This is a genomic window from Rossellomorea sp. NRS-1567 (genome assembly GCF_050467885.1).
Lineage (GTDB): Bacteria > Bacillota > Bacilli > Bacillales > Bacillaceae_B > Rossellomorea > Rossellomorea aquimaris_C.
Genome location: NZ_JBITPL010000011.1, coordinates 1 through 57671, shown reverse-complemented (window position 1 = coordinate 57671; position 57671 = coordinate 1). Strand labels below are relative to the sequence as shown.

Annotated in this window: 54 protein-coding genes, 21 tRNA genes, 1 rRNA gene and 5 riboswitches (1 of these 81 running past the window's edge); of the genes, 18 read left to right on the top strand and 58 right to left on the bottom strand. The window is 42.7% G+C overall.

Annotated elements, in window-relative coordinates; all coding sequences use genetic code 11:
* The 3 genes from ACIFOD_RS07270 to ACIFOD_RS07260 all read right to left on the bottom strand — a co-directional run.
* Positions 1-773, bottom strand: the 5' portion of a protein-coding gene (locus ACIFOD_RS07270; RefSeq protein ID WP_430314078.1) for an MDR family MFS transporter. It extends 415 nt beyond the left edge of the window; the window shows 773 of its 1188 coding nt (coding positions 1-773); it begins with the start codon at positions 771-773; the stop codon falls past the left edge of the window.
* Between the two features lie 155 nt (positions 774-928).
* Positions 929-1093, bottom strand: coding sequence for a glycogen biosynthesis protein GlgD (locus tag ACIFOD_RS07265; RefSeq protein ID WP_299739435.1), 165 nt, complete (start codon positions 1091-1093; stop codon positions 929-931).
* Positions 1090-1383: a YtzC family protein gene (locus ACIFOD_RS07260; RefSeq protein ID WP_113969827.1), complete on the bottom strand. Its 294-nt coding sequence runs from the start codon at positions 1381-1383 to the stop codon at positions 1090-1092. The genes ACIFOD_RS07265 and ACIFOD_RS07260 overlap by 4 nt, the downstream gene beginning before the upstream one ends.
* Before the next feature lie 210 nt (positions 1384-1593).
* Here ACIFOD_RS07260 and ACIFOD_RS07255 point away from each other — a divergent pair, with 210 nt between their 5' ends.
* Positions 1594-2550, top strand: a complete 957-nt coding sequence (locus tag ACIFOD_RS07255; protein ID WP_430314077.1) for a TIGR01212 family radical SAM protein — start codon at positions 1594-1596, stop codon at positions 2548-2550.
* Complete coding sequence (locus ACIFOD_RS07250; protein ID WP_430314076.1) at positions 2547-3119, top strand: class I SAM-dependent methyltransferase; 573 nt, start codon at positions 2547-2549, stop codon at positions 3117-3119. The genes ACIFOD_RS07255 and ACIFOD_RS07250 overlap by 4 nt, the downstream gene beginning before the upstream one ends.
* 47 nt (positions 3120-3166) lie before the next feature.
* Here ACIFOD_RS07250 and ACIFOD_RS07245 read toward each other — a convergent pair whose 3' ends face one another.
* The 4 genes from ACIFOD_RS07245 to ACIFOD_RS07230 form a co-directional block, all read right to left on the bottom strand.
* Positions 3167-4171: an LLM class flavin-dependent oxidoreductase gene (locus tag ACIFOD_RS07245; RefSeq protein WP_430314075.1), complete on the bottom strand. Its 1005-nt coding sequence runs from the start codon at positions 4169-4171 to the stop codon at positions 3167-3169.
* A gap of 107 nt (positions 4172-4278) precedes the next feature.
* Positions 4279-6663, bottom strand: coding sequence for an immune inhibitor A domain-containing protein (locus tag ACIFOD_RS07240; protein WP_430314084.1), 2385 nt, complete (start codon positions 6661-6663; stop codon positions 4279-4281).
* Positions 6664-7006: 343 nt separating this feature from the next.
* The gene (locus ACIFOD_RS07235; RefSeq protein ID WP_430314074.1) at positions 7007-8080 is read right to left on the bottom strand and encodes a tetraprenyl-beta-curcumene synthase family protein; all 1074 of its coding nucleotides are present in this window, start codon (positions 8078-8080) and stop codon (positions 7007-7009) included.
* A 14-nt stretch (positions 8081-8094) separates the two neighbouring features.
* Positions 8095-8898 carry an alpha/beta fold hydrolase gene (locus tag ACIFOD_RS07230; RefSeq protein ID WP_113969832.1) on the bottom strand — a complete coding sequence of 268 codons (804 nt, stop codon included), beginning with the start codon at positions 8896-8898 and terminating at the stop codon, positions 8095-8097.
* Between the two features lie 84 nt (positions 8899-8982).
* Here ACIFOD_RS07230 and ACIFOD_RS07225 point away from each other — a divergent pair, with 84 nt between their 5' ends.
* Positions 8983-9498, top strand: coding sequence for a gamma carbonic anhydrase (locus ACIFOD_RS07225; RefSeq protein WP_113969833.1), 516 nt, complete (start codon positions 8983-8985; stop codon positions 9496-9498).
* 272 nt (positions 9499-9770) lie between these two features.
* Here ACIFOD_RS07225 and metK read toward each other — a convergent pair whose 3' ends face one another.
* Positions 9771-10973: a methionine adenosyltransferase gene (gene metK, locus ACIFOD_RS07220; RefSeq protein ID WP_430314073.1), complete on the bottom strand. Its 1203-nt coding sequence runs from the start codon at positions 10971-10973 to the stop codon at positions 9771-9773.
* A 211-nt stretch (positions 10974-11184) separates the two neighbouring features.
* Positions 11185-11329: riboswitch (SAM riboswitch) on the bottom strand.
* Positions 11330-11654: 325 nt separating this feature from the next.
* On the opposite strand from metK, the gene pckA reads away from it, so the two are divergent.
* Positions 11655-13244 (top strand): phosphoenolpyruvate carboxykinase (ATP), encoded by a 1590-nt coding sequence (gene pckA, locus ACIFOD_RS07215; RefSeq protein WP_113969835.1) that lies wholly within the window; start codon positions 11655-11657, stop codon positions 13242-13244.
* Between the two features lie 60 nt (positions 13245-13304).
* Here the strand turns inward: pckA and ACIFOD_RS07210 are convergent, their stop codons facing one another.
* A complete protein-coding gene (locus ACIFOD_RS07210; RefSeq protein WP_113969836.1) occupies positions 13305-13454 on the bottom strand; it encodes a lmo0937 family membrane protein in 150 nt (49 codons plus the stop codon).
* Between the two features lie 237 nt (positions 13455-13691).
* On the opposite strand from ACIFOD_RS07210, the gene ACIFOD_RS07205 reads away from it, so the two are divergent.
* Positions 13692-14480: a GNAT family N-acetyltransferase gene (locus tag ACIFOD_RS07205; protein WP_430314072.1), complete on the top strand. Its 789-nt coding sequence runs from the start codon at positions 13692-13694 to the stop codon at positions 14478-14480.
* Positions 14481-14522: 42 nt separating this feature from the next.
* Here the strand turns inward: ACIFOD_RS07205 and ACIFOD_RS07200 are convergent, their stop codons facing one another.
* The 8 genes from ACIFOD_RS07200 to ACIFOD_RS07165 form a co-directional block, all read right to left on the bottom strand.
* Positions 14523-15089, bottom strand: a complete 567-nt coding sequence (locus ACIFOD_RS07200) for a biotin transporter BioY (RefSeq protein WP_430314071.1) — start codon at positions 15087-15089, stop codon at positions 14523-14525.
* A gap of 85 nt (positions 15090-15174) precedes the next feature.
* On the bottom strand, positions 15175-15357 hold the full coding sequence (locus ACIFOD_RS07195; protein ID WP_430314070.1) for a hypothetical protein: 183 nt from the start codon (positions 15355-15357) through the stop codon (positions 15175-15177).
* 121 nt (positions 15358-15478) lie between these two features.
* Positions 15479-17779, bottom strand: a complete 2301-nt coding sequence (metE, locus tag ACIFOD_RS07190; protein WP_430314069.1) for a 5-methyltetrahydropteroyltriglutamate--homocysteine S-methyltransferase — start codon at positions 17777-17779, stop codon at positions 15479-15481.
* Between the two features lie 152 nt (positions 17780-17931).
* Positions 17932-18116: riboswitch (cobalamin riboswitch) on the bottom strand.
* Between the two features lie 72 nt (positions 18117-18188).
* Positions 18189-18299, bottom strand: a riboswitch (SAM riboswitch).
* Between the two features lie 99 nt (positions 18300-18398).
* Entirely contained in the window at positions 18399-18596 is a 198-nt protein-coding gene (locus tag ACIFOD_RS07185) for a hypothetical protein (protein ID WP_427600565.1), read from the bottom strand.
* A complete protein-coding gene (thiC, locus tag ACIFOD_RS07180) occupies positions 18574-20331 on the bottom strand; it encodes a phosphomethylpyrimidine synthase ThiC (RefSeq protein WP_430314068.1) in 1758 nt (585 codons plus the stop codon). Before thiC ends, ACIFOD_RS07185 begins: the two co-directional genes overlap by 23 nt.
* 150 nt (positions 20332-20481) lie before the next feature.
* Positions 20482-20598: riboswitch (TPP riboswitch) on the bottom strand.
* Positions 20599-20679: 81 nt separating this feature from the next.
* On the bottom strand, positions 20680-21372 hold the full coding sequence (locus ACIFOD_RS07175) for a copper homeostasis protein CutC (protein WP_430314067.1): 693 nt from the start codon (positions 21370-21372) through the stop codon (positions 20680-20682).
* A 127-nt stretch (positions 21373-21499) separates the two neighbouring features.
* A complete protein-coding gene (locus ACIFOD_RS07170; protein ID WP_430314066.1) occupies positions 21500-22438 on the bottom strand; it encodes an ABC transporter substrate-binding protein in 939 nt (312 codons plus the stop codon).
* Between the two features lie 20 nt (positions 22439-22458).
* The gene (locus tag ACIFOD_RS07165) at positions 22459-22980 is read right to left on the bottom strand and encodes a hypothetical protein (RefSeq protein WP_430314065.1); all 522 of its coding nucleotides are present in this window, start codon (positions 22978-22980) and stop codon (positions 22459-22461) included.
* 165 nt (positions 22981-23145) lie between these two features.
* A riboswitch (cobalamin riboswitch) is annotated at positions 23146-23332 on the bottom strand.
* A 130-nt stretch (positions 23333-23462) separates the two neighbouring features.
* Here ACIFOD_RS07165 and ACIFOD_RS07160 point away from each other — a divergent pair.
* A complete protein-coding gene (locus ACIFOD_RS07160; protein WP_430314064.1) occupies positions 23463-23795 on the top strand; it encodes a hypothetical protein in 333 nt (110 codons plus the stop codon).
* Between the two features lie 39 nt (positions 23796-23834).
* Here ACIFOD_RS07160 and ACIFOD_RS07155 read toward each other — a convergent pair whose 3' ends face one another.
* Positions 23835-24077, bottom strand: coding sequence for a DUF2584 domain-containing protein (locus ACIFOD_RS07155; RefSeq protein WP_324745105.1), 243 nt, complete (start codon positions 24075-24077; stop codon positions 23835-23837).
* A 44-nt stretch (positions 24078-24121) separates the two neighbouring features.
* On the bottom strand, positions 24122-24904 hold the full coding sequence (locus ACIFOD_RS07150) for an alpha/beta hydrolase family protein (RefSeq protein WP_397554459.1): 783 nt from the start codon (positions 24902-24904) through the stop codon (positions 24122-24124).
* Positions 24905-25122: 218 nt separating this feature from the next.
* Here ACIFOD_RS07150 and ACIFOD_RS07145 point away from each other — a divergent pair, with 218 nt between their 5' ends.
* The 3 genes from ACIFOD_RS07145 (at position 25123) to ACIFOD_RS07135 (ending at position 27753) form a co-directional block, all read left to right on the top strand.
* Positions 25123-26124 (top strand): ABC transporter substrate-binding protein, encoded by a 1002-nt coding sequence (locus tag ACIFOD_RS07145; protein ID WP_430314063.1) that lies wholly within the window; start codon positions 25123-25125, stop codon positions 26122-26124.
* A gap of 71 nt (positions 26125-26195) precedes the next feature.
* Positions 26196-26972, top strand: coding sequence for an ABC transporter ATP-binding protein (locus tag ACIFOD_RS07140; RefSeq protein ID WP_430314062.1), 777 nt, complete (start codon positions 26196-26198; stop codon positions 26970-26972).
* A complete protein-coding gene (locus ACIFOD_RS07135; protein WP_430314061.1) occupies positions 26953-27753 on the top strand; it encodes an ABC transporter permease in 801 nt (266 codons plus the stop codon). The genes ACIFOD_RS07140 and ACIFOD_RS07135 overlap by 20 nt, the downstream gene beginning before the upstream one ends.
* Here the strand turns inward: ACIFOD_RS07135 and ytkD are convergent.
* The 3 genes from ytkD to ACIFOD_RS07120 form a co-directional block, all read right to left on the bottom strand.
* Complete coding sequence (ytkD, locus tag ACIFOD_RS07130; RefSeq protein ID WP_430314060.1) at positions 27743-28216, bottom strand: RNA deprotection pyrophosphohydrolase; 474 nt, start codon at positions 28214-28216, stop codon at positions 27743-27745. The genes ACIFOD_RS07135 and ytkD overlap by 11 nt on opposite strands.
* Before the next feature lie 95 nt (positions 28217-28311).
* Positions 28312-28650, bottom strand: coding sequence for a hydrolase (locus ACIFOD_RS07125; RefSeq protein WP_430314059.1), 339 nt, complete (start codon positions 28648-28650; stop codon positions 28312-28314).
* Between the two features lie 56 nt (positions 28651-28706).
* Positions 28707-29096, bottom strand: a complete 390-nt coding sequence (locus ACIFOD_RS07120) for a phage holin family protein (protein ID WP_324745114.1) — start codon at positions 29094-29096, stop codon at positions 28707-28709.
* Between the two features lie 229 nt (positions 29097-29325).
* On the opposite strand from ACIFOD_RS07120, the gene ACIFOD_RS07115 reads away from it, so the two are divergent.
* Positions 29326-29571: a DUF6154 family protein gene (locus ACIFOD_RS07115; RefSeq protein ID WP_397554453.1), complete on the top strand. Its 246-nt coding sequence runs from the start codon at positions 29326-29328 to the stop codon at positions 29569-29571.
* 69 nt (positions 29572-29640) lie between these two features.
* Here ACIFOD_RS07115 and ACIFOD_RS07110 read toward each other — a convergent pair whose 3' ends face one another.
* A complete protein-coding gene (locus ACIFOD_RS07110; protein ID WP_430314058.1) occupies positions 29641-29823 on the bottom strand; it encodes a polyribonucleotide nucleotidyltransferase in 183 nt (60 codons plus the stop codon).
* Between the two features lie 193 nt (positions 29824-30016).
* Here ACIFOD_RS07110 and ytzI point away from each other — a divergent pair, with 193 nt between their 5' ends.
* Positions 30017-30190 carry a YtzI protein gene (ytzI, locus tag ACIFOD_RS07105; RefSeq protein ID WP_430314057.1) on the top strand — a complete coding sequence of 58 codons (174 nt, stop codon included), beginning with the start codon at positions 30017-30019 and terminating at the stop codon, positions 30188-30190.
* A gap of 47 nt (positions 30191-30237) precedes the next feature.
* Here ytzI and ACIFOD_RS07100 read toward each other — a convergent pair whose 3' ends face one another.
* Positions 30238-30711: an S-ribosylhomocysteine lyase gene (locus tag ACIFOD_RS07100; protein WP_397554452.1), complete on the bottom strand. Its 474-nt coding sequence runs from the start codon at positions 30709-30711 to the stop codon at positions 30238-30240.
* A gap of 239 nt (positions 30712-30950) precedes the next feature.
* On the opposite strand from ACIFOD_RS07100, the gene yidD reads away from it, so the two are divergent.
* The 5 genes from yidD to ACIFOD_RS07075 all read left to right on the top strand — a co-directional run bounded on the left by yidD (position 30951) and on the right by ACIFOD_RS07075 (position 36109).
* A complete protein-coding gene (gene yidD, locus ACIFOD_RS07095; RefSeq protein ID WP_397554451.1) occupies positions 30951-31196 on the top strand; it encodes a membrane protein insertion efficiency factor YidD in 246 nt (81 codons plus the stop codon).
* Between the two features lie 173 nt (positions 31197-31369).
* Positions 31370-32317 (top strand): metal ABC transporter substrate-binding protein, encoded by a 948-nt coding sequence (locus ACIFOD_RS07090; protein ID WP_430314083.1) that lies wholly within the window; start codon positions 31370-31372, stop codon positions 32315-32317.
* Between the two features lie 531 nt (positions 32318-32848).
* A complete protein-coding gene (locus tag ACIFOD_RS07085) occupies positions 32849-34207 on the top strand; it encodes a cytochrome ubiquinol oxidase subunit I (protein WP_430314056.1) in 1359 nt (452 codons plus the stop codon).
* Positions 34208-34231: 24 nt separating this feature from the next.
* A complete protein-coding gene (locus ACIFOD_RS07080) occupies positions 34232-35263 on the top strand; it encodes a cytochrome d ubiquinol oxidase subunit II (protein ID WP_430314055.1) in 1032 nt (343 codons plus the stop codon).
* 123 nt (positions 35264-35386) lie between these two features.
* The gene (locus ACIFOD_RS07075; protein ID WP_397554447.1) at positions 35387-36109 is read left to right on the top strand and encodes a 3-ketoacyl-ACP reductase; all 723 of its coding nucleotides are present in this window, start codon (positions 35387-35389) and stop codon (positions 36107-36109) included.
* A 55-nt stretch (positions 36110-36164) separates the two neighbouring features.
* On the opposite strand, the gene ACIFOD_RS07070 is transcribed toward ACIFOD_RS07075, so the two are convergent.
* From ACIFOD_RS07070 to ACIFOD_RS07040, 7 genes are all read right to left on the bottom strand, one after another.
* A complete protein-coding gene (locus ACIFOD_RS07070; RefSeq protein ID WP_430314054.1) occupies positions 36165-36536 on the bottom strand; it encodes a VOC family protein in 372 nt (123 codons plus the stop codon).
* Positions 36537-36613: 77 nt separating this feature from the next.
* Positions 36614-37720 carry an o-succinylbenzoate synthase gene (menC, locus tag ACIFOD_RS07065; protein WP_430314053.1) on the bottom strand — a complete coding sequence of 369 codons (1107 nt, stop codon included), beginning with the start codon at positions 37718-37720 and terminating at the stop codon, positions 36614-36616.
* Complete coding sequence (locus tag ACIFOD_RS07060; RefSeq protein ID WP_430314052.1) at positions 37710-39200, bottom strand: o-succinylbenzoate--CoA ligase; 1491 nt, start codon at positions 39198-39200, stop codon at positions 37710-37712. The genes menC and ACIFOD_RS07060 overlap by 11 nt, the downstream gene beginning before the upstream one ends.
* Positions 39201-39293: 93 nt before the next feature.
* The gene (gene menB, locus ACIFOD_RS07055) at positions 39294-40112 is read right to left on the bottom strand and encodes a 1,4-dihydroxy-2-naphthoyl-CoA synthase (RefSeq protein ID WP_430314051.1); all 819 of its coding nucleotides are present in this window, start codon (positions 40110-40112) and stop codon (positions 39294-39296) included.
* A gap of 15 nt (positions 40113-40127) precedes the next feature.
* On the bottom strand, positions 40128-40937 hold the full coding sequence (gene menH / locus ACIFOD_RS07050; RefSeq protein ID WP_430314050.1) for a 2-succinyl-6-hydroxy-2,4-cyclohexadiene-1-carboxylate synthase: 810 nt from the start codon (positions 40935-40937) through the stop codon (positions 40128-40130).
* Positions 40934-42676: a 2-succinyl-5-enolpyruvyl-6-hydroxy-3-cyclohexene-1-carboxylic-acid synthase gene (gene menD / locus ACIFOD_RS07045; protein WP_430314049.1), complete on the bottom strand. Its 1743-nt coding sequence runs from the start codon at positions 42674-42676 to the stop codon at positions 40934-40936. Before menD ends, menH begins: the two co-directional genes overlap by 4 nt.
* Entirely contained in the window at positions 42669-44078 is a 1410-nt protein-coding gene (locus ACIFOD_RS07040; protein WP_430314048.1) for an isochorismate synthase, read from the bottom strand. Before ACIFOD_RS07040 ends, menD begins: the two co-directional genes overlap by 8 nt.
* Positions 44079-44380: 302 nt before the next feature.
* Here ACIFOD_RS07040 and ACIFOD_RS07035 point away from each other — a divergent pair, with 302 nt between their 5' ends.
* Together ACIFOD_RS07035 and ACIFOD_RS07030 are read left to right on the top strand one after the other, a co-directional pair.
* Positions 44381-45304, top strand: coding sequence for a 1,4-dihydroxy-2-naphthoate polyprenyltransferase (locus ACIFOD_RS07035; RefSeq protein ID WP_430314047.1), 924 nt, complete (start codon positions 44381-44383; stop codon positions 45302-45304).
* Between the two features lie 113 nt (positions 45305-45417).
* Positions 45418-46182, top strand: coding sequence for a TraR/DksA C4-type zinc finger protein (locus ACIFOD_RS07030; RefSeq protein WP_430314082.1), 765 nt, complete (start codon positions 45418-45420; stop codon positions 46180-46182).
* Between the two features lie 36 nt (positions 46183-46218).
* Here ACIFOD_RS07030 and ACIFOD_RS07025 read toward each other — a convergent pair whose 3' ends face one another.
* From ACIFOD_RS07025 to rrf, 27 genes are all read right to left on the bottom strand, one after another.
* Positions 46219-48624 (bottom strand): glycogen/starch/alpha-glucan phosphorylase, encoded by a 2406-nt coding sequence (locus tag ACIFOD_RS07025; protein WP_430314046.1) that lies wholly within the window; start codon positions 48622-48624, stop codon positions 46219-46221.
* On the bottom strand, positions 48614-50059 hold the full coding sequence (gene glgA, locus ACIFOD_RS07020; protein ID WP_430314045.1) for a glycogen synthase GlgA: 1446 nt from the start codon (positions 50057-50059) through the stop codon (positions 48614-48616). Before glgA ends, ACIFOD_RS07025 begins: the two co-directional genes overlap by 11 nt.
* Positions 50056-51084, bottom strand: coding sequence for a sugar phosphate nucleotidyltransferase (locus ACIFOD_RS07015; RefSeq protein ID WP_430314044.1), 1029 nt, complete (start codon positions 51082-51084; stop codon positions 50056-50058). Before ACIFOD_RS07015 ends, glgA begins: the two co-directional genes overlap by 4 nt.
* Positions 51085-51124: 40 nt before the next feature.
* On the bottom strand, positions 51125-52282 hold the full coding sequence (locus ACIFOD_RS07010; RefSeq protein ID WP_430314043.1) for a glucose-1-phosphate adenylyltransferase: 1158 nt from the start codon (positions 52280-52282) through the stop codon (positions 51125-51127).
* Between the two features lie 14 nt (positions 52283-52296).
* Positions 52297-54147 carry a 1,4-alpha-glucan branching enzyme gene (glgB, locus tag ACIFOD_RS07005; protein ID WP_430314042.1) on the bottom strand — a complete coding sequence of 617 codons (1851 nt, stop codon included), beginning with the start codon at positions 54145-54147 and terminating at the stop codon, positions 52297-52299.
* Between the two features lie 856 nt (positions 54148-55003).
* Positions 55004-55075, bottom strand: a tRNA-Glu gene (locus ACIFOD_RS07000).
* A 6-nt stretch (positions 55076-55081) separates the two neighbouring features.
* Positions 55082-55172: transfer RNA gene (locus ACIFOD_RS06995), tRNA-Ser, on the bottom strand.
* 7 nt (positions 55173-55179) lie between these two features.
* A tRNA-Asn gene (locus ACIFOD_RS06990) sits at positions 55180-55254 on the bottom strand.
* 9 nt (positions 55255-55263) lie between these two features.
* Positions 55264-55340 (bottom strand) — tRNA-Ile (locus tag ACIFOD_RS06985).
* Between the two features lie 9 nt (positions 55341-55349).
* A tRNA-Gly gene (locus ACIFOD_RS06980) sits at positions 55350-55423 on the bottom strand.
* A 20-nt stretch (positions 55424-55443) separates the two neighbouring features.
* A tRNA-His gene (locus tag ACIFOD_RS06975) sits at positions 55444-55519 on the bottom strand.
* Between the two features lie 22 nt (positions 55520-55541).
* Positions 55542-55617, bottom strand: a tRNA-Phe gene (locus ACIFOD_RS06970).
* A 51-nt stretch (positions 55618-55668) separates the two neighbouring features.
* Positions 55669-55745, bottom strand: a tRNA-Asp gene (locus ACIFOD_RS06965).
* Between the two features lie 136 nt (positions 55746-55881).
* Positions 55882-55955, bottom strand: a tRNA-Met gene (locus ACIFOD_RS06960).
* A 33-nt stretch (positions 55956-55988) separates the two neighbouring features.
* Positions 55989-56081: transfer RNA gene (locus ACIFOD_RS06955), tRNA-Ser, on the bottom strand.
* A 16-nt stretch (positions 56082-56097) separates the two neighbouring features.
* A tRNA-Ile gene (locus ACIFOD_RS06950) sits at positions 56098-56174 on the bottom strand.
* A gap of 4 nt (positions 56175-56178) precedes the next feature.
* Positions 56179-56255 (bottom strand) — tRNA-Met (locus ACIFOD_RS06945).
* A gap of 113 nt (positions 56256-56368) precedes the next feature.
* Positions 56369-56444, bottom strand: a tRNA-Ala gene (locus tag ACIFOD_RS06940).
* Positions 56445-56451: 7 nt separating this feature from the next.
* A tRNA-Pro gene (locus ACIFOD_RS06935) sits at positions 56452-56528 on the bottom strand.
* A 6-nt stretch (positions 56529-56534) separates the two neighbouring features.
* Positions 56535-56611: transfer RNA gene (locus ACIFOD_RS06930), tRNA-Arg, on the bottom strand.
* A gap of 102 nt (positions 56612-56713) precedes the next feature.
* Positions 56714-56802: transfer RNA gene (locus ACIFOD_RS06925), tRNA-Leu, on the bottom strand.
* Positions 56803-56811: 9 nt separating this feature from the next.
* Positions 56812-56886, bottom strand: a tRNA-Gly gene (locus ACIFOD_RS06920).
* A 6-nt stretch (positions 56887-56892) separates the two neighbouring features.
* Positions 56893-56977 (bottom strand) — tRNA-Leu (locus ACIFOD_RS06915).
* A gap of 40 nt (positions 56978-57017) precedes the next feature.
* A tRNA-Lys gene (locus ACIFOD_RS06910) sits at positions 57018-57093 on the bottom strand.
* Between the two features lie 29 nt (positions 57094-57122).
* Positions 57123-57198, bottom strand: a tRNA-Thr gene (locus ACIFOD_RS06905).
* Positions 57199-57291: 93 nt separating this feature from the next.
* Positions 57292-57367, bottom strand: a tRNA-Val gene (locus ACIFOD_RS06900).
* 10 nt (positions 57368-57377) lie between these two features.
* Positions 57378-57494, bottom strand: a 5S ribosomal RNA gene (gene rrf / locus ACIFOD_RS06895).
* Positions 57495-57671 lie beyond the last annotated feature (177 nt).

Here is a 57671-nt window from a genome sequence, read left to right as displayed (position 1 = left end):
AAAAGTGGCTGTGCAACCACAATCAATGCTCCATTGATCGTCCACAATAAGCTATATTGTTTCAAGGAAATATTGATTTCCTGGGTGTACGTTGCAATGGTGGATTGCCATTGTACATAGCCCATCCAGCATAATAAATAGGCCACACAAATGAAGAGCAGTGCCTTCAGTTTCGATTTATCCCTTATCACCTTAGACTCATTCAACACGGATGTTTGATGACCGTTAACGGAAATGTTTCGATAACCCAATAAGGCAATGAAGAAAAAGACGATATACATACTAAGATTCGCTAAGAATATATAGTTAAAGGAAAACGAGGCGACGAATCCTCCTAATGCGGCTCCAACGGCAACTCCAATATTTTGCGCCACATAGACGGAATTGAATGCTTTCCGTCCACCTTCAGGCCATACCGAACCTGCTATGGCATACATGGAAGGAAAGACGATCCCTGAGCCAAATCCAACAATGGTCAAAAAGACCACATAGTGAGGCCAGCCATGCCAAATATTCATCCCGATGAGTGCAGTCAAGGTAATCGAAATCCCTACTAATATCGAGCGGTATCCACCAAGCTTATCAAAAAGTGTTCCCCCGATCAGATTTCCGATGACGCTTGCTCCAGCGTTCATCATCAGCACAATTCCCGCTACAGACAGTGACTTCCCTAAATTCTCATGTAGATAAATGGTATTAAGTGGCCATAAAAAAGAGGCACCTGTCACATTCACCATCATTCCAATGACAAGCAACCATAATGATTTGGGCATGATTCTGCCCCCTTTCCACCATTTTATTTCGAGTCCCAAAAGGATTTTACTCTTTTTTGTGAAAGGTGGCAAGAATTATTTCTCAAAATAGATGTCCTTTTTCACAACTAAAAAAACCAGGTGCACGTATGTAAAAAGCACCTGGTTTCTGTCCATTATTTTCCGTTATGATGATCGGATTTAACAGGCTGTCCCTGTTTTTCGTAACGCTTTTTCGCAGCTTTGACAGGATTGTTTTCAGCCCCGAATTCTGTATCTAAATTACGGAAATCACTGCGGGTCTTTTGTTCAGGGTTTTTTTTATCAGAACGTGTGGTCAATGTAATTTACCTCCTACTACATTTGGATCATGATCTAACAAAATCATCTCATTTTGTAACGCCTGAAGCTGAAGTCTCATTCGATGCAATTGTTCACGCTGTTGAGAGTTGGCGCTATTGGCCAAATGAGCAACGTCATTCACCGCTTCTTCAAGCTGCTGCATGGCTTGAGTGTATTCCACATCGTGGTAATGCTCTTGCTGTGTCCCGGATTTATATTGTTCTTGAGCGTAACGAATGGCATCTTCACACTTTTGAATGCATTCATCAACCGAATTTCTTGTTGCCATTTCGACTACCTCCTTGACGTATAGAATAAAGAAGAGGAAGGTCCCATCCTTACTCTCCTCCATCTTAGTTTGAACCTGATTGCCCGTTTCAGAAGTGGTAATCTTCACCTATTTCTCTATGCAGGATACATTTGACCCCGTGTTCATGTTAAAATCTCTTTGAGCCATACATACTTTTTTTTACACATTGAAACGTAGGAGGTGTTTGTCATGACGACAAACCCATTTCCATATGCCACAGATTTAAAACGATATCATACGTGGAACTACCATTTACGAAATCACTTTGGACATAAAGTCTTTAAGGTTGCTTTGGATGGCGGCTTCGATTGCCCGAACCGGGATGGCACGGTCGCCCATGGCGGCTGTACTTTTTGCAGTGTTGCCGGCTCAGGGGACTTTGCCGGAAGCAGGGTCGACTCTTTAGAAAAGCAATTCAATGACATTAAAGGAAGAATGCACAAGAAGTGGAAAGACGGTAAGTATATGGCGTATTTCCAAGCCTTCACCAACACTCACGCCCCTGTTGATGTGCTAAAAGAGAAATATGAATCCGTTCTCGAACAAGAGGATGTTGTAGGTATTTCTATCGCTACCCGTCCGGACTGCCTTCCTGACGATGTAGTCGAATATTTAGCTGAATTGAACGAAAGAACCTACTTATGGGTAGAACTGGGCCTGCAAACCGTTCACGAAAAAACCGCCTCGTTGATCAATCGGGCCCACGATTATCAGTGCTATGTCGAAGGAGTCAATAAATTAAGAAAACACGGTATACGGGTCTGTTCCCATATTATTAACGGACTTCCTCAAGAAGATGAAGAAATGATGATGGAAACCGCACGTGAAGTGGCCAAGCTTGACGTCCAGGGGATCAAAATTCATCTCCTGCACCTTCTAAAAGGAACTCCCATGGTCAAGCAATACGAAAAAGGACTGCTCGACTTCATGGATTTCGATCATTACGTAAAATTGGTTTGCGATCAGCTGGAAGTCATTCCACCGGAAATGATCGTTCACCGCATTACGGGGGACGGACCTATCGACCTGATGATCGGACCGATGTGGAGCGTGAATAAATGGAGTGTATTGAACGCCATTGATGATGAACTTAAACGCCGGGACAGCTGGCAGGGAAAATACTATAAAGTGGATGTGAAAACATGAAATTAGATCGAATCTTACCTTTTGCGAGAGAGCTTCTGGAACGGGTTGTCAAACCAGGAGATATTACAATAGACGCGACACTCGGAAATGGACATGACACCTTATTCCTGGCTCGGTTAGTAGGAGAAAATGGCCGGGTATACGGTTTTGACATTCAAGAGGAAGCTATTGAAAACACAAAAGAACAGCTCATCACCCATGATCTTGCTCACCGGGTGACACTCTTTCATCAAGGGCACGAGACAGTGATGAACGTCATTCCTCCATTGCACCACGGGAAAGTGACGGGGGCAGTATTTAATCTTGGATACCTACCTGGCGGTGACAAGGATATCGTTACCCGTCCGAAAACCACGATACTCGCCTTGAATCAAATCCTGGAAATGATGGCACCTGAAGGGATCCTCGTCCTTGTCATTTATCACGGACATCCTGAGGGTGCGGTAGAGAGAGATTACATCCTTCGCTATGTTGAAAGACTGGATCAAAACTATGTTCATGTCCTGAGATACCAATTCATGAACCAGCTTAATAATCCGCCGTTCATTGTGGCATTGGAGAAGAGATGAAAATAGTAAAAATAGGGACGGACCTTTTCGAGGTCCGTCCCTATTTTCTATAATAATTCCTTAGCAATTAATTCAAATGATTTGAGTTTATCTTGAAAGTCATGGGTGATACTGACGAGCATGATTTCATCTGTTTCGTACTGTTCACTGAGTGAAAGTAGTTGTTCTTTCACTTTTTTAGGATTTCCCACCACCATGCGTTTGCGATTTTCCCGTACTCTCATTTCTTCAAATGGGGTGTATTGATAAGCAGCCGCTTTTTCAGGGCTTGGTGTCCCGTTTGAACGCATGCCTTGTTCAATCATTAAGATCGCTAAGTCTATGCTGGATGCGACTCTTTCTGCTTCTTCATCCGTTTCAGCACAGATAGCAAACACGGCTACGATGTTCTTTGGCTCCTTCAGGTATTCGGAAGGAACAAAGTTATTTCTGTAAGCCTGCGTATATTGAGGGCCGCCTTCCCCATTAATAAACTGGGCAAAGGTATACGGTAATCCTTTTTGTGCCGCCAGCATCGCACTGGATGGACTTGAACCGAGCATCCATACTTCCGGCATCGTTTCAATTATCGGTGCTGCCGTTAATCCTTGATAGGGATGGGTATCCGGTAATGAATCGGTTAAGTACCCCAGCAGATCATCGATTTGTTCAGGATATCGATTGACGTCCCTAGGCTTCCCGTCGTGCAGGGCCATCGTTGCCATCGGCATTCCGCCAGGTGCCCTCCCGAGGCCTAAGTCAATCCGATTCGGGTTCAGCCCTTCAAGCAATCGAAAGTTCTCCGCTACTTTATAAGAAGAGTAATGAGGAAGCATCACCCCTCCGGAACCAACACGGATTCTTGACGTATTCTGTGCCAGATGGGCGATCAACACCTCCGGGGAGGAACCCGCAAGTCCCGTTGAATCATGATGCTCGGATACCCAGAAACGTTCGAATCCCAACTTCTCGACATGCTGTGCTAATTGTACTGTATGATGTAAAGCCTCTTGTGGGCTCATTCCTTCTGAAATGGGTGATTGATCTAAAACACTTAGCTTCAAAATGGACATCTCCTTTAATTGATGTGAGTATTATTATCAATTCAGTAGTAAAAAATGTCCACTAACATGCTTAAAGGGTGACTGCCGAGATGGCAGTCACCCTTTGATGTTTTGAATTATTTGTACAGTAATACCTTACCTACAGTACCGTCAGCACTTTGGCCTACCACACGGAATTTCAATCCGTAATTTGGTACGTTACGTCCGGCGTCTACCATACCTTTGTTGCTGTAATCCGCACTATCGTCAAATAATGGGTTACGTTTAGTGTGGTTGTCTTTCATCGTGATACCGGTAATACCAGAGTAATCCAAGAACATTTTCTCAGATTTATTTAAGCTGAATGCAGCATCGTGTACCTGGTAACGAGTCGATCCAACTGTACCATCGCTCCAATAATTTGTCTTTTGGTCTGCATCGACAACCCCGACGAATCCATCTCCAGGATGAGTTCCTGTCCAGTTTTCGCTGAATTGTTTGTCAACATACCATACTACCAGACCACCATCATATTTCATTATGCTTGCACCACGGCGGATGTTGGCAAGACCTTCATCTACACCGTTGTGGCTGCGCCATTCCAGTAGGTAGTAGTGGTCTGAGCGTTTGATACCGTCGTTTTTCGTGAAGCCGTCTAAATTGAATTCAGCGTCGCCTTCAGCGTCATCAAACAATACTTCTTGTCCATCGACCACTACAGATAAATCATCTGCATATAGACCAGGATTTGAAACTGCTCCGTCTGTTACGTACTCAATGGCTACCTCAACTTCTTCTCCTGCATAATCAGACAAATCGAATGAAGCATCTATCCAACCGTCAGAAGAGCCTGTGATACCATTTCCTGCATTAACATCATATGGATCCTCATTTGTAGTAATGTCACTAGCAATAGGCTCACCATTTACCGTTACATATGCATAATCCCAATCTTTCTCGATGTCATACCAAGCTTTGAAATTGAACTCAGCAGATGTAGCATTCGTTAAATCCACAGTAGTAGTTAAATAATTGTGTAGGTCATCAGCACTTCCTGAGAAGTACTCAAATTCACCGCTTGCCGGCTCATTGATGACTGTTTCTTTTTGCGGAAGATTTACTTTGACTACGTCGTTGTTTGTTCCTTTCGTGTTTGCTTCGTCAAGGAGTGTTTCCATTCCTTTACTAGTAACATCCTCTAAATCAATTTCTGATCCAGACAGCCAGTTTCCTTCAGTACCTGCACTATCCACTACAGCAGAAGACTGAAGCATTTCCTTCATATAAGGACTGAATCCAGTAGGCTGAGTACCAGGAATATCCCCGGCCCAGCTTCCGCTTGCCATGATGGACCAGTAGCTTACCGGCTCACCAGTACCTGAGTATTGTGTATCATATTCGTCTGGAAGACCTAAATCATGACCGAATTCGTGGGCCATAACTCCGACAGCACCGTCTTCAGGTTCGATCGTGTAGTCATAAGCATACATTGTTCCTACACCCCAATAATCCACTTCAGGTGACGGAGAACCTGCGATTGGGAAAATACCACCTAGGTTCCAACGATGAGACCAAATTGCGTCTGACCCTAAAGATCCTCCACCTGCTTCTTCACCGACACCAGAGTGAATAACCATTAAGTGATCAACAAGTCCATCCGGTTCAAGATAATCTCCATCCCCATCTAGATCATATCGATCCCATTTGTCATAGTCAGCAAGGTCTACATTCGGATCTGCAGCTGCTGCCTCTAAAGCTTCTTTTACAAGGCCTCTTGCATTCACGTCACTACCATCGGGTTGTGGGTCATTGCCACCATATGCTGCAGCTGGCTTACTTGCCGTATACCAACCTGCAACTTCACCTTGCACAGAATAGCTTCCACCTGACTGTTGTTCATAATATTGCTTCATGGAAACATAGGTTTTACCGTCTGGGCCTGTCCAACCACCAGTCCCGAATAACATGTCTTGATAATGTGCTCTAGAATAAGCATCCTCATCATCGTAATACATATCAGTTTCATCCGGAGTTAATGTATTATGAGGCTTATCAGGATAATCTACTAAAAGAACTAACACGTCATCCGTTCTTTTCTCTCCATTATAAGCTGCTTCTTCCACAGAAGCCGGTGCATTCTTCTTAGCTTGTCCAAGCTTATTTCCCTTACCTGACGTCAAGCTGTTATTCTTCATTTCTTTTTGAAGCTTAGACTTCGCTTCTGCTTCTTCACCGTGTAGTTCGCCTTCTTCCGCTTCTTTTTCAGCAGATTCCGCTTTCGCTTTCAGGAACTTTTGCAATGCTTTTTCCGCTTCGGCAGGTGTCGCATTTTGCTTGATCTTGCCTTCTTCCTTCAGCATTTCAATCAGGCGCTCGTCATTCGCAATGCCTAAATCAAAAGGCCCTCCATGTTTATGATCTTGTTTCACCGTCGGCTTCGCTAACACATTTTCAGGCACTGTGGTTGCAGCTGATGCAGGTACAGCAAATGCCCCTACACTTAATGCCGCGACCATGGCCATCGATAATACTTTACGAGATTTCAAACACGTTTCCCCCTCTTGTTATGTACTAAATTTTTACACTAATTAAAATATACTCCATTATTCTGAAAAGTAAATATTTTCAGAATACATTAGTTATTTAGTATTACGAAATAATATATTTTTAGTTAAATAGTATGATATTCCGCTATATTAAAGATGGGTAAATTGTCATAAATTGAAAGATGGCAACGAATATTATTTGTATATATATGGTATTTAAGGTCGAATTTAGTATATTAACTCCCGACTATAGTTTGATAAAACAGACAAAAAAAGGGACGGACCTTCGAAACTTGTTTCGAAGGTCCGTCCCTCTTTTTCAGGATGTTTTTTTCCGATTTCTCCATTTGCGGTAGATTTTTCCGTTGATGTAGAAGAATCTGGTGATCCAGCCGGCTTGTGCGATGAATTCTTTGGAGAAGGATTGTACTTTTTCTTGTTTGTTTGCCTTATCGTCTGACAGGTAGACGCCTATGAGACCTTTGTTGATCAGGCGGTGAAAATTGGCATGGGGCAGTTCATGGGTGTGTTCGTCTGCTTTCTGAAGGAAATGAAGCAGACGTTCTTTTAAATGCTCATCATCCTCGTAATAATAGCAGAAGTTCAAGTCTCCCCCCTCATGATCCTCATCCTGATCGATGAAGTAATCAAGAAGAATGTGTAAGCCTTGAATGTATGGAAAATATCCTTGTTTGATTTTTTCAGTATAAGATGGCTGAAAATCGCTTCGGCACGCGTATGACACTAAACAGAAGATGCCAAGTGTCGATCCGGAGCAGGCGGAAAACTCGTACCAATTCATTTCCGGAAGGTTCGAACGGTGGGTTTCAAACCAATTCTGCAGCCTTCCCACCCTTTCCTCTTTTTTTACATGTTTATGTATCTGCAAGTCGCAGTAGTATTCACAAAGCTGTATAAGATCCTTTTGGATGCTATCATAGTGGGTCAATGATTCAAGTACAGACTGACAGGTAAGCACTAAATCCCTCAGATACCCCCCGTCATCCTGATCGGCCCTTAAAGCATAGTAATTGGCAGGCTCAGCACCCACCGTCAAGGCGTCTTTCATGGATTGATGAAGAAGGGCAAAATCGTCGGGATCCAGGGAAACGCTTCGATCACACAGATTATCCAAATAATCGCTTATCGTTTGATAGGCAACGATAAATTGAATCGTGTCTTCTTTTTTGTCCAGCGCCAGCAGGGAAAGGATCGATCCACCTTCACAGTGAAACGTTTTATGTTCGATACTGGCAAGGGCCTGACTTCTTAGTTCCTGATTGGGGATCGCTTCTGCCCGTCTCTTCCACTCATCTAATTCTTTATGAACAATCGGAAAAACATTTCGGTATACTCTTGTCATTAACGAAAAGGGATCACTTGGGATCGACACCTTTACCACCTCTTTTACAAAATGTATCCTAGCGCTTTCAAACGACTTTCAATGAAAATCTTCGAGTATTCAAAGATATCTTCTCTTTCTGGTTCATTATAGATTTCATGATAGCATTTCGGCCATTCTTTGTAATGCATTTCAGATAAAGACAGTTCGTTGAACCATTTTTTCACTGCTTTTTTATCGACGATTTTGTCGTCACCTGCCTGCAGCACGAGCAGAGGAACGTCAGGCATTTTTTCCAGGTTTATAAAAGCTAGTTTGATCGCATGGGCGAGCTCCCTGTACCAGCGGACAGACACCTTGGTGATATAGAGTGAATCGTTGCTGTCAATTTCACGTACATCTGCATTTCTTGTTGCCATATCAATCGTTAATCCTGATGGAAACTTCACCATGGGAGCGATCTTATTCAAACCGTGGGATAAGAGCTCGATCGGTTTTGAAGGGGTCGTGACCAAGCCTAAACAAGGTGAGGACAATATCACACCTGCCAGGTTCACATGGGATTCCTGAAGCATACGCACCGCAACAAGCCCACCCATACTATGACCAATCACAAATACAGGCAATTCAAATTGATACGCCGCCTGTACCCAATCTTTCACTTCCACTATATATTCATCAAACGAATCAATATGTCCTCTTTGACTTCTTGAAGTCATACCCTGACCCGGTAAATCCCCCATGATGACATGGAAGCCTGCTGCACGCCACATTTCAATGAGCCAACCGTACCGGCCATGATGCTCCATTGCTCCATGAATGATAACGATGACTGCCTTTGCTTCTTGATCTGTTTCCCATTTCCACATGGCAATTCCTCCTTAATAGTTCTCTATGTGAATGAATTCTGCTACCATTATTATAGTAAATATTATTGAAAGGGGTAGTAAAAAATGCTCTATCCATATTATGATAAAAAACCAATCATCGCCCACTCGGCATACATTGCCGATCATGTGACCATCTCCGGGGATGTGGAGGTCGGTGAAGAGTCCAGCATCTGGTTTAACACCGTCATCAGAGGGGATGTCGCTCCAACGAAAATCGGTAATAAAGTAAATATACAGGATAATTCCATTCTTCATCAGAGTCCAAATAACCCTCTTATTCTTGAAGATGAAGTAACCGTAGGCCATGGAGTGATTCTACATAGCTGCAAAATCAGAAAAAAAGCTTTAATCGGCATGGGGTCGATCATTCTCGACAATGCTGAAATTGGTGAAGGGGCATTTATTGGGGCAGGAAGCCTTGTTCCACAAGGGAAAGTCATTCCTCCCAACACACTGGCATTCGGCCGGCCGGCAAAAGTAGTGAGAGAGTTAAACGAACATGATATTAGCGAAATGAAGCGCATTTCCAGAGAATACGCAGAAAAAGGACAATATTATAAAAGCATCAAACCATTTTAATATCCTATACTTGGGATACCCCAACCAGCCTTTGATTACTCATGGAATTTTTTCATGTGTGACTGGTAAAAAAATTGATGAACTTGATGGTTGTCTGCCAATTTCAAAATTTATCTGCCAAAAATCAATTTTATCTGCCGTTTTTTCATTTTATCTGCCGAAATGAGATTTATATGCCGATATACACAAAACATCTCATTTCACTACAATCCACCATCACTAAAAAGACCAACACCCTAAAAAGTGTTGGTCTCTTCTATCTCTATCTTTCCTTATTCGCTCAACGCTTCCGCTTTTAATGCTTCCGCTTTGTTTGTACGCTCCCAAGGAAGATCAATATCGGTACGGCCAAAGTGTCCGTAAGCAGCTGTCTGCTTGTAGATCGGACGACGAAGGTCCAGCATTTTGATGATTCCTGCAGGACGCAGATCAAAGTTATTGCGAACAACGTCAATGAGTACGTCTTCTGAAACTTTACCTGTTCCAAATGTATCAACTGAGATGGATACCGGTTGAGCAACACCGATTGCATACGCTAATTGAACTTCACATTTTTCAGCAAGTCCTGCTGCCACAATGTTCTTCGCTACATAACGTGCTGCATAGGCTGCAGAACGGTCCACTTTCGTTGCATCCTTACCAGAGAATGCACCGCCACCGTGACGAGCGTATCCGCCATATGTGTCAACGATGATTTTGCGTCCTGTTAACCCTGCATCACCTTGTGGTCCACCGATAACGAAACGACCAGTCGGGTTGATGAAGTATTTAGTCTCTCCATCGATCAGTTCTTTCGGTACAACAGGATCGATGACATATTCTTTTAAGTTACGTTGGATTTGCTCAAGCGTCACTTCAGGGTGATGCTGAGTCGAGATAACGATCGTGTCGATACGAACCGGCTTATCGTTTTCATCATATTCAACGGTTACTTGAGTTTTTCCATCCGGACGCAAGTAAGGAAGGATTTCTTCTTTACGAACTTCAGTCAGACGACGGGAAATTTTGTGGGCAAGGGAAATCGGAAGAGGCATAAGCTCTTTCGTTTCATTACAAGCGAATCCAAACATCAACCCCTGGTCACCTGCACCGATTGCATCGATTTCTTCATCCGTCATTTGACCTTCACGAGCTTCAAGTGCCTGATCTACACCTTGAGCGATATCAGCAGATTGCTCATCGATGGATGTTAATACAGCACATGTCTCGGCATCAAAGCCATATTTTGCACGAGTGTAGCCAATTTCACGGATCGTTTCACGAACGATTTTTGGAATATCGACATACGTACTCGTTGTAATTTCACCTGCAACAAGAACAAGACCCGTCGTAACAGACGTTTCACATGCTACACGAGCATTCGGATCATTTGTAAGAATTGCATCAAGAATTGAATCAGAGATTTGGTCACAAATTTTATCTGGATGTCCTTCGGTTACGGACTCAGATGTAAACAGACGACGTTTAGTTGACATCAAGGTTCCTCCTTAAGCATAATTGTTAGACTTTAATCTAACAAAACATTAAACAGATACGGTACTCATTTCCCTAAGTAGTATGAAGTAAACATGAATTTTTTATAAGAAAATCATGAATTATGTGCATTTGATCCACTATAAACAGAAAAAACCCTTCCTCGAAAAAAGCATTAGAGGAAAGGTTTCAGATCATAGCCGCGCCTTTTCTCTCTTATCGTTCAAGGTTCTTAGACCTTGCCTCAGTTTAGCACCTTCGCTTAATCAGATCATTTCAAACAGAAAGGATCCATTCACTATATAGCAGGTTGCTGGGTTTCATAGGGTCTGCTCCCTCCACCAGCTCAGGATAAGAGTATCCGTTCAAGGAACTATGATAACGTTTCGTACAAAGGGTGTCAACTTTTTTTCGAGTGACATGTTTAACCATTTAAGCTTACTCTTTTCATGATTCCAACCTATCTTGCCCTCATAAAATAACCTAATTAGGCAATGAGGCTAAACATTATGATAATTCCTTCATATATATAAGAAGATACAAGCTATATTCGGACAAAAAATGTGACAATATGAAGACACATTATAAAAATGAATAAATAGTATAGACTAATGGTTCAATTGTGTTATACTATTTTTGTGAAGTAAACGAGATCATTAAATTTATATAAAGGAAGGGTTCTAATGAATTCAGTGAGCATGTCTAATGAATTAACAGAATTACTTAACGGTCAAAACATTCAGGAACAATTATCTGTTTCCCAATTAGTTGAAAAAGTCCTTCAACGAAATGAAGGCGTTTTAACATCATCAGGTGCAGTCAGAGCAGAAACTGGTAAATACACAGGACGCTCTCCTAAGGATAAATTCATTGTAGAAGAACCATCCACGAAGGATAAGATTGAGTGGGGTTCTGTCAATCAACCAATCTCTTCAGAATCATTCGATAAACTATATACAAAAGTATTAGATTACTTAAAAGAAAAAGAAGAAGTATTTTCATTCAAAGGGTTCGCAGGTGCTGACCCAAAACATAGACTACCGATTCAAGTGATCAACGAATTCGCTTGGCATAATCTTTTCGCTCATCAATTATTCATTCGCCCTTCTGAAGAAGAGTTAAAGGGTCATCAATCCGAATTCACCGTCGTTTCTGCCCCGAACTTCAAGGCAGATCCAGCAGAAGATGGAACTCACTCTGAAACATTTATCATTGTATCATTTGAAAGAAGAATTGTCTTAATTGGCGGAACTGAGTATGCAGGAGAAATGAAGAAATCGATCTTCTCTGTCATGAACTATGTGCTTCCAGAATCCGATATCCTTTCCATGCACTGTTCTTCAAATGTCGGACGCGAAGGAGATGTGGCATTGTTCTTCGGTTTATCCGGTACAGGAAAAACGACATTGTCCGCAGATCCGAACCGTCGTCTAATCGGCGATGATGAGCACGGATGGTCCCCGAACGGTGTATTCAATATTGAAGGCGGCTGTTACGCTAAGTGTATTGGTCTGACACGTGAAAAGGAGCCACAGATCTTTGATGCGATCCGTTTCGGTTCTGTCCTTGAAAATGTGGTTCTCGATGACAATTCCCGCATCGCTGATTATGAGGATAACACATTAACAGAAAATACTCGTGCTGCGTACCCTCTTCAAGCGATGGAAAACATCGTTGAACCAAGTGTTGCAGGACATCCAAATACCATTGTATTCTTAACCGCAGATGCATTCGGGGTATTGCCTCCAATCAGCAAACTGACGAAAGAACAAGCAATGTACCACTTCTTGAGCGGCTATACATCGAAGCTTGCAGGTACTGAGCGCGGAATCACTTCACCACAGGCCACATTCTCGACGTGCTTTGGCTCACCATTCCTGCCACTCCCTGCCACTCGTTATGCCGAGATGCTTGGGAAGAAAATCGATGAGCACAATGCACAAGTATTCTTAGTGAACACTGGTTGGACCGGTGGAGAATACGGTGTTGGTAACCGCATGAAATTATCGTACACTCGTGCTATGATTCAAGCAGCTCTTGAAGGGGAACTGACTCACGTTGAAACAGAAACGGACGACATCTTTGGTCTGAACATCCCTGTTCACGTTCCTGGTGTTCCTGACGAAGTGCTTCAACCAAAGAGAACCTGGTCCAATGAAGCAGCCTATGAAGTGAAGGCAAAAGAACTTGCCCACAAATTCAACGAAAACTTCAAGAAATTCTCAAACGTACCATCTGAAATCGAACTTAAAGGCGGCCCAGCCGTTAAATAGTCTATATAACAAAGGTCCGTCCCTCGAATCGAGGGACGGACCTTTGACATTATAAAGGGGTTATAGCCCTTTCTTTCGCCCGGTGATTCTGTTAAATAAGAATACAACAATGGCAATAACAAGTAATACATGGATGATGGCCCCTCCGATTTTAAAAATCAATCCAAGTAACCAAAGGACTAAAAGAATTCCAATAATGGTCCAAAGCATAAGTTTCCCTCCTAATAACTGTGTTTGATGCTAAGATTCCCTATTTTAATGAATTTAAAACCACGCATGGTATTTCACAAAAAAAAGTGTAGCTATTCATAATTTCTGTTAGTCCCACTGAATTTATACAAGTTACATCACTTGTACCATCTATTATTGAAATTCCTCTAAAAATAATACTTTACTAAATATTTCTAATTTTGGTATGATAATGATTATTTACAGGAGGGGAACATGATGATCAGACAGCTTACAGAACAGGATCATGATATTTGCCAGCAACTCATTCATCAGCAGCCGGCTGAGAATTTGTTTATTATCGGGGACATCGAAGCCTTCGGGTATGAACAGGAATTCCAGAAAATCTGGGGCGACTTTGACGCGGAAGGAAATTTGAGGGGAATCCTCCTTAAGTACAGAGAAAACTTCATCCCTTTTTCCATGGGTGAATTTGATGCAGAAGGGTTTGCCGGAATCATCAATGGGACCGAAGACTACAGCATCGTTTCTGGTTTAAAAAGGATTGTGAAACAAGTCGAACCCTTTTTATCCAGAGAAATTAAATCCAAAAGACATATGTACTATGCGAAATGTGACAACACGGAAGCAATGGATCGACAAGACCTGCCTCATGTAAAACAGGCTACCCTCACTGATTTACCTAAACTTGTGGACCTGTTGAACAGCATCCCTGAATTCAGTGGTGGCGATTTTTCTGTAGAAAAGAGAAAACATAGCATGGAAGCAGGAGTGTCGAGAAGCTATTACGTAGAGGAAGACGGAAAATTTGTTTCTTCTTCTTCCACAACCGCGGAAAACAGTATGTCTGCGATGATTGTCGCTGTCTGCACACACCCTGAGTATAAGAAAAAAGGATATGCGACCGAGTGCATGACGAAGCTTTGTCGTGATGTTTTAGAAGAAGGAAAAGAGTTATGCCTTTTCTATGATAATCCTGAAGCAGGAAAAATTTATAAGCGAATCGGATTCAAGGATATTGGCTATTGGTCTATGTATAAATTTTAGTCATAAAAAAGTTGACTCCCAACAAAGAGTCAACTTTTTTCATTATGCTGCTACTTTCCGATTCCCAATCAATCTGGCTTGAACCAGTCGTTGTCTTACAGTGATTCCAATCCAGCTTGCAAGGAATGCTTTGATCAGTCCAACTACGATAAATGGATATACTCCTGCTGCCATTGCCTGATTCCAGCTAAGTTCGGCTACAAATTTAAGTTGAATGGTACCCAGGATCAACGTAATGATCATTCCGACTGTATTGGCAATCATCGCCATTGGAATGGTAAATTTGGTTTTTTCAAGAATGTAGCCTGTAAAGAAAGCCGCTACGATAAAGCCGAAGATATAGCCTCCCGTAGGACCGACCAGAACCTGTACCCCTCCACTGAAGCCCGCAAATACAGGAACACCGACTGCTCCAAGGGCTGCATAGCATACCATGGCGAACGCTCCATATCGGCTTCCGAGAATCGTCGCTGTAATTCCTACTGCTAATGTTTGGCCGCTGATTGGTACGAGTGGCAGTGGAATCTCGATTTGAGCGAAAATCCCCGTAATCGCAGCAAAGATGGCACAGTGAATGATCACCCTTAGTTTTTCTCCGTTCACTTTCAAATCCCCCTTGTGTATGTAAACTATGTATAATATTAAGTTAACACAATTAAAAGGATTTTGGGAAGCTTATTTTTTCTCCCTGCCTTTAACTGGGAGCATAGACATTACATATCTTTTCTTTTGCCTGCCATTCTATAGCGGTTTTTAATGAGACCCTGCCGTGGGGGAACTCATCAATTCCCTTATTGCTCACCAAATATAGGATGGTGCGATTTGGATGACGTTCATTAAATACCTGAATGATCCTTCCAATGGTTATGTATGGCATTTTCTTTTTCTCCTTATGAGCAGGACGCAATTCTTTTCAACTGCGTCCTGCGTTTTGAAAAAAGGGATCATGGGAACGTAATCAGCTACACTCGATCATATTTCTTTTCGTTTCCCGTCTATTATCTTTCCTTTTTAAGCAGCATTTCTTCACGCACCTGTTCCGCAGCTTCCACCATGGTTTTAAGCGCTAAGACCGTCTCATCGATCCCACGGGTTTTCAAACCACAATCCGGGTTGACCCAGAATAATTGGGGATCCAGCACTTCGAGAGCCCGATGTATATTACGGATTAACTCTTCATGCTTCGGCACACGTGGACTGTGAATGTCATATACCCCCAGGCCAATCCCTTTGTCATACGTATTGTCTTCAAAAACAGTGATTAATTCCCCATGACTTCTTGAGGTTTCAATCGAAATGACGTCAGCATCCAGATCACTGATGGCCTCAATAATATCTTCAAAATCTGAATAGCACATATGTGTATGGACCTGGGTTTGGTTCTGTACAGAAGAAGTGGCCAATTTGAAAGCATAAACGGCAGCCTTAAGATATTCCTCCCAATTTTCACTCTTTAAAGGCAGTCCTTCCCTAAGTGCCGGCTCATCGACTTGTATCATGCGAATCCCATTGGCTTCTAGTTCCTCTATCTCCTTTTGAAGAGACAGTGCGATTTGATTAGCCACTTCATACCGGGATACATCATTCCGAACAAATGACCAATTCAGAATCGTGATAGGACCCGTTAACATCCCTTTAACCGGTTTATCGGTTAATGATTGAGCATATACGGTTTCTTTGACGGTCATAGGTTCTTTAAAATTCACATCCCCATATATGAGTGGTGGTTTCACACATCTGGAACCGTATGATTGTACCCACCCATACTTCGTAAATTGAAAACCTTCTAATTTTTCACCAAAAAATTCAACCATATCCGTCCGTTCGAATTCACCATGTACCAGCACATCAAGGCCTATTTGTTCCTGAATTTCAATCCACCGTTTTATTTCTGCATGAATATATTGCTGATACTCCCCTTCAGAAAGTTCTCCCTTTCTCCATTTCAACCTTTGCCTTCTTACTTCCTGTGTTTGAGGAAAACTGCCGATTGTAGTGGTAGGTAGAACAGGTAATGAAAAGTACTTGGCCTGTTCCAGTTTACGAACGTGAAAAGGATCCTTTCTCCCGACATTATGGGGATGCAATCCTTTAACCTCTTCCTGCACCTCCCTATTATTACGCAGCGGTGATTCGTTTAAATTCTTAATCGCCTTTTCACTTTGAGCGATATCATCCTCTATTGTCTCGGCTCCCTTACGAATCCCCTTTGTTAAAATAGTGATTTCATGTAATTTCTCATCAGCAAATGATAGAGCGTCAATGAGAGGTGTACCAAGTGCTTCTTCATTCTGCAAGGTTACAGGTACATGTAGTAAACTGCATGATGGTTGTATGATCAAGCGATCACTCGGCACATACCCTGCAATGAACGATAGAAGCGAATGGGTATCGGCAAGATTACTTCTCCAAATATTCCTGCCATCAAGAATGCCGGCAGCCAGGAATTTCCCCTTAGGAAAGCCAAATCTTTTCAGCGCCGCCAAATTCTCACCACGATCATGCACAAAATCTATCCCTATACCATCTACCGGGAGTGCTAACACCCGCTGGTACCTTTCCAAACTATCATAATAGGTTTGAAGGATGATCTTTAAGCCCGGGCAGGATTCTTTAAGGGTTTGATAGACCTCTTTGAATTGATCCATCTCTTCATCCCCGATAGAGGTGCACAATATCGGTTCATCCATTTGTACCCACTCTACACCCTCTTCCTTTAATTCACGCAATACTTCTGCATAAAGAGGGACAAATCGATCAACAAGGGTTATATAATCCCCGGTTTCATATCCTTTAGACAACTTCACAAAAGTGAGTGGACCTAAGATAACCGGCTTCCCTTTTATCCCTGCTTTTTCTTTTGCCTCTCTATAAAAATGCAGAGGACGATTTTCTACCAACCGGGGTTCGATCCCATCAAGTTCAGGCACGAGATAGTGATAGTTGGTGTTAAACCATTTTGTCATTTCCAGTGCCACCGCGTCCTTCGCGCCTCTGGCCATTTCGAAATACGTTTCAAGAGAAACCTTACCCCCACTATAATGAAACCTCTCGGGAACCAAACCGAACATGACGGCTGTATCAAGCACATGATCATATAAGCTGAAATCTCCAACCGGAACCAGATCAATCCCCTGGTCCAATTGCTTCTTCAAATGGTTGACTCGTATTTCCTCCATTTTTTCTAAGAAGGTATCCTTTTCAATCTTCCCTGCCCAAAATTGTTCCAGCGTCTTTTTCCATTCACGCTTTTCACCGATCCTTGGATATCCTAAATTCGAACTGATCACATTACTCATTCAATCCTCACTCCTTATCTTGATATGATTGTCATCAACAAAAAAATCTCCCTTTCAAATGAAAGAGAGATTCATACGTATCACTAACTGGAGTTGAGACAAACTAGTATTCTCAACACGTATTCCTCACCCCTCTCTATATCCACGTAGAGCATAAGCGCATACAACAGGCAGGTCTCCTGACTTAGGTTCACAGCTTCTTATCCCTTCCCATTTCAATAGAAATAGTGGTTGAATGATAAGTCGCTCCCCATCACAGTGGCGGGACCGTGCCGGATTTTCACCGGTCTTCCCTTTTAGCTGAGCATGACTCAGCACCTATTGCATTTGACTATTTAATTTTTCTTTCATAAAAACGAAAAACCCTCTCTGACTACTATAGAGAGGGTTTCATGTTTATTAGAATCCTCTCTTATTTTCCAAAGCCATTTGCTTTGCAGGAATTAGCACCTTTTCAACACATAGGTTGAATGGTTGCCGGGTTTCACAGGGCCAGTCCCTCCACCTCTCTCAATAAGAGTTACACATATATATTCATTTAATATTCCGAAATTTGTAATAATCGTAGCACGGTACATATAAGCTGTCAAAAGAAATTTAATCAATAACTTACACGTTTCTAATAATAGGTACTTTCTACATAATGACATTTGATACAAGATCTTGTTACATCCGTTTCATAGAAGACATGCCTGCAGTTTTCCTGAATGCTCTTCACTTCTTTTTCGAGTTGGATGACTCTCTGATTGAGCTTTACGATATCATTCTTCAATTTGAGTACATGACAAAGAGGTTCATCGATAGATGTTTGATCCATTTTCCACAAACTCCTTCGATTTTTCTTTCAATCCTTTTTCTATTTCCTTATGAGCATCATCAATGCTATTCTCCTTCATTCCCCTTATATCATGTGATATTCTCATTGAACAAAATTTCGGTCCACACATTGAACAAAAATGGGCCGTTTTTGCCCCTTCTGCAGGAAGTGTTTCATCATGATACTCCCTTGCACGTTCCGGGTCCAGGGATAAATTAAATTGGTCATTCCATCTAAATTCAAATCGAGCCTTAGAAACGGCATTATCCCTTACTTGTGCCCCTGGATGCCCTTTCGCCAAATCCGCTGCATGTGCTGCGATTTTATAAGCAATGACACCCTCTCGCACATCATCTTTATTCGGTAATCCCAGATGCTCTTTCGGTGTTACATAGCACAGCATAGCTGTTCCAAACCAACCGATCATGGCAGCCCCTATGGCGGAAGTAATGTGATCATACCCCGGTGCAATATCTGTCGTTAATGGCCCCAGGGTATAAAAAGGAGCTTCATGACATATTTCCATTTGCTTATCCACATTCTCTTTAATCATATGCATCGGTACATGACCAGGGCCTTCAATCATCACCTGTACATCATGCTTCCAAGCAATTTTGGTTAGCTCGCCTAATGTTTCAAGCTCGGCAAACTGTGCTTCATCATTCGCATCAGCGATTGATCCGGGCCTTAAACCATCTCCTAAGGAAACGGAGATATCATAGGCTTTTAAAATCTTACATATATCTTCAAAATGTGAATAAAGAAAGTTCTCTTTATGATGGGCAAGACACCATTGTGCCATGATTGAACCTCCACGGGAAACAATGCCTGTTGTACGCTCAGCCGTCAGCTGAATATACCGCAATAATACACCTGCATGAATGGTGAAATAGTCAACTCCCTGCTCCGCCTGTTCGATCAATGTATCCCTGTACACATCCCAAGTAAGATTCTCAGCAATTCCGTTTACTTTTTCAAGTGCTTGATAGATCGGGACCGTACCGACAGGGACAGGGGAGTTTCGAATGACCCACTCCCTTGTTGTATGAATGTTTTTACCTGTTGATAAGTCCATTATGGTATCGGCACCCCAACGAGTTGCCCACGTCATTTTCTCCACTTCTTCTTCAACGGAAGATGATACGGCAGAGTTTCCGATATTCGCGTTTATTTTCACATGAAAGTGACGACCGATGATCATCGGTTCACATTCAGGATGATTGATATTAGCAGGAATGATGGCCCTGCCCTTTGCTACTTCTTCTCTTACAAATGACGGATCAACATTTTCCCGGATAGCGATGAACTCCATTTCCGGTGTAATGATTCCTTTTTTCGCATAATGCATTTGAGTCACATTACGACCCATTTTCGCCCGCATTGGGGTACGTTTGATAGTAGGGAACGACTCTACGTTTGCACGAGGATCGTCTGATTTATAGCCGTTATCTTCCGGTTCGATGTCACGTCCGGGGTAAGCCGTGACATCCTGACGTTCTTGGATCCACTCTGTGCGAACGGAAGGTAATCCTTTATTAATATCGACTTGGTAATGCTCATCTGTATAAGGTCCGCTTGTATCGTATACACGAACCGGTTCATTTTCTTCCACGCCCAAGGTAACATTCGTCCTACTCAGTTCAATTTCTCTCACCGGTACATGTATGTCTGGCCTTGACCCTCCAACATATACTTTTTTACTGTTTTTAAATTGCGTTTTTAACTCGATTGCCACTTAACTTCTCCTCCTTTTGATTGGATCTTAGAAGTTACTGCGTCAGGCATCCCCATTGTTTAACAAAAGGACATGAAGACACAAAAAAAAGGTCCTGAATAATCAGAACCCGAAATGTCAAAAAGTAGTAAGCGCCTCAAAACACAAATAAACGCTTCCGTACTACTTCCCTACGCTGGTATCATCCAGATCAGGTTCAAAGGGTCAAAGAACTTATGCGTTCTCCTCTCAGTCCAAGCAATGTATCGGACTCCCCTAGTAGAAATATTGATAGTATTCTATTGTATTACATACTATTTTTACCATGATTTATTCTTTTTTCCAATAGTAGTATAGTAACAAATCATATTAGGACATAATCACATGTTTGATTTCCATTACCTTTTTAGAGTCTATACCTAATTCATAGCTCCCATTATGACGGACACCTGAACCTACATGATATTCTCTTGCTTTTAGCTTGCTGTGTATTTTTCCTATATTTTCCACAGTTAAACCAGAACCCGGCATGATAATGGGACCACCCATTTTCTCAATTTCCCTCATTTCACCAATCGTATCCAATCCCTTACTCACTTCAGATCTTCCCCCTGATGTGAGAATTCGATCAACGTTTAAGCCTGAATGGAATATTCCTTTACATAAGGCTACTGGATCATCGGAGAGGTCGATAGCGCGGTGAAAAGTAATCGATTGACCCTTCGCATTTTGTACGATCTCCTTTAAAGCGTGGGAATCAAGCTTACCTTCATGTGATAATGCGCCAAAAACGATGCCCCGGCCCCCCATTTCAACTATGGTTCTAACTTGTTCGGCCATGGTATGCAATTCATCAGACTGATACGAGAAAGATTTACTATGTAATCGGATCATAATCTGAACAGGAATCGAAACAGTCCTTAATACTTTTTCTATCACATGAAAATCAGGAGTTAATCCTCCCTCATGTATGGCAGACACCAATTCAAGTCGATCTGCTCCGGATGCTTCTGCAACTTTGGCATCCTCCTCATTCAAGACTATGACTTCCAGTTTGCTCATGTTGAATTCTCCTAACGTGATGATGTTACGTTAACTTTATCACAATGTTGAAGATTGTAGAACTTGAGATAAAAAAGACAATGATTCCACATACAAATCACTGTCTTCTCCAATCTAATATCTTACTTTATTCAGACAATAAATCCGGATACACCGTTTTTGCTGTTAGCTCAACGGCTTCGCCAATACGCGGTCCCGGTCTTGACATAATATCTGAGTCCAAGAAATGGATCTGGTCATTTTTCACTGCATGTACATCTTTCCAGCTTTCCCGGGACTTGATTTCGGCTGTCGGCTCGTCGACATACCCCACTGTCGTTAAAATCATATTAGGATTCCGTTTAATGATTTCTTCTTCGCCTACTTTCACCCAGCCTTTTTGGTCTACGAAAATATTATCTACCCCGGCCGTTTCCAGTATTTCCTGCTGAAACGTTTCTGCTCCTGCTGTATAAATATCCGGGGAGGGACTGATTTCAAAATATACTTGTTCTTTTTCCTTTAGTGTACTTACTTTTTCTTTCACATCTGAAATCTGTTGCTTGATGCCGTCTACCAATTCGTTCCCCTTCTTCTCTACTCCCATTACCGTTGCAATTTGTTCAATATCCCCATAAACATCTTCAAAGGTTTGGGCAGATTGAATGACGAATACGTTTAATCCTGCCTCTTCAAGTTGCTTCACTCCGGCATCATCTCCAGTGGTATATGCAATGACAACTTCGGGCTTTAGTGCAATGACCTCTTCAGCATTGACCGTCATGGAATCCGACACTCTTTTAATCTCCTTCGCTTCTTCAGGATAGTTGTCGAATTCAGTTGCCCCGACTACCTTATCTCCTGCTCCTATGGCAAAGAGAATCTCTGTGTTACTCGGCTGTAAGGAAATAACGGTTTCCGGCACTTTCTCAAAGCTAATCTCTTCTCCCCTGTCATCTGTCACAGAATAAGACTCATTTTCAGGCTTGACTTCCTTTGTGGATGTTACTTCTTCCCCATTGCTGCACCCTGCGAAAACAACCAGGATGATTGATAATAGTAAACTATTTAACCATGACTTTTTCATATTTCATCTTCCCCGCTTCTCTATTTTTTTTCGCTATACGATTTACTCACAAAAGGAATTTCTTCAATCCCTTCACATTTATTCACATACACAGCCATCACAAACAGGACATTTGCCAGTAAATGAGCGTACTTAAATAAAATGTTCTCCACTTTCATCTCAGTACTGACTTTATGTAAGGCACGGACGGACTTTTTTGCTTCACTGCGACAGGTATGAAGCGTACATGCGGCTGTACAGCCTTGAGGAAGGACAAAGGTTTGGATAAGGTCCTCGACTTCCAACACATAACGATCGTACATTTGGCTCAATTTATTCAAGTCCTCTTCCATGATGGCCGTCATTCCCCGCACCGAGCCATTGAGATGGTACGCCATCTCAGCTAAATATAGTAAATCGTCGTGCACTTTCGGTAAGTGTTCCGTCAATGATGACGCGAGTCCGATTTTAGTCGACAGTGAATCGGTCCGGATCTCAAAATCTACGGTTGAAACAGACTCACGCATATAGGGATAACATAAGTAGCGGAAATCCTTTGCCATATGTAAGTTCCTCCTTTCTGAATGATGTTTGTGAAACACCTATCGTATCTTCCGGGAGGGCACATAAACACAAAAAAACCACCCAAGAATATTGGCCGGCAGTTGTCATCCATATGAAAAAGAGATGCTAAAAAGCCGCACCATACCCTTAACTTCCGAAGAGCATAATACGATGAAAAAAAGGCAGGTATCCTGGCTCGTGCGTCAGCCTACTCTAAGAACCTTCCCATCTGAATGATCAAATAGTGGTTTTCTTCTTATTTCGTCAGCACTTACAGTTGCGGAAACAGCTTCGGATTCACACCGAATTCCCTTTATGCTAAAGATCAGCACCTAATTTCTGCGTGGGTTTATTCACTTAAGGAACATTATACCACTTTATCCATTTCAAAGTTGATGAAGTTTTGCATAAAAAACAAACATGTTGACGTACAAGCTTGAATATCTTTTGAGTATGTGAAGAAATGATAAGGAGGAAAAACATGAAGCAATTCGTTGTTTTGATATTATGCGTATTCTTATTAAGTGCATGCGGCGACAAAGAACCTGCATCCTATGAATTATGTGGATACGGGGATATGATGGTGGTGAACAAGAAGGAATATGTGAAAGTCTCTGAGGAGAAGAAGCTGGTCCTTGATGAAGAGCTCGGGGCTATTAAAGAAAAGATTGATAGTGAATATCACCCTGTTAATGACTTCACGGCAAATACACTTAAAAAAGGAACACCCATCTATAGCGTGAAGGATCACAGCAACTACCTGATTGCTCAGACTGAGGATAATCGCTATATTTTATATGAGGAAATAAAATAAAAGGAGGGCTGTAAGCGAATGTTTACAGCCCTCCTTTATTTAGTTCGTAGAATTCAAGGAAATCAATCGATACAGAATCGTCGTTTTCTCATCCGTCCACTCCATCTTTTCAATCCTGCCGTAACCACTGGGATCACTGTGTTTCGTTTTTCTGACATCTATCGGAATATGCATAGGATAAAGGCGATATCCATCCTTTTGAAGCTCGAACAGATTCTCTTCTTTCCGCACTTCTTTTCCTTTTGTCACGATCATCGTGTTTAATTCCAAGCCCATGCCCATTTCGCTTGACCTCAATCCTTTTTTATTTAATCATACACCACTGTCTATTGATTTTTCATCCATGTGCATAGCATGGAGACGATTTGTTGATTCTTTCGTGGTGGAAAGTAGTGCGTAAACTCTTTAAAGTATCGGGACGACACAGATTTCTCCAACTCTTTCAGTCTTTTTTCTAATCTATATGCATGCTCCACGGAAACGTTCTGATCCTTTTCACCGTGAATGATCAATACGGGAGCTTCAAGGTTGTCCAATTCGTATAGTGGGGTACGCCATTCGTATCGTTCCGGAACTTTATTGGGACTTCCCCCTATGACTCTTTTCATCATTCTCCTGAGATCCTTCCGTTCGTCATATGTTAAAAACATATCTGAAACGCCTCCCCATGTAACAACCGAGGTGACGTCCCTCTGCTCTATGCCTGTCAGAAGTGCCATGACCCCTCCACGGGAAAAGCCAAACACATGGATCCGGTTATGGACCACTCTGTGATAGTCTTTAAGCAATTCAACACCCGAAATGGCGTCTTCACGATCATCCCCCGCAAAATCTTCATTTCCCTCTCCACCAAGGTTTCCTCGGTAATAAGGAGCAAATACAATGAATCCGTGAGAAGCAAATTGAGCGATTCTCGCCGGGCGGACCATGCCGACGCCTTTGATCCCACCTCTTAAATAGAGAAAACCCTCATACTTCCCACCTCCAGCAGGTTCAGCCAATAAGCCCTTTACCCGTAGACCGGAGGATAGATAGGTAATTTCATATAGTTCCACATGAGGATTAGGTGAAGGAAACAAGGTTTTCTTCACAATCGTTCCGTTTTTCATATTCTCTTCCTTTCAAAACGTGCATTGGGTATTCACACATTTTTTATACTTCACATAGGATATTTTAGCAAATCTCATCATCAGCAGACGATTCAAGACCCTGCCTTTATGACCATCCTACCCTTTTAATATGGAAAGATAAACAAGGCAAAGAGAGATGCACTCATCCCCATTCTATCGTTAAACGAGTTTCATAAAGCTTAAAGGAGGAATATTGAATGAAAAAATGGCTTCGTAGTGGCTTTGCCGTGTTGCTCATAGGTATGTTGGCAATCGGATTGACAGCATGTGGAGAAAAAGAAGAAATCGTACAGAAAGTTCGTGTAGCAGAAGTGACCCGCTCGATTTTCTATGCTCCTGAATATGTCGCAATCGAAAAAGGATTCTTCAAAGAAGAGGGGCTGGACATTGAACTGACCACTACCTGGGGTGGAGATAAGACCATGACCACCTTGCTATCGGGCGGCGCAGATATCGCCCTGGTCGGTTCAGAAACCTCCATCTACGTCCATGCACAAGGTTCGGATGATCCGGTCATTAACTTTGCTCAATTAACCCAGACCGATGGAACATTTCTTGTTTCCCGTGAAAAAGTAGAGAACTTTGAATGGGATCAGCTAAAGGGCACCACCTTCCTTGGTCAGCGTAAAGGCGGTATGCCGCAAATGGTTGGGGAATTTGTCCTGAAGCAGAATGGCATCGACCCGCAAAGCGATTTAAACCTGATCCAAAACATTGATTTCGCGAATATCGCGAGTGCCTTTGCATCCGGTACAGGAGATTACGTTCAGCTATTCGAACCAACGGCATCCATTTTTGAACAGGAAGGAAAAGGGCATATCGTGGCTTCCTTTGGAACAGAATCCGGTCACGTTCCCTATACAACGTTCATGTCCAAAGACAGCTACATGAAAGAAAACAAAGAAACCGTAGAGAAATTTACGGAAGCTCTGTACAAAGCTCAAGCATGGGTGGCGGAAAACAGTGCAGCAGACATTGCGAAAGTGATCGAGCCCTATTTTGAAGACACAGAGCTTTCATTAATTGAAACGGTTGTTGATCGCTACAAATCACAAGGGTCCTTCGCCACAGATCCAATCCTTGACGAAGAAGAGTGGAACAATCTCCAAAACATTATGGATGAAGCAGGAGAGCTACCACAGTCCGTTGATCATGAAACGTTAGTGAACACGTCAATCGCTGAAAAAGCAGCAAAGTAGAACATCCGGGGCTGACTTCACATGTCAGCCCTTCCCTTATAGAAAAAAACGAAAATGGAGGCTAAAATACAGTGAACTTTCTATCTTTAGAATCGATCCACCACACCTACTTTTCACCCAAAACGGCCACCCATGCCCTCTCAGACATTACGCTTGCGGTAAAAGAAGGGGAGTTTGTCTCGTTTATCGGTCCGAGTGGATGCGGGAAAACCACGTTACTCTCCATTATTGCAGGACTCATCCGGCCGACAGAAGGAACGATTCTTTTAAACCAACAACCCATTCGAAAAATGAAAGAGAAACTGGGATACATGCTTCAGCAGGACTATCTGTTTCCGTGGAAGACCATCGAAGAAAATATTTTTCTAGGTTTGACCATTATGGGGACCCTGACAGAAGAAAAGAGGAATGAAGCACGTGCTTTGTTGGCTGAAATGGGGTTAGAAGGTGTAGAAACATCTTATCCAAGGGAACTATCGGGAGGAATGCGTCAAAGAGTGGCGCTGATTCGAACTCTCATCACAGAACCTCAATTACTTCTACTGGATGAACCATTCTCAGCACTCGATTATCAAACCAAATTAAAGCTAGAGGATCTGGTGTATTCCACATTAAAGTCTTTCGGCAAAACCGCTATTCTTGTGACCCATGATATTGGCGAAGCCATCTCCATGAGTGACCGCATCATTCTATTCGGGTCGAAACCAGGGTATATACACACGATATTCGAGGTCCCGCCCCCGTTAAAAGAGTTAATGCCCTTTGAAGTGAGGAATCACCAGGAATACCCGGGATTTTTCCAAACCATATGGAAGGAGCTTGAAAAACTTGAATCACGAATCGATTAAACAAAAACACCAGGAATACATCCAATCAATTAAAAAAGAACAACGATGGGTTTGGTTTTATCAGGCTCTTATTTTCTTTGTGTTCTTTACTCTGTGGGAAATCGCGAGCCGGAACAGTTGGATAGATCCCCTCATTTTCAGCTCACCCTCAAAAATCTGGAAGCTGTTTCTCGTAAAACTTGGAGACGGAAGCCTTCTGGCCAATCTTTCTGTCACACTCGGTGAAACCATCATCGGATTCATTCTCGGCACCTTACTTGGAACCCTTTTAGCCGCTTTATTATGGTGGTCACCATTTCTTTCTAAAGTATTGGACCCTTATCTTGTGATCCTGAATGCCATGCCGAAAGTAGCCCTCGGTCCGATATTGATTGTAGGGTTGGGACCCGGCTTCACATCGATCATCGCCATGGGTACCGTCATTTCCGTCATCATCACCACGATTGTTGTGTATACTTCCTTCAGGGAAGTGGACCCGAATTATTTAAAGGTGATGCAGACCTTCGGAGCAAGAAGGGGGCAAATGTTCAAAGAAGTCATTCTCCCTGCCTCTTTCCCTACCATCATCTCGACACTGAAAGTCAACGTGGGCTTATCATGGGTCGGGGTCATCGTAGGAGAATTCCTTGTTTCCGCCAAAGGGCTTGGGTATATGATCATTTATGGTTTCCAGGTCTTTAACTTTACCCTTGTCCTGCTATCCCTGCTTGTCATTGCCGTATTCGCTACCATTATGTATAAGCTGGTTGAACAACTCGAAAAGAAGTTGATCAAATCTTAAGGTTGAGATCCCTTATTCTTTTGAGAGCCAAGTCCACCACTTGATCTTTCATGATAAAACTAAAGGAAAGATCGTCATGAATGTTGGAGAAATCCCCATTCCAAAGGACGGCTCCTTCTGTTTCCAGATAATCTTCCTTGCTTATGATCTCCTCAGCGTTAGCAAAGAAAATCGTTTTGATAAATGGTGAGTGATCATATACCTTATATTCTCCAATGCATAACGGCTCCTTGATCACTCCCCCTGTCTCTTCAAACGTTTCACGTACCGCAGCTTCCTCAAGGGTTTCTCCTTTTTCCCGCTTCCCACCAGGAAACTCCAGACCTCTTTTTTTATGCCGTGTTAACAACCATTTCTCCTTGTAGCGGCATAGAACCAACACATGGTGTGATTCTTGTTGAAAGCTTCCCTTTTTAAAGGATATTTCTACTTTCTTCCCATTTTCGTCGATAAACTGTTCCACTAATTTCACCTCATCCGTACACACTTTCTTTCATCTAACCATAAATAAAAAGCATTGGTCCACAGATATCTCTTCTGAACCAACACTTTTATTCATTATTCCGGATCCTCATGAGGTTCTGAATCCAATATACCTATACTCTCGATGAATTTCTTCGCTTCATCATCTCCCAGACGATGAAGCATTTCATACACTTGATGCAGGTTTTCATCATATGCATCATTTTCCCGGTCAAAATGATATTGAACATAAGGAACGTGAGCCCGGTAGAAATTTTGCCAATCGACCGAGTGATTGGAATCGAACACTTCCCGCAGCTGAGTGATTTCTTCATCTGTTGCAGATATCTTAAAGTTCCATTCGGAATCTGTCGAGCTTCTTGAAATCTCACCAGTGGCTACTTCAATATAATAATCGTGTCGTTCTTCGTTCATCTTCCCACTCCTTCACTGTGCTTACCCTTCATTTTCCTCAATTGACGAAATTCTATTCACTTCGATTTCTTCTTTAAGACTTCTACCGCTTTCCTGAGAAACTCCGGTACAGGTACTCCTGCACGCCCTACATTTTCTATGATCGATATCATTTCATTACATAAGTAAAAAATAATCGTGGCATTACGAATAAAGTGTTGATTTGTTAGTATAGTATCAATAAGGTGGGCAACCGTGACAAGGGAAAAAATCAGCACCTTCCGGCCAATCCCCCTCAAACCGAATTTACTGGATAACTTCCCTTCAATCCCACTTGCAATCATCCCTGTAAAATAATCCAAAGTCACGGCAATTAACAAAATGGTCAACAGCGAATTCCATTCCCCAAATAAGTTTAAAATGATTGCACCTAGTCCCGATCCAACGAACAGCATACTTTTTTCCAAATAAAGCATCTCCTTTTTCTAATGGTTGGCTTGTAACAAGTGAATGTGAAACCAGGACTTCACCGGCTTTAACAGCAGCTTCTCGTGTCAAAAAGTGCAAAAACCATTTTATAGCCCATGGTTAATTAGTCTTATAAAGGGTAAAGACAAATAAGAGTTGTCCTAGCATAATATGTAGAGTAATTCATAAACGTTCATGGTAAAATGAAACGAAAGGGAGGTGAAGCGCATGAAGTTAATCGAAGAAATTTATGAAATGTACCGTGGAAGGATCAAAGGTACCGACGAAGACTTAGACCTCATTGCCCTTACAATCTTAGAAGATACCTCCAGGAGCGAGCTACTGGAACTTATTCAGGAAATGGAAACAGAAGAATTACAATACTTCTTCCGCTTATACATATTTGAAACACTGAAAGAAAAATGGTCCAACAGCGAAGAACGAGTGAGACTGGAAAAAAAGAGCCTTCATTAATTGAAAAGGTGAAAGAAGAAAAAGAAGAAGCCTTGATCCGAATTTCCCGGAATAAGGCTTCTTCCCATTTCATCCCCTCACATCAAGGACATGTCCTTTATCGGGATGCGGCGCAGGCTGACTGACCTGCATTTCTCTCATCATTACGGTCGCTTGAGCTGTTTGTGTCGCCATCTGACTTTTCAATAAATTCATACTGAGTGTGCGTTGAAGCTCAGCGACTTGCTTGCCCATCATTGAAGAAACTTCCATGGTAATATCCCCCTCGTTTCGTTTATCGAAGCTGGAACATACTAATAAAAAATTCATATGCACCTTTGAGGATACCAAATATTACTAGTCATTAGTAGATAAACCTGCGTATTCACGTCATAAAAATGTTGATTTTCGTCCATGAACTTCCCCATCTTTTATGGTAAAATAGTGAAAAAAAGGGGGGTGCATAATGTCAGTAACTCTTGTTCTGATCATTGCCGTTGCTATATGTATCTTAGTGATATTCGTAAGTGCCCTTACGACTTCCAAAGCATATACAGCTGTTAAACATACAGTCGATCCACTTGAAGATAATCCTCACTTGGAAAAGATGAAGCAAGATGAAGAAAAGCAAGACAAATAAAATAAAATCCACCGTTCTAAATTTGAACGGTGGATTTTTTAATGCTCTTATGCAAAAACCTGCTTTAGCTCTTCATTGCTTTGGCTAAGCCAGAATTTCATTAATTTCTTTGCTCCTTCTAAATCATGGAGCTTCGCCTGGCCGCATTGTTTTTCATTGGCTGCCGGAATTTCTTCTATCTCGACCGCTTCTTTCATCGTATCATTCAAAAGGTCGATGATTTCTTCCACTTTCGGCTCTCCGCTAACGACCAGGTAGTAGCCAGTCTGGCATCCCATAGGAGAAATATCAATTATATCGAAATGAGCATACGGCTCTGCGTATTTACGGATGGTGAAGGCTAATAAATGCTCAAGTGTATGAATGGAATCAGGCTTCATCGCTTGTTTGTTTGGCTGACAGAAACGAATATCAAACTTGTTGATAAGTCCGTCGCTTCCTACCTTATGGACACCGCAATGTCTCACAAAAGGTGCTTTCACTGCATTATGATCTAATTCAAAGCTTTCTACTGAAGGCATTAAAATCACTCCCATTTAGTTTCTAGTTATAAGTATAACGTAAATTCATAGTTATTTCATCAACTTAATATGAATTAGGGTGAAAACCTGTTTTTTCTATAAAAAGTGTAACCTGATTTTCAGTAATAACATTGGAATGTCGCGATTATGATAACCTTTGAATCAACAATAAGCCAAAAACATTTTAATCCCCTATACAGTTTTGATATAGTAAAAGAAAATCAATCAGGAGACAGATTATGAAAAGGTTATTGTTATTTGTATTTAAGGTGTACCAGCGTGTCATCTCTCCCCTCAAGCCTCCCACTTGCCGGTTTTATCCAACCTGTTCCCATTACGGTGTTCAGGCAGTGAGTCGGTTCGGTGCTTTACGCGGAGGATGGTTGACAGTAAAAAGGATTTTGAAGTGCCACCCTTTTCATCCTGGTGGAATTGACCACGTGCCTGAAGAATGGCCTTCTAAAAATACGAATCATTCCGACTAGCTCCTATCCGGAGGTGGTCTTTCTTTTTTTAAAAGGATAAAAATTTAAAAATTCATCCATATATCTTGCTTATTCCCCATAACGGTAGTAAAATAACCTTTGTGCTAAATCGTAATCATTACAGTTATCAAATTAATTACTTTAAAGGAGGATTCCTCTTGAACTATATTCGTATGAGTTTACTTTTATTATTGATTTTAGTATTATCCGCTTGCGGAGCCTCTTCTGAGCAGGAAGAAGGAAAAAGTAAAGATAAATTGGAAGTGTACACCACCGTGTATCCACTGGAGGATTTCACGAAGAAAATCGGAGGGGAACATGTGGATGTGGAAAGCATTTACCCTCCAGGTGCCGATGAGCATACGTTTGAGCCTTCTCAAAAAGATATGATTAAAATGGCTGATGGAGATGTTTTCTTCTACATCGGTATGGGACTTGAAGGATTCGTTGAGGGATCGAAAACGATTCTGGAAAACGAAGATGTAGTCGTTGTACCGACCAGTGAACATGTTGAATTGAATCATGAAGGAGATCATGGTGAAGAAAGTGCGGAAGAGCATGAAGAACATGGAGACTCTCACGAGGATGAGCACAACCATGACGTTGATCCTCATCTTTGGTTAGACCCGGTGTACTCTAAAGAAATGGCGAAAACCATTGCCGATACCCTTTCAAAAGAAATGCCGGAACATGAGGAAGATTTCCAGGCGAACCTCGCTGCATTAACGAAAGATTTAGATGCGCTGGACACTGAATTTAAGGACATGGCAGAAAATTCGCCAAAGAAAACCTTCTACGTTTCTCATGCTGCTTACAGCTATTGGGAAGAACGCTACGGATTGCATCAAGAAGCCATCGCCGGATTGAATACGGCTGATGAGCCTTCTCAGCAAGAGCTTAAGAAGATCATTGAAAAAGGGAAAGAAGACAATGTTCAATACATCCTCTTTGAACAAAACGTCTCTTCCCGTCTAACAGAAGTCGTTCAAAACGAATTGGGTGCAAAAGCCCTGACCCTCCATAATCTATCTGTCCTTACCGAAGAAGACAGAAACAATGATGAAGATTATTTTTCACTCATGAAGAAGAACATCGAGACGTTGAAACAGGCATTACAATAGAACATTTTGAGAGAGAGCAGCTGGTGAGCTGCTCTTTTTTAGTTTTCGCGTTTAAAATTCTTTATAAAATGGTACTTTTCAAGATTAATCGTTAAATTACCAAGTATATTAGCAATTATCGACGGGTTTTTTAGCTCCGGGAGTCGGCCGATACCAATTTTATTTTCAAATTCGGTCAACTTATTTTCAATTTTCCAGATTTATTTTCAAAATCGAGCCATTTATTTTCAAATTTTCGATTTTATTTTCAAATCACCATTACCTGAATATAGATCCTCGATCCCCCACACCGCTAAGCCAATTTACAATTATATTTACTACTATATTATCGACTTTGGATCATATATTTTCGACTTTCCGATTATAGCATCGACTCTGCCTATTATATTATCAACTTACAAAAATCGACATTCCCCAACAGCATTTCAGATCAACAATCAAACTTTCTCTCCCCTACTAAAAATCATGAATATTATTTTCCATTAAGTGGACAATAAGGAAATGTTAAAGACTAGTAAGGGAGACATGAGAATGGATGAATTAGTAATTGCTCGTTCCTTGTTTGGTACTACAATGGCCTTTCATATCATTTTTGCTACACTCGGAGTCGGTATTCCATTAATGATTCTTGTGGCAGAAATTATGTATCAGCGGACGAATGATCTGGACTATTCCGTGATGGCAAAACGCTGGACCAAGGCGTTCGCCGTGCTGCTGGGGGTTGGAATTCCGACAGGGACGATTGCCGGTGTTCAATTGTCCCTCCTGTGGCCTGGATTCATGGAGGTTATCGGACGGGTGATGGCACTGCCGTTCCAAATTGAAATCTATGCGTTTTTTGTGGAAGCGTTATTTATGTCTATTTATGTGTATGCGGCGAATCGGATCGCTCCATGGATGAGGATTGTGAGTCTTGTCCTGGTCGCCATCGGGGGACTCGCATCAGCCGTATTAATCACGAATGTGCATGCGTTTGAAGGGACACCTGCCGGATTTGAAATGGTGAACGGTGAAATCACCAACGTGGATCCTTGGAAAGCCTTCTTTAATCCAAGCTTTTTCGTAACGGCGGGGCATGTAGCCTTATCTGCTTATGTCGTGGGGTCGTTTACGATTGCGACAGTCTCTGCATTTAAGATGCTCCGAACTTCATATGGGTCAAGAATTTATAAATTTCATCAAAAATCCCTTATGATTTGTTTATTAGTCGGGGGCGTCTTCTCCTTCTTCACAGCGATTAATGGTCATGAATCGGCTCAAATGCTCCATGAATATCAGCCTGAGAAACTGGCTGCGGCTGAGGGATTGTTTGAGACGCAAACCCATGCCCCGCTTGCGATTGGTGGGTTCACGGATCCTGTGGAACAGGAAGTGAAATGGGGTGTCGAAATCCCTTGGGCCCTTAGTTTCCTTGCTGGAAACAGCTTCGACACGGAGGTTATCGGCTTAAATGACTTCCCTAAAGAATATTGGCCGCCTCTCTTCGTTCATACGTTATTCAACGCGATGGTGGGGATTGGGTCTCTGCTCATTTTACTTTCCCTCATTGCCTACGTATGGAACAAATTATTGAAAAAAGACCGGTTCCCTAAATGGTTGATGTGGTCGTTTGTAGCAGGCGGTCCCCTATCGATCTTAGCCATCGAATTCGGATGGATTTTCGCTTGTACGGGCCGTCAGCCCTGGACGATTTACCGCATTCTCAGTACAGAGGACTCGGTTACCACGACAGGAAACTTAGCCGTTCTGTTCGTTCTGTTCGTTTCGGTTTATGCGATTTTGGCTGTGTCCGTGGTTCTTGTTCTATTGTATTACTTCAAACGGAATCCGCCTGAAAAAGACATCAACAAAGCGGAAGGAAATGATAAGGATATTCCTCTATCCACATAACCCGCAAGAATTGGAGGTGAAGTTATGACACAAGCATTGATTGCCATCACGATACTATGGGGATTCGTCTTTATTTATGCCGTCATGGCAACGATGGATTTCGGGGCCGGCTTTTGGTCGATGGTCTACATTAATCATGACAAAACTAAAGCGACCAATATCGCCAACCGGTATCTGTCTCCAACCTGGGAAGTGACGAATACATTCATCGTTGCCCTGGTAGTGGCAGTGTATAGTATGTTTCCGGGTGCGGCCTATTCATTAGGAACGGTCTTGCTCGTCCCGGGAAGTTTAATCCTGCTGCTTCTGGCTATTCGAAGTGCATTTCTGGTATTCTCTCACGTGGCAGATGATTACAGAAAGCCATTGACCTATGTAACAGGGATTACAGGCTTACTGATTCCAGGGCTGCTCATCAGCGTACTTCCCATCTCTCACGGACCTTACATCGATTTTGAAGACGGACAAACGCTTCTTCTGGGGAAGCTGTTTACGAGTCCGCATGAATATGCCTTCTTCGGATTTGCCGTTGCCAGTACGTTGTTCCTTTCATCTTTACTTCTTGCCGACTACTCCAAAGCTTCCAAGGAATTTGAAGCTTTTAAAGTGTATCGGCGGGATGCCATGATCATCGGTCCAATCTCTGTCGTCATGGCGTTCTTCATCATGTTCACCATGAAAAATGAAGCGTCATGGATCTATGAAAGAATGATGGAAGACCAGATTTTGTTATGGGTCTCCTTAATCGGCTTCCTGGTTGCCGGGGGAGCATTATTTCTCCCCACCAATAAAGAGGGCATGAAGGGGATGCCCCGTGTGGCTGTCATCGCCGTGACCTTTCAATATGTACTGGCAAGCTACGTATACGGTAAAGCCCACCTGCCCTATATCATCTACCCGGAAGTCACGATCCAGTCCGGATTCACGGATCCCAACTCGTTTAAGGCTGTGTTCATCACCTATATCGTCGGATTCATCATCCTGTTTCCCGGGTTTGTCTACTTTTGGAGCTTGTTTATGAATGATAAACGATATTTGAGGCAAAAAAGTGAATGACTGCACCATAGCTCCGAGACTCTCGGAGCTATTTTTCTACCTTCTTATAGATCAATCATTTGCGTATCCACTCCCCTAGCCTTACACTAACGGTAGAAATTAGATTTGAAAGGATGATCCATTGTGGCACAATCGATTAAAGGTAAAATCGCTTATATTACGGGTGCTGCCCGGGGAATCGGAAAGGCAACGGCATTGGAGCTTGCACGTGAAGGAGTTCATGTCGGGTTGATAGCACGTACACAAAGTACGCTGGAACAAGTGGCAGAGGAAGCGAAATCTTTGGGTGTGAAGGCAAGTGTCGCTGTAGCTGATATCTCAGATATGGAGCAAGTGGAAAAAGCCATTTCGAAACTGAAAAATGAACTCGGTTCAGCCGATATCCTGATCAATAATGCCGGTATCGGAACGTACGGCTCTTTTCTGGAAATCGATCCGGCAGATTGGAAGAAAACTTTTGAAGTCAACGTATTTGGAACGTATCATGTGACGCGGGCCGTCCTGCCTCAGCTTATCGAAAAAAACCGCGGGGACATCATCACTATTTCATCCAGCAGCGGATTGAAAGGCACGGCAAAAAGCACGGCTTACAGTGGTTCGAAATTTGCCGTTCAAGGTATGACAGAAGCGTTGATGCAGGAAGTTCGTCCACATAATATCCGTGTCATGACTCTGAACCCAAGCCTCGTGGCAACGGATCTTACCTTTGGGGATAAGCTCGATGAAGCGGACAAAGAGAAATACATGCAGCCCGAGGATTTAGCGGAACATATGGTTTCTCAGCTGAAATTACACCCTCGCATCTTTATCAAGCAGTCTCTTCAGTGGGCGACGAACCCTTTTTAATAAAAATAAGAAAAGCTCAGATTGAGCTCTGAGCTTTTCCTTTTCAACCTTCTTTTTATCTGTGTTGATCCACAAGAATTGGATTGCCATCAGGATCTTCAATCGTGAAACTTGCAGGACCTTCTCCTGATTCATCTGCTTCAGTCAACATTTTTACACCTTGTTCTTTCAGCTGCTTTTGAAGGTTCCGAATGTCCGTAAACGATTCGAGATTTTCGGCATTTTGATCCCAGCCAGGATTAAAGGTCAGGAGGTTCTTTTCAAACATACCTTCGAAAAGACCGATTACAGTACTTCCATTCTTCATGATAAGCCAATTTTGGGCAATTTCCCCTCCCAAAGTTTGAAATCCAAGTTTTTCATAAAATGCTTTTGATTTATGAATGTCTTTCACACTTAAACTTACAGAGAATGCACCTAGTTTCATATTTCCTCCTCCTGAAAATTGATAATTCAGATATTCATGTATAGGTCAAGTATAAGTAAGTAACTTGGGAAAGACAACTATGCGTTAAACTTTTCTCTATACGTGGTCACTTCACTCAACCGTTTTCTATTCAACTCCACACCTATCCCCGCACCATCCAAACGTTCCACCACACCATTTTTCACAACGATGGGAGAAGTGATGATATCTTCTTCCCAATATTTCGAGGAGGAGGAAATATCCCCGGGAATCGAGAAACCCTCGAGAGTGGCAAGGGCCAGATTATGAGCCCGGGAAACCCCAAACTCGATCATGCCCCCACACCATACTTTGATGTAATTCTCCTGGCACAACCGGTAGATTTCCAAAGCACTTGTGTACCCTCCGACTCTGCCAAGCTTGATATTGACCACTCCGCAGCTATTTAAATAGATGGCACTCTTCATATCATGAGTGGTTACGATGCTCTCATCCAAACAAATCGGAGTCTGCAACTCTTTTTGTAAAAGAGAGTGTTCCACTAAATCGTCAACTCCCAAAGGCTGTTCGATCATCTCCAGCCCATACGCATCCAATGCCTGTAGTTGGGCTTTGTCTTCAAGGGAGTATGCTGAATTGGCATCAGCCAATAGCGTAAGAGAAGGAAAATGGTCCCTCAACTCTTTCACAATCTCCACATCCGCTCCAGGAGAGATTTTCAGCTTTATGCGTTGATATCCTTCTTGCACAAGTTCTCCAGCCTGATGGATCATCTCTTTCACGGATTCGGCACCTACGACTGCACCGGCAAGAATCTCTCTTCGCGTCCCCCCGATCATCTCCCAGAGAGGAACGTTCTGCTGCCTTGCATAAAGATCCCATAAAGCCATTTCAAGTGCAGCCTTAGCCATTGAATTTCCCCGCACGGCATCGAATCTTTTTCCGATTTCTTCAGGGTGTTGAAATGGGTTGCTGTATACGAGAGGAATGAGTACATCCTTAATCATATGATAGGAGGTTTTCACGGTTTCTTCTGTATACCACGGTGTGGAAAAAGCAACCCCTTCTCCCAGTCCAATCAATCCATCGGCATCTTGAACCTCAACGATGATTCCTTCCCGTTTTTCAACGGTTTGCAGATGGGTCACAAAGGGCTTTTTCAATGGCATCGATAGGATGTGAAGCGTAATGGATTTAATCTTCATCAGTATACATTCCTTTTTCCCACTGATCCCTGAGCACTCTTCTCAGCAGTTTGTTCGAAGCATTTCGTGGTACCTCATCTACAAAGATTATTTTTTTCGGCTGTTTATACGATGCCAGATTATCGCTGCAGTAATGTAAGATCTCTTCTTTTGTAAGACGCTCTTTCTTAACGATAAACGCACAGGGAATTTGCCCCCATGTGTCATTAGGAATTCCAACCACTCCAGCATCTTCTACCCCGTCACAGCCTAACAGCACACTTTCAATTTCCGCAGGATACACATTTTCTCCCCCGGAAATGATGAGGTCTGATCGCCGGTCCAATACAAATAAGAACCCCTCTTCATCTACAAAGCCGATATCCCCAGTATAGAACCAGCCATCTTCAAAGCTCTTCGCATTGGCTTCCTCTCTTTGGTAATATCCGTTCGTCACATTCGGGCCTTTCACAAGGATTTCACCTTCTTGATTTGCTCGAGCTGCGCCCTTTTCATTCTTGATTCTTAATTCTGAAGGAAAGAGTGGCTTACCCGCTGACCCCAGCTTCGTCATACTATATTCAGGTGATAACGTCACGATTTGAGAAGCCGTTTCCGTCATTCCATACGTTTGAAAGACGGGCACTCCCTTATCCTTACAAGCCTGAAGTAAAGGAAGTGGTGCAGGTCCGCCGCCTAACAGCATACAGCGGAAATTCGGGTGATACGTTCGGTTCCCTGCATCGTTCATCAAACGCTGAAGCATATTGCTCACAACCGACATGATCGTGACCCTTCCACTTTCAAGCTCCTGATTGATGTTCTCGACGTCGAAGGTTTCAAACAGTCGTACCTTCATTCCATAAATCACACTTCTCATAAGGATTGAATATCCGCTTATATGAAAGAGAGGAACCGAGCAAAGCCAGGCATCATTTTCACTTATTCCCAGGTTCAAAGAAGATCCAATGGCACTCCACCAATGGTTTCCATATGATTGAAGGACTCCTTTGGGAGCTCCGGTCGTTCCGGATGTGTACATAACCGAGCATGCTTGGTCTAACTGAAAATAATCCTTTACTTTAAAGCTTGTAGGGGCTGTTTGCAGCAATTGAGAGAATGAGATCCCATTAACGTGTTCCCCTAAAAAAGACAGCTTCCCCTCAAACTCATCGTCATAAATGACCGTCGATAACTCCATATCCTGTATTTGAAAAGATAATTCCTTGGAACTTAGTTTGTTATTTAATAGTACAGTCGTGAATCCGAGCTGTTGAATGGCATGAACGACCAACACAGATTCCACTTTATTTTTAATCATGAGTCCCACAAAAGGATGTGCAGAAGATTTCACTATGGTATGAAGCTGCTCACCGATGTGAATTGCTTTTTCCCAGAGCTCTCCGAAGGTATATTCCACATCACCATTACTTATTGCCATCCGATCAGGGGTTAAGAACGCTCTTTGTTTTAGCCAGTTAGGCAATTGCTGTGTTGTCATCCTGTCATTCTCCATTCCTTTCTTGTGTGTGCTTTAAATACTTCATTTAAAAAAGCCCGACGAATCCATAAAGATTCATCAGGCCACCTTAGATCAAGGGAAACGAGGGAATTGTCCAAAGTCCGGTTTACGCTTTTCTTTAAATGCGTCTCGACCTTCCTTGGCTTCATCTGTTGTGTAGTAAAGAAGTGTAGCGTCACCTGCAAGCTGTTGCAGACCCGCCAATCCATCTGTATCCGCGTTGAATGATGCCTTTAAGAAACGAAGGGCAGTAGGACTGTTCTCAAGCATTTCTGATGCCCATTGAACCGTTTCTGCTTCAAGCTGCTCATAAGGAACAACTGTATTGACCAGTCCCATTTCAAGCGCTTCTTGTGCATTGTATTGACGGCACAGGTACCAGATTTCCTTTGCTTTCTTATGTCCGATGATGCGGGCAAGATAACCGGCACCGTATCCAGCGTCAAAGCTTCCTACCTTAGGACCCGTTTGTCCGAAGATTGCATTGTCAGCAGCGATCGTCAGGTCACACACAACGTGTAGTACATGTCCGCCACCGATTGCGTATCCTGCTACCATCGCAATGACCGGTTTAGGAATTACACGGATTAAGCGTTGTAAGTCCAATACGTTCAGACGTGGAATTTCGTCTTCCCCTACATATCCGCCATGTCCGCGGACTCTTTGGTCTCCACCAGAACAGAATGCCTTTTCTCCAGCACCTGTCAGGACAATAACTCCAACCTTGGAATCGTCACGTGCATAGGCAAATGCATCAATTAATTCCATTACCGTTTTAGGACGAAATGCGTTGCGTACTTCTGGTCGATTGATCGTGATTTTTGCGATTCCATTATATGTTTCGTACAAAATATCTTCGTAGTTTCTTTCTGAAACCCATTCAAAAGCCATTGGTTTCTTCCTCCTTTATGTAGTAAACAATAGATTCTCTATTATTGTACCAAACTTTCGCGGTTCTTCCACATGAATTGCATGACCTGTGTTAGGAAATGTCATGATTTGAAAGTCCGGATTAAGTTTTTTCATTTTTTCTGCAATATGAACAAACTTCTGGTCCAGTTCTCCGACTAGTAAATAGACTGGACAGGAGAGCTCCCAAAGCTGGTCCCACCAAGAATCTTGAGCCCCTGTTCCCATTCCTTTCAAGCTATTGGATAATCCCAAAGGGGACTGACCCAGGCGCTGCTTCCGAATCTCGGCACGCTCTTCATCAGTAAGTCTTTTTTGAGTAGCAAACAAGGGGATCTCTTCCCAAAAGTCGACAAAGGCTTCCATTCCTTCTCTCATGATCCTGTCGGCTAACGCATGATCTTTTTTCCGCCGTTCCACTCTTTCTTCACTCTTTTTCAATCCGGGAGAGGCACTTTCAAGAATCAAAGTCTTCACCTTTTGAGGATACCTCATGGCGAAGTGAAGGGCCGTCCGACCTCCCATGGAATAGCCGATCAAGATTGCCTGGTCTGCTTCAAGTGCAGACAAAATGGAATCAAGATCATTCGATACATGATCCATTGTATATCTTGATGGATCTTCAGGTGATTCTGTACGGCCATGACCAATCAAATCAATGCTTATGCACCTATACCTGGTAGATAACTGATCGGTGATTCGTGACCATGTCGTCGTATCCCCGGTAAAACCATGAAGAAAAACCAAAGGATCTCCTTCTCCTTTAACTTCTACAAAATAACGGATATCATTCACTTGAAGGATCAATGAACGTCACCCTTAAATTTCTTCACCATTTCCCGGGAAACAAAATTCCACAAATTGCGATGATTTGCTACATTTTCTTCGCGGTTCGTCATGACTTCAATGATTTTTAAGCCATTTCTGTGCTGTGCTTCCGATATAGCAAGAGCAAATTCTTCTTCTGATTCCACCCGGAAATAACCGGCTTCGTAAAGCCTGGCAGCATGAGAGAAATCCAGATCCATCGGCGTGCCGAACAGATCTTCAAAGTGTTCACCTTCACTCGCTTGCGGAAGGTAGGAAAAGATTCCCCCACCATTATTATTCAGGACCACTATGGTCAGATTCAGCTTATATTTTTTCCCAATGAGGAGGCCGTTTAAATCGTGGAAGAAAGCAAGATCCCCAATCAGAAGATACATGGAATCTGAGCAGGTGCTCATTCCAAGTGCTGTCGACACCACGCCGTCAATTCCGTTCGCTCCCCGATTGGCATAGATACCGATGGACCGATTATTACTAAAGAAAAAGGTATCCATGTCCCGAATCGGCATGCTGTTACTGACAAATACATTCGACTTTTCAGGCAGGTGTTGAATAAGTTCACTCACTGCCATTCCTTCATCCCACGACAGATGACCTTTTAGAAGCAGTTCCTTTGTGGAATGATTCACATTCTTCCAGTGATTGATCCAATCATATGAACCATCGCGATTTGCTTCATTGATCATGCTTTGACAGAATAGGCCCTCATCACAATAGATGTATTCCGTTCCTTTGGCAATGGGATCCTGCCACTCTTCCCCCGGACTCACGATCCAAATTGGAATGTCAGAAAGGCTTTTCAGAAACAACGTGAGAGGCTTTGAAACAGGCATGGCTCCGAAACGAATCACGATTTCAGGATGCAGGCTCTCCTTCACTTCATCAATCTTCAGGAACGTATCATAGGTATCGATAATATGTGCTTTCGAATGAGAGCCGCTCCTCATTTGGGAAAGGGGGTCCGCTGCGATTGGAAAACCGAATTGCTCACTAAAGGCAACGATGGAGTCAATCGAAGCACTATTCAGCCCCGGTCCGCAAATAATCAGACCTCTCTCTTTATTTCCGAGAATCCCCTGCAGCTCCTGTGAGACAGAGGGCGACAGGCTCCTTTCTCCGTGAAGGACCCTTTTCACCTGTGAACCTGTTGAATAAGAAACGTTCTTTAAATCAGGAATTAACGGTTCCCTAAATGGAAAATTAAAGTGGACGGGTCCTTTGGGTACTCCTAAAGAAAGTCCTATTCCTCTTGATGCTGAAGATCTTGCATATTCAAGCATGGACGGACTATTTTCCGGCAGTGCCATATCCACTGTCCATTTTACATGTTTCCCATATAGATCCAGCTGATCAATCGCTTGCGGGGCACCTACCTCCCTCAGCTCATGGGGACGATCAGCCGTCAGCACGATCAATGGCACTTTTGCGTAGCGTGCTTCAATAATCGCCGGATAATAATTGGCTGCTGCCGTTCCGGATGTACAGAGTATGGCGACCGGCTTTTTCTTTGCCTTCGCAACCCCTAGAGCAAAGAAAGCAGCCGAACGTTCATCTACATTAATATATGTTTTCACATCAGGATGATGGGCGAATAACAACGCCAAAGGAGTAGAACGGGAGCCAGGGCTAATGACTACTTCGTCTACTCCATTTCCAACCATTTCTTCAATAAATGCCGCTAAATAATGAGTTAACTTCTGCTGATGTTCATCAATCATTTATGTTTCCCCCTAATGCTCTTAGCATCGGTCGAAATTTCATTTGAGTTTCTTTAAATTCACTTTCAGGTTCGGAATCCGCCACAATTCCACACCCTGCATATAAATAGGCCTTCTCTCCCTGAAGGAGACCAGATCGAAGGGCAACGGCATACTCACCATTTCCATAGGCATCGATCCAGCCTACGGGACCTGCATATAATCCGCGATCCATCTCTTCCTCTTCCCTGATTACATGCAATGCTTTATCCCTCGGAACTCCACCTAATGCAGGAGTCGGGTGTAATTTCCCCACCAATTCCAAAAGGGATGTATGTTCAGAAGCCTGCCCGATGACAGGAGTATATAAATGCTGAATGTCTTTCAGTTTCATCAATTGAGGCGATGATGGAATCGTCAACGACTCACAGTAAGGTGCAAGAGCCTCATGGATGCTCTCAACAACAAGCTGATGCTCGTAACGGTTCTTCTCATCCAGGAGGAGCTCCGTTCCCAGTTTCTCGTCGTTTTCCAGCGTATCCCCGCGTGCGATGGATCCTGCTAAACAGGTGGAAAGAACATCATCTCCTGTTTTCTTGACAAGTCGTTCAGGTGTGGCTCCAATAAAACAGCTTTCTTTCCTTTCAAAACTGAAAACAAAGCTATCCGGCTGCTGCTTCCACAAATTATCCAATACAAAGTCAGATGACACTTTCGTTTCAAATGCCACTTCACATTTTCTGGCAAGCACTACCTTATCCATCTCACCCTGTTTTAAACGATTCACCACATTTTGAACAGAATCCTTCCATTCTTGAGGCTTCATATCCCTATTTTGCAGCCATCGGGGCTGTTCAGGTATAATGGGCATCCCCGCGTTTTCAAGAAGCTCTTCTTTGATCCTGATAAGGTCATGGAATAAGCTTTCTTCCGACTCTTCCGGATGACAAATGAAATTCATCGTTAAATAATTGGTTTTCCCCGGCTTTGTCAGCATAAACTTCGGTAATTGAAACGTACCGTTCGAGAATTGCTCCCACTCTTCTCCGATGTCATTAAGCGGATCAAAGCTAAAGCCCCCGAATAACAAAGGTCCTGTGCCTGTCCATTCTTCCCCGGTCACAATCACTGACTCTTCAATTAAGCGCTTCCACTCTTTCTCAACCGTATAAAATCGGTCATTTATATCATTTGCAGACATGATATGAGCTGCTCCAAGCCCTACCACCGAGATGGTATGATCACGGTCCTTCCATAAAAAACGCTCTCCGGTAAAAGAGCTTCCTCCATAATAAAAAGAAAGAGGATCCACTGCATCTACTTCCTCCACTATGCTGAGAAGGACGGGGTGATGTATTTGTTTAGCCTTCATTTTGGCTGTATCATATGCTTTTTCAATTTTGGTTTTATGAATGGTAACCAATTGAATTCCCCCAAACAAAATCACGTACGATATTCAAACTTATTTTAAGATACACCTGTCTTCAAGGTGTGTCAACGAAGTTTAAGACATGATACAATTTTTATCCTTATTATATATAATAAACCCTTTTTCCCCTTTTGAGAAACCAAAAGCGTTGTAAAAGTACTCAATTACTGGAAAATAGCACCTTCACGGATTTTCAGAAAATGATTGACAGTCCCACTCGCTTTACCTACACTTTAATCTGTAAAGGAATTGTAATGTTTTCTGAAAATTCCTTATTGCGTAAGGGAGAGAGTATGATGGAACAACAAGTATCCAATGTTTTGGAATCAGATAAAGGGTGGAAAATCTGGTGGCAGCTTACAAGGCCACACACTCTAACAGCAGCATTTGTACCTGTTTTATTAGGTACCGTTCTTGCACTGCAATTTACTACGGTAAGCGTATCATTATTTTCATCCATGCTTATTGCATGTTTGCTTATCCAGGCTGCTACCAATATGTTCAACGAGTATTATGACTATAAGCGAGGCCTTGATACAGAGCATTCTGTCGGTATCGGAGGAGCAATCGTCCGGAACGGGGTCAAACCCTCCACGGTCATAAACCTGGCCTTTTCATTGTACGGAATTGCACTTTTATTAGGAATTTATATTTGTCTTAACAGCACATGGTGGCTGGCACTCATAGGTATAGTGTGCATGGCAGCGGGGTACTTTTATACTGGAGGACCTATGCCAATTGCTTACACGCCTTTCGGAGAGATCGTCGCAGGGTTCTTTATGGGACTTGTGATCATTCTCATATCGTTTTACATTCAGACTGGATATATCAATGGGGACAGCATCCTATTATCCGTTCCCGTATCCATTTTGGTCGGCGCCATACTGCTGGCAAACAACATCCGCGACCTGGACGGTGATAAAGAAAACGGTCGAAAAACAATCGCCATTCTTTTAGGAAGAAAAGGAGCGATCATCCTTTTGGGGGGCATGTTTGTCGTATCCTATGGCTGGATTATCGGGCTGGTCCTTGCCGGCGTTTCATCACCTTGGCTATTCGTTGCCTTTCTTAGTGTCCCGAAAGCCGTCAAGGCCACGACAGGATTCATCGGAAAATCACAGCCGATCGAAATGATGCCCGCCATGAAAGCCACCGCACAAACAAACACCATCTTTGGATTCCTGCTATCCATTGGACTATTACTTGCATATATGCTGTAAAAAAACGTGAGTCGACCCTCCATTTAGGGACGACTCTTTTTTTTATGTTTTAATAACCCCACTTTCGGATAAAGTATGGTTAGTACATTATTTAAGCGAACATAATGAAGGATGTGAAGAAATTGTTAACAGACAGCCAAAAACAGACACTAAAACAAGAATTGGTTCAACAGGAAAAACAGTTACAAGAACATTTACATCAGGATTTAGATAATCTTCACCATACAAATGAACGTGATAACTCAGGTGAACTCTCCCTTTACGATAATCATCCTGCAGACATGGGAACAGAATTATATGAACGGGAGAAGGATTTCGCCATAGATGATCACGCCAAACTGGAACTAAATAAAATTCACAATGCCCTGCAGGCGATCGAACAAGGAACGTATGGACAATGTAGGGAATGTGGTCAGGAAATTCCTTATGAGCGTTTGGAAGTCATTCCGACGACACTTTATTGTAAAGACCATTCACCGGAACAATCGACACCCCAGGATAGACCAGTAGAGGAAGAAGTACTGCAGCCGCCTGTTGATAATGAATTCAGGCACGAAACCGAAGGAAATGTCCGGGATGATCAAGACAGCTTTCAGGAAGTAGGCCGCTTCGGTACATCCGAAACACCTTCTGACTTCGAAGGTGATTATGAAGACTATTCGGAATTGTATCAGGATGAAGACACATCAGAAGGATTTACCGAGGATTTCGAATCTTTTGTCGGAACCGACATGGAAGGCTCCAATCGTAAGGCTTATCCTTCGAAAACCCATGAAGAATACGAGGATATGCTGGATGAGAACAATATGGAATCCACATTGGGTAACATACCGTATAAAGATGGCGACAGTTATATTTCTGAAAAGAAGAAGAAATAATTTAAAAAGCTTGGGGAACTTTCCCCAAGCTTTTTCCTACTTTATTAAACTGCCCTGTGCAATGCCCCATATGTCTTTCGCATACTGCTCAATCGTCCGGTCACTCGAGAAATAGCCGGAGCCCGCAATGTTCTGCAAGCACATTCGTGACCAATGCTCTTTATTTTCATACGCTTTTCCTGCTTGTTCATGAGCCCTGACATAGGAGTCGAAATCCCTCAGAACAAAGAATTGATCGTTCTCGGTTAGTAAGGAATCATAAATGGTTTCAAAATGGTCACCTGCATCGGGAAGTGTATCGTCAATCAATTGATTCAACACCCTCTTGATGCGGGCATCATAGTGAAAATACTCCATTGCATAATATCCACCGTGATGCTGATATTTCATCACTTCATCAGCCGTTAAACCAAATATAAAGATATTCTCTTTTCCTACTTGCTCAAGAATCTCAATATTCGCCCCGTCCAATGTTCCGATGGTCAAGGCTCCGTTCATCATGAACTTCATATTTCCTGTACCGGAGGCTTCTTTGCTGGCTGTTGAAATCTGTTCAGACAAATCAGCTGCGGGAATGATTTCTTCCGCTAATGATACCCGGTAATTTTCCAGGAAGACGACTTTAATTCTCCCTTTTACAAGTGGGTGGTCATTCACCAGATCCGCTACAGAGTGAATCAACTTAATGATTTTCTTCGCATAGTAGTAACCCGGGGATGCTTTTGCTCCAAAAATGAACGTTCGCGGATGAAAATCAAAGCTTGGATCTTCCACACAGCGATTATAGAGGTGAAGAATGTGTAAAACATTCATCAGCTGGCGCTTATACGCATGTAGCCGCTTCACTTGAATATCAAATATCGAAGTAGGATCGACGACGATTCCATTACTTTCAAATATTCGATCTGCAAGCTTCCGTTTATTTTCCTGTTTTACATCATACAGGTCCTTAAGAAACGCCGTATCATGATGATACTCTTTCAAGTCCGCTAACTTACCGGGATCTTTAATCCACCCATCCCCGATGGAAGACGATATCAGATTCGCCAGTGACGGGTTGCTATTCAATAGCCATCTTCTATGTGTAATGCCATTCGTCTTACTATTAAATTTATCAGGATAATATTGATAGAATAAGTTCATTTCTCTTAGCTTTAAGATTTCAGTATGAATCTTTGCCACTCCATTCACACTAAAGCTTCCTACAATCGCCAGATGAGCCATTTTCACTTCATCATGGGAGATGATCGCCATATCCTCTATCCGCTTCCAATCACCAGGATACTCCTTCCACAATTCCTGACAGAATCGCTCATTGATTTCATTCACGATCATATGGATGCGGGGCAGCAGGGGTTGGAAAATACGAATCGGCCATCTCTCCAATGCTTCTGAGAGAGTCGTATGGTTCGTATAGGCAAATGTATTCGTCGTGATTTCCCACGCTTCTTCCCATTCAAAGGAATACTCATCAAGAAGGACCCTCATCAGTTCTGGAATCGCGAGAACCGGATGAGTATCATTGATATGGATTGAAATGTTTTCATGAAGCTCCTTCAGATCCCCATTCCGATACAGGTAGGAATCAAGTATAGAACGGATGCTTGCCGATACCAAGAAATATTGCTGTTTCAGTCGCAGGATTTTCCCTTCTTCATGGGTATCGTCAGGATAAAGAAATTCGGTGATTGCTTCCGTATCACGCTTGTATTTCATCATATCTTTCCCGGCTTTATAGGCAGCGGGCTCAGCACTCCATAAACGAAGAGTATTGACCGTCGACGTCTCAAATCCCACCACAGGCATATCATAAGGTACGGCCGCTACAACTTCTGCATCCACATGTCGAAACTTCAATACATCACTGTCCGTATAAGATTCGACCTTACCCCAGAAAGGCACTTCGACGGTAAGATCTGACTTTCGAACTTCCCATACATGTCCATGACGCAGCCACTGCTCCGGAAGCTCCATCTGAAAACCGTTGACAATCTTTTGTTCAAACAATCCATGCTTGTAACGAATCCCATAGCCATGACCAGGTAAATTAAGAGACGCCAAGGAGTCCAGGAAACATGCAGCCAAGCGACCCAGACCACCGTTTCCGAGTCCCGCATCGTGCTCAACCTCTTCCATTTCAGCAAGGTCTATTCCCAGGTCCTTCAATCCCTTATCCACAATATCGTAGATTCCTAAATTCATCAGGTTCTGGCGAAGCAGGCGTCCGAGGAGGAATTCAATCGATAAGTAATACACCTGCTTTTGTTTACTGAACCGGTACTGCTCATTCGTATGAATCCAGTTCATCGAGATGTATTCCCGTATAAGATGACCTAATGTAAAAAACTGATCCTGACTGGTGGATTCAGGAAACGTCTTTCCATACATCATTTCAAGCTTCTTCAGAAACATTTCTTTAAATTCAATTGGATCAGAAAACATGGCTTTCACTCCTTGATACCAGGTCAGCATATAGTTGATTATACTTAAAGGCCGATTGGGCCCAACTATAATCTTTATTCATTGCGGTTCGTACAATATGATTCCATGTTTCCGGATCTTCGTAGAAATACGATAGAGCTCTTCGATAAGTGTAGAGCATATCGTGAGCATTAAAGTTCTTAAACGAAAAACCGTTCCCTGTCTTCGTTTCTTCATTATAGGATTCAACCGTATCGTTCAATCCGCCTGTTTCCCGGACAAGCGGAAGGGCTCCATATCTCATGGCAATTAATTGACCCAGTCCGCACGGTTCGAACTTAGAAGGCATCAGGAACAAATCACTGGCAGAATAGATCTGTTTTGCCAGTTCCTCATTAAATCCGATTTGCACTCTGACCTTATCCGGATACGTCCATTCCATCTCCCTGAAGAACTGTTCAAACTCCCAATCCCCTGTTCCCAACAGGACAAACTGAACATTTTCCTGGATCATTTCATGAAAGACTCCCCTGACCAGCTCAAGCCCTTTTTGATTCGTTAACCTTGAAATGATGGATACAAGAGGGATTCCTTCATTCTCCTCGAGCCCGAGGCTTTTTTGCAGATGGCGCTTTGCCTGCTTCTTCCCATGAAGGTTGCCGCTGAAATAAGGAAACTCTCCCTCATCCGGATTGTACACTTCATCGTCGATTCCATTTAGGATACCCAATAATTGGTTGTATCGTTGACCCAGGATATTATGAAGCTTTTCTCCATAGTAAGGCGTGAGGATTTCTTCTTTATATGTAGGACTCACAGTTGTGACAAAATCCGAAGAAATGAGTGCCCCTTTCATGAAATTGATGTTTCCATAAAACTCGAGGTATTCATGATGAAAATACCTCTCAGGGATGTCTAACAAGTCAGTCATCACCTGTTTAGGATAAATCCCTTGAAATTGCAGATTATGAATGGTGAACACGCTACGGATAAAGGAATAGCCGGGTCTCTCCTGATACTCGCTTCTCAACAAGAACGGAACCATGCCTGTGTGCCAATCATGACAGTGAATCACATCAGGGTAAAAATCGAGGACAGCGATACTTTCCAATACGGCTCTTGTAAAGTACGCGAATCGCTCCCCGTCATCAAAATATCCGTATAGACGATCCCGATTAAAATAGTATTCATTGTCGACAAAATAATACGTTACTCCATTTTCATTGTACTCTTCAATTCCACAATACTGATTTCGCCAGCCAACTGACACGAAAAACTCTTTCTTTCGTTTCATTTTCGTACGAAACTCCTGAGGGATTCCACCGTATTTAGGCAGAATCACCCTGACATCCGTCCCTAAACTCCTTAACTCCTTAGGCAGGGCTCCTGCAACGTCCGCTAAGCCTCCAGATTTAATGAAAGGGACACACTCGGATACTACAAATAACACTTTCACGAATTCATCAGCGCTCCTTGAATCATCCCTTTGCGAATGACTATTGGGTTATTTGGATCTCCGATAAGCTTTACGCCATCCTCAATTTTCACATCTTTATCCAAGATCACATTCTCTAGTACACAGTTATCTCCAATTTGGCTCTTCTGCATAATGATGCTGCTCGAAATCGTTGTATTTTTTCCAACCTTCACCGCTCTGAACATCGTAGAATTCTTCACTTGGCCTTCAATGAAGCAACCATTGGCGATGATGCTATTTTTCACACTTGCTGCTGATGTGTAGCGTGTCGGCGGCTCATCCTTCACCTTTGTATAGATTGGCATATCTTTCTTGAACAGCTCTTTCCAATAAGATAAGTTCATTAGCTTCATGCTGGCATCATAGTACTCTTCAATGCAATCAATCGTTTGAACAAATCCATCATGCTCATAGCCGCACACCTTATAACCGCTATCCATATCCTCCACGACATCCTGCATACATGTATAGCCTGTTTCACGTCGTTTCTGGATCAAATCAATGAGTGTATTCGTTTTCACCAAGTACATGTCTAAAGAGTTTCCGTTATGACGCATGTCCGTTATATCACAGCCGATTCGCATATGGCGTTGCAGGACCGGTTGGTAGTCAATATTACATAACGTAAAGCAATTGCTGATCAATGCGTACTCCTGTGTACTTCGCTTAAAATAGTCCAGGTGATGAGCGAAGTGATTAAATGACCCCACACCCTCTTCACTTGCTTCCAGGCCTGGTGCCGGGAAGAAAAACAACCCATCACGCTTTCGGTTCAGATCCCAGTTCTTCCCCGATCCAAGATGATCCATAAGGGAACGGTATTGAAACTTAGGGAAGATCGCAACGGAACCAATATCCGAATTCACCATATTGGAAAGTACAAAGTCGATCAGGCGGTATCTGCCCGCAATTGGAAGGGCAGCTAATGAACGATGTAACAGTAAATCCTCTAACGAATCATAGTAACTAGTAGCATCAATAACTCCAAGCATAGTATTTTTCAAAACACTTCCTCCTCTTATGTTGTAATGTGGTCTTCAACCCTTACACTCTTTCTTGTTCCAGTAGTGTTTCAATGAATGATTCCGTAACCAAAATGATTTCATCCGATCCTTCTTCCGGCATGATGCATAGGCCGCTCGGAACCTTGACATTCGACGGCACGATCGCCTGCTCGATATAGGCGTTTTCCCCAATGACAGCATCCGGCATAATGACTGAGCGACTGACATGCGCCCCCTTTTTCACTGTGGTTCCTTGAAACAGGACGGATTTGCGGATGGTACCTTCAATCGTACATCCTTCGTTCACAAGAGATCCCTCCACAGAGGCTTCTTCAGAAATATATTGAGGCGGCTCATTTGGATTAACCGAATACACTCTCCAGTCGTGATCGAACAGATTCAGCTCATTTTCCTCATCAATCAAGTCCATATTGGCTTCCCATAGGCTCTTAACCGTTCCAACATCTTTCCAGTACCCTTTAAACGGATAAGCCATCAGTTTTTTCTTCTCATCAAGCAACAAAGGGATAACATCCTTCCCAAAGTCATGGCTGGAATCGGGATTACGCTCATCCATCTCCAAGTAATCCTTAAGCACTGAATAATTGAAAATATAGATACCCATCGAAGCTAGATTACTCTTAGGAAAAGCCGGTTTTTCCTCGAACTCTGTGATTCTCATTTCCTCATTTGTGTTCATAAGACCAAACCTGCTTGCCTCATCCCAGCCTACTTCAATGACAGAAATCGAGACGTCTGCTTTCTTCTCAATGTGAAAATCCAGCATTTTGCTGTAGTCCATCTTGTAAATGTGATCTCCCGATAGAATCAATACATATTCAGGATCATATTGCTCAAGATAGTTCATATTTTGATAGATTGCACTGGCCGTTCCCGTATACCAGCGCATCTCGGATGATTCCGCATAAGGCGGCAGTACGGTCACTCCACCATTTTTACGATCAAGATCCCATGCACTTCCAATCCCGATATAAGAATTCAGTACTAATGGTTGGTACTGAGTAAGAACACCCACCGTGTCAATCCCTGAGTTCGTACAATTGCTCAATGTGAAATCAATAATGCGGTATTTCCCTCCAAACGGTACAGCTGGTTTTGCTAGGCTCTTTGTCAATGAGCTTAACCGACTCCCTTTTCCACCTGCTAATAACATCGCTACACATCTACCTTTTCCCATCCTTCTCTCCCCTTTCAATCTATTGGTTTTAAATAAACGGCTGCGTATGGTGGAATCGTCATTTCCACATATCCATCTCTTCCATGATACGAGTCATTGTGCACAACAAGAGGAATTGGATTCACCTGATGAGAACCCCCAAATCGTTCATCATCGCTATTCCAAATTTCTTCATAAGAAGAAACCTTATTCACACCCACCTTATACTGGTGGTACACATGAGGGCTGAAATTACAGATCACTACAAGATGATCTCCCTTCTCTTTCCCATTTCTGATAAAAGAGAAAATCTGCTGCTCTCTATTATCCACATCCACCCATTCAAATCCTTCTGAACGATGATCCATTTGGAATAATGGTTCAGCACCTTTATATAAATGCATAAGTTCTTTAAAATATGAATTGAATTTGTGATGAAAATCGTAATCCAATAAATGCCAATCTAATTCTTCTAAATCCTTCCACTCTGAAAACGGGGCAAGTTCACTTCCCATAAACAGAAGCTTTTTCCCTGGATGAGCCATCATATAGCTTAGAAGCAGCCGGAATTGAGCGAATTTCTGCCAGTAATCACCGGGCATTTTATTCAATAATGACTTCTTCCCATGGACCACCTCGTCATGGGAAAACGGAAGCACATAATTCTCTGAATACGCATATAACAATGAAAATGTTATAAGAGAATGTACATGCCTTCTTTCAGACGTATCTGTTTCCATATATTTAAGGACGTCATTCATCCATCCCATATTCCACTTATAATTAAAGCCCAGTCCTCCATAATGGACAGGGGATGTCACCTGAGGCCAGTCTGTAGAATCCTCTGCTATCATCAAAATCGAAGAGTCATACTCAAAAACGGCCTTATTCAAGTTTTTTAGAAACTGTAAGGCTCCCTCATTAGGAGCAAGCTCTCCCTGGTTTGCCCAGTAAATAATATTGGCCACCGCATCAATCCGGAAACCATCAATATGATACAGATCCATCCAGAAACGTGCATTCGAAATCAGGAAGCTTCTAACTTCCCCCTTACCTAAATCAAAATTTGCCGTGCCCCACGTATAATTCTCCCGGTCCCGTTCCTCTCCATACTCATAAGCAAACGAACCATCAAATTCATATAATCCGTGGGCATCTTTACAAAAATGACCAGGGACCCAATCCAGAATCACGCCAATATTATGTAAATGACATTCATTCACGAACGCCATCAATTCATGAGGTGAGCCGTAGCGACTAGTCGGAGAATAATAACCAGTACCCTGATACCCCCAAGAACGATCAAACGGATGCTCCGTGACAGGCAGCAACTCAATATGTGTAAATCCTTGTTCTTTCACATGAGGAATTAATTGCTGAGCTAATTCCTTATAAGAAAGAAACTTACCCGCTTTCTTCTTCCATGTGCCCAAATGCACTTCATAAATCGCCATAGGCTTGTCATAGACCGTCGAACTGGCTCGATCCTCCAGCCACTTCTCATCCTCCCAAGAAAATCCCTGCAGCTCATACACCACGCTTGCAGTATTTGGACGCTTCTCAGATGCAAACCCATATGGATCCGCCTTCAGTTTCTTCAACCCTGATAGAGTGGTAATCTCGTACTTATACGTTTCACCCGATAGATCCCCATCAATGCGAATTGTCCATAAACCTTCGTTATTCCGCCGTGTAAGTTCATACCCGGCTCCATTCCAATGATTAAACGATCCAACCAATGAAACATGTCTTGCTTTCGGTGCCCAAACGCAAAATTCTGTATAGGTCCCAGTGGAATCTCTTCTCACATGAGAACCCATAAACTGATAGGCCTGCTGCAAATTTCCCTCATGAAACAAAAAAACATCATAATCTGATATGGTCATTGCGTTCATCAACTCACCTACATTTTTTCAATCTACTTACTACTTTCTTTCAACTTCATCAAAATCCTCTTTATTATCGTCGCTCAATTACGACAATTTCCTACATACTAATGATAATATGGTTCGCTTTTGGAAAGTCTTACTAAATGGTAAGGTTTACATTGGAAGAACATAGGGGAAACATGTTGAATTCATAGCGAAATTTGTCGAAAGTTTTTTTATTAAAAAAGTGAAATTTTCGGGAAATGCAGAAGGATTCCGGTATTTTGTATCGTTTTTGGCTGGTTGTGAGATTGATGGCGATGTCGAATTGAGGAGTGATTAGGAATGGATGAAAAATCTGGCGGTTGCTTGTTTAGGGTGGATAAACCCTGTTTTATGGGACAATAAAGGAGGAATCATGCATAGTGTAATCTTTGGAGGAGGTAGGGGGCTATTCAATACTTTGAGAAGATTAATGGGGAGATTAAGAGGTGGTTGATGCCTTTTATTCTTCGATGATCACTGACTGAATATCCCCTCACATCTTGCGATTATCGTATTGAAAAATTCGAGCTAATAAGAAGAGTGTAGAAGTTGATAATAAATGTTGGAAAGTCGATAATAAAGTGGCCAAAGTCGATAATATATGGTGGAAAGTCGATAATAAAGTGGTCATAGTCGATAATATATCCCTCGTACAGAAGTAGAAGCATGCTTTCTCATGTAAAACCGCTTATTTTAATCCCGATCTGGCTCCATACTCAATTAAATCGCTTCATTAAGTCATGTTTTTAATTTATTTTTAATAAAATGACCACCAATTTTACTTTGTACAACAAAAAAAGACTATCAAAAATGATAGTCTTTTTTTAGATGACCCATACGGGATTCGAACCCGTGTTACCGCCGTGAAAGGGCGGTGTCTTAACCGCTTGACCAATGGGCCATAATATGGCGGAGAAGGAGGGATTTGAACCCTCGCGCCGGTTGCCCGACCTACACCCTTAGCAGGGGCGCCTCTTCAGCCACTTGAGTACTTCCCCATATTATTGGCTCCGCAGGCAAGATTCGAACTTGCGACCGATCGGTTAACAGCCGATAGCTCTACCACTGAGCTACTGCGGAATAATGAAATGGTGGGCCTAAGTGGACTCGAACCACCGACCTCACGCTTATCAGGCGTGCGCTCTAACCAGCTGAGCTATAGGCCCAAAAATAATTGGAGCGGGTGAAGGGAATCGAACCCTCATCATCAGCTTGGAAGGCTGAGGTTTTACCACTAAACTACACCCGCACTATTTATATAAGAAGATATGGGGCGACTGATGGGAATCGAACCCACGAATGCCTGAACCACAATCAGGTGCGTTAACCACTTCGCCACAACCGCCATAATGTCTTCAAATAAAAAATGGTGGCTCAGGACGGAATCGAACCGCCGACACATGGATTTTCAGTCCATTGCTCTACCAACTGAGCTACTGAGCCTTACTTAGAGTATAATATTTAATTATGAACCATAATCTTACAAAAAGAAAATGGCGGTCCGGACGGGACTCGAACCCGCGACCTCCTGCGTGACAGGCAGGCATTCTAACCAACTGAACTACCGGACCAGAGTTTTTTGACGTTAGTCAAAATAACTTTCATTATTTGCGTAAGCAAAATAGGTTTCATTACCTTGACGTTAGTCAAAATAACTATCCATGCGTGACTCATCAAGGATTATCCTATCCTGAGTCAAAAATGGTATTGCGGGGACAGGATTTGAACCTGCGACCTTCGGGTTATGAGCCCGACGAGCTACCGAACTGCTCCACCCCGCGACGATAAAAATGAAATTCCCATTAAAGTAAATATGGAGGAGGAAGGGGGATTCGAACCCCCGCGGGCTGTTACACCCCTGTCGGTTTTCAAGACCGATCCCTTCAGCCGGACTTGGGTATTCCTCCGTAATGAAATGGTACTTGGTGGACCTTGTAGGACTCGAACCTACGACCGGACGGTTATGAGCCGTCTGCTCTAACCAACTGAGCTAAAGGTCCCTTTTGGTAGCGGCGGAGGGGATCGAACCCCCGACCTCACGGGTATGAACCGTACGCTCTAGCCAGCTGAGCTACACCGCCAAGATACATTTAATATCAAATTAATTGATAGATGGATCTCTCAAATATCAATGACGTTTATTTTGCTTTCGCAAAAAAACCGATGAAGATTATTTTGCTGGTGCAAAAAAACTTGGTGGAGCCTAGCGGGATCGAACCGCTGACCTCCTGCGTGCAAAGCAGGCGCTCTCCCAGCTGAGCTAAGGCCCCAAAGAAGTGGTCGGGAAGACAGGATTCGAACCTGCGACCCCTTGGTCCCAAACCAAGTGCTCTACCAAGCTGAGCTACTTCCCGATAATATGGCGCGCCCGAGAGGAGTCGAACCCCTAACCTTTTGATCCGTAGTCAAACGCTCTATCCAATTGAGCTACGGGCGCTAAATGATTATATTGTTCTTTCCTTACTGACAATCGCAAGTTAAGGAAAGATATTTTGCTTACGCAAACCAATGAAGTTTATTTTGCTCTCGCAAAAAAACTTGGTGCCGAGGACCGGAATCGAACCGGTACGGTAGTCACCTACCGCAGGATTTTAAGTCCTGTGCGTCTGCCAGTTCCGCCACCCCGGCAAAATCTTCTGGAGCGGAAGACGGGATTCGAACCCGCGACCCCCACCTTGGCAAGGTGGTGTTCTACCACTGAACTACTTCCGCAAAAAATGGTGCGGGTGAAGGGACTTGAACCCCCACGCCTTGCGGCGCCAGATCCTAAGTCTGGTGCGTCTGCCAATTCCGCCACACCCGCATGATATAAATGGAAAGATATTTTGCTACGCAAAAATCTTTGGTGAGCCATGAAGGATTCGAACCTTCGACCCTCTGATTAAAAGTCAGATGCTCTACCAACTGAGCTAATGGCTCATCTGAAAAGATGATATTTAGAACCAAAATGGTGCCGGCAAGAGGACTTGAACCCCCAACCTACTGATTACAAGTCAGTTGCTCTACCAGTTGAGCTACACCGGCATATATGATTATCAAACAATTTTTAAAGAAAGTATGGAGAGATATTTTGCTTACGCAATTTTCTGTAGTTTATTTTACTTGCGTAAAAAAACTTGGTGGAGGATGACGGGATCGAACCGCCGACCCTCTGCTTGTAAGGCAGATGCTCTCCCAGCTGAGCTAATCCTCCAAAATATAAAGCCTGGCGACGTCCTACTCTCACAGGGGGAGATCCCCCAACTACCATCGGCGCTGAAGAGCTTAACTTCCGTGTTCGGCATGGGAACGGGTGTGACCTCTTCGCCATTATCACCAGACTATTTCTTGTCTCTTTTAAAGGACAAGTATTATTATATCGCGTAGATATAATTTTTCAAGGCTTTTTTTATATTTTCGTATAAAATTCATACCCTGAAAACTAGATAAAGAATTGATGTCAAGAAAGCCGAATATCGACCAATTGTGTTCATTTAAAAAATGACTCTTTGTGGTTA

Coding starts and splice junctions, on each gene's coding strand:
- ACIFOD_RS07250 (WP_430314076.1), top strand. CDS start 2,547: ATGAAATTAGATCGAATCTTACCTTTTGCGAGAGAGCTTCTGGAACGG.
- ACIFOD_RS07010 (WP_430314043.1), bottom strand. CDS start 52,282: ATGGGAAAAGGTAGATGTGTAGCGATGTTATTAGCAGGTGGAAAAGGG.
- ytzI (WP_430314057.1), top strand. CDS start 30,017: ATGTCAGTAACTCTTGTTCTGATCATTGCCGTTGCTATATGTATCTTA.
- yidD (WP_397554451.1), top strand. CDS start 30,951: ATGAAAAGGTTATTGTTATTTGTATTTAAGGTGTACCAGCGTGTCATC.
- ACIFOD_RS07070 (WP_430314054.1), bottom strand. CDS start 36,536: ATGAAACTAGGTGCATTCTCTGTAAGTTTAAGTGTGAAAGACATTCAT.
- ACIFOD_RS07080 (WP_430314055.1), top strand. CDS start 34,232: ATGACACAAGCATTGATTGCCATCACGATACTATGGGGATTCGTCTTT.
- ACIFOD_RS07230 (WP_113969832.1), bottom strand. CDS start 8,898: ATGTGGAAATGGGAAACAGATCAAGAAGCAAAGGCAGTCATCGTTATC.
- ACIFOD_RS07165 (WP_430314065.1), bottom strand. CDS start 22,980: ATGGCAAAGGATTTCCGCTACTTATGTTATCCCTATATGCGTGAGTCT.
- metK (WP_430314073.1), bottom strand. CDS start 10,973: ATGTCAACTAAACGTCGTCTGTTTACATCTGAGTCCGTAACCGAAGGA.
- ACIFOD_RS07185 (WP_427600565.1), bottom strand. CDS start 18,596: ATGGATCAAACATCTATCGATGAACCTCTTTGTCATGTACTCAAATTG.
- ACIFOD_RS07025 (WP_430314046.1), bottom strand. CDS start 48,624: ATGTTTTCTGATCCAATTGAATTTAAAGAAATGTTTCTGAAGAAGCTT.
- ACIFOD_RS07240 (WP_430314084.1), bottom strand. CDS start 6,663: ATGGCCATGGTCGCGGCATTAAGTGTAGGGGCATTTGCTGTACCTGCA.
- ACIFOD_RS07125 (WP_430314059.1), bottom strand. CDS start 28,650: ATGAACGAAGAACGACACGATTATTATATTGAAGTAGCCACTGGTGAG.
- ACIFOD_RS07225 (WP_113969833.1), top strand. CDS start 8,983: ATGCTCTATCCATATTATGATAAAAAACCAATCATCGCCCACTCGGCA.
- ACIFOD_RS07175 (WP_430314067.1), bottom strand. CDS start 21,372: ATGAGCAAACTGGAAGTCATAGTCTTGAATGAGGAGGATGCCAAAGTT.
- ACIFOD_RS07090 (WP_430314083.1), top strand. CDS start 31,370: ATGAGTTTACTTTTATTATTGATTTTAGTATTATCCGCTTGCGGAGCC.
- pckA (WP_113969835.1), top strand. CDS start 11,655: ATGAATTCAGTGAGCATGTCTAATGAATTAACAGAATTACTTAACGGT.
- menB (WP_430314051.1), bottom strand. CDS start 40,112: ATGGCTTTTGAATGGGTTTCAGAAAGAAACTACGAAGATATTTTGTAC.
- ACIFOD_RS07260 (WP_113969827.1), bottom strand. CDS start 1,383: ATGGCAACAAGAAATTCGGTTGATGAATGCATTCAAAAGTGTGAAGAT.
- ACIFOD_RS07160 (WP_430314064.1), top strand. CDS start 23,463: ATGAAGCAATTCGTTGTTTTGATATTATGCGTATTCTTATTAAGTGCA.
- menC (WP_430314053.1), bottom strand. CDS start 37,720: ATGAAGATTAAATCCATTACGCTTCACATCCTATCGATGCCATTGAAA.
- ACIFOD_RS07195 (WP_430314070.1), bottom strand. CDS start 15,357: ATGCCATACATAACCATTGGAAGGATCATTCAGGTATTTAATGAACGT.
- ACIFOD_RS07205 (WP_430314072.1), top strand. CDS start 13,692: ATGATCAGACAGCTTACAGAACAGGATCATGATATTTGCCAGCAACTC.
- ACIFOD_RS07210 (WP_113969836.1), bottom strand. CDS start 13,454: ATGCTTTGGACCATTATTGGAATTCTTTTAGTCCTTTGGTTACTTGGA.
- ACIFOD_RS07085 (WP_430314056.1), top strand. CDS start 32,849: ATGGATGAATTAGTAATTGCTCGTTCCTTGTTTGGTACTACAATGGCC.
- glgB (WP_430314042.1), bottom strand. CDS start 54,147: ATGACCATATCAGATTATGATGTTTTTTTGTTTCATGAGGGAAATTTG.
- ACIFOD_RS07100 (WP_397554452.1), bottom strand. CDS start 30,711: ATGCCTTCAGTAGAAAGCTTTGAATTAGATCATAATGCAGTGAAAGCA.
- ACIFOD_RS07255 (WP_430314077.1), top strand. CDS start 1,594: ATGACGACAAACCCATTTCCATATGCCACAGATTTAAAACGATATCAT.
- ACIFOD_RS07170 (WP_430314066.1), bottom strand. CDS start 22,438: ATGAAAAAGTCATGGTTAAATAGTTTACTATTATCAATCATCCTGGTT.
- menD (WP_430314049.1), bottom strand. CDS start 42,676: ATGATTGATGAACATCAGCAGAAGTTAACTCATTATTTAGCGGCATTT.
- ACIFOD_RS07145 (WP_430314063.1), top strand. CDS start 25,123: ATGAAAAAATGGCTTCGTAGTGGCTTTGCCGTGTTGCTCATAGGTATG.
- ACIFOD_RS07115 (WP_397554453.1), top strand. CDS start 29,326: ATGAAGTTAATCGAAGAAATTTATGAAATGTACCGTGGAAGGATCAAA.
- ACIFOD_RS07060 (WP_430314052.1), bottom strand. CDS start 39,200: ATGACAACACAGCAATTGCCTAACTGGCTAAAACAAAGAGCGTTCTTA.
- ACIFOD_RS07245 (WP_430314075.1), bottom strand. CDS start 4,171: ATGTCCATTTTGAAGCTAAGTGTTTTAGATCAATCACCCATTTCAGAA.
- metE (WP_430314069.1), bottom strand. CDS start 17,779: ATGAGTAATGTGATCAGTTCGAATTTAGGATATCCAAGGATCGGTGAA.
- ACIFOD_RS07035 (WP_430314047.1), top strand. CDS start 44,381: ATGGAACAACAAGTATCCAATGTTTTGGAATCAGATAAAGGGTGGAAA.
- ACIFOD_RS07110 (WP_430314058.1), bottom strand. CDS start 29,823: ATGGAAGTTTCTTCAATGATGGGCAAGCAAGTCGCTGAGCTTCAACGC.
- ACIFOD_RS07150 (WP_397554459.1), bottom strand. CDS start 24,904: ATGAAAAACGGAACGATTGTGAAGAAAACCTTGTTTCCTTCACCTAAT.
- ACIFOD_RS07155 (WP_324745105.1), bottom strand. CDS start 24,077: ATGGGCATGGGCTTGGAATTAAACACGATGATCGTGACAAAAGGAAAA.